This window comes from Cupriavidus sp. DL-D2 (assembly GCF_039710735.1).
GTDB lineage: Bacteria > Pseudomonadota > Gammaproteobacteria > Burkholderiales > Burkholderiaceae > Cupriavidus.
This window is the reverse complement of the sequence record NZ_JBDKXK010000028.1, coordinates 57,672-110,948: the sequence shown is the minus strand read 5'-3', so window position 1 is coordinate 110,948 and position 53,277 is coordinate 57,672. Positions and strand designations below refer to the sequence as shown.

The 53,277-nt window shown below is 61.2% G+C and carries 67 protein-coding genes (2 of these 67 running past the window's edge); 53 read left to right on the top strand and 14 right to left on the bottom strand.

Annotation, left to right across the window (positions count from 1 at the left end; genetic code table 11):
• From ABDB81_RS16735 to ABDB81_RS16720, 4 genes are all read right to left on the bottom strand, one after another.
• On the bottom strand, positions 1-286 hold the 5' portion of the coding sequence (locus ABDB81_RS16735; protein WP_346812220.1) for a hypothetical protein. It extends 167 nt beyond the left edge of the window; the window shows 286 of its 453 coding nt (coding positions 1-286); it begins with the start codon at positions 284-286; the stop codon falls past the left edge of the window.
• A gap of 616 nt (positions 287-902) precedes the next feature.
• Entirely contained in the window at positions 903-1,745 is an 843-nt protein-coding gene (locus ABDB81_RS16730) for a hypothetical protein (RefSeq protein ID WP_346812219.1), read from the bottom strand.
• Positions 1,708-1,905, bottom strand: a complete 198-nt coding sequence (locus ABDB81_RS16725; RefSeq protein WP_346812218.1) for a hypothetical protein — start codon at positions 1,903-1,905, stop codon at positions 1,708-1,710. The genes ABDB81_RS16730 and ABDB81_RS16725 overlap by 38 nt, the downstream gene beginning before the upstream one ends.
• Positions 1,906-2,006: 101 nt before the next feature.
• Positions 2,007-2,477 carry a hypothetical protein gene (locus ABDB81_RS16720; RefSeq protein ID WP_346812216.1) on the bottom strand — a complete coding sequence of 157 codons (471 nt, stop codon included), beginning with the start codon at positions 2,475-2,477 and terminating at the stop codon, positions 2,007-2,009.
• Between the two features lie 69 nt (positions 2,478-2,546).
• On the opposite strand from ABDB81_RS16720, the gene ABDB81_RS16715 reads away from it, so the two are divergent.
• Positions 2,547-2,786, top strand: a complete 240-nt coding sequence (locus ABDB81_RS16715; RefSeq protein WP_346812215.1) for a Cro/CI family transcriptional regulator — start codon at positions 2,547-2,549, stop codon at positions 2,784-2,786.
• Here ABDB81_RS16715 and ABDB81_RS16710 read toward each other — a convergent pair.
• Positions 2,783-3,094, bottom strand: a complete 312-nt coding sequence (locus ABDB81_RS16710; protein WP_346812213.1) for a hypothetical protein — start codon at positions 3,092-3,094, stop codon at positions 2,783-2,785. The two genes, ABDB81_RS16715 and ABDB81_RS16710, sit on opposite strands and share 4 nt — an antisense overlap.
• Positions 3,095-3,286: 192 nt before the next feature.
• On the opposite strand from ABDB81_RS16710, the gene ABDB81_RS16705 reads away from it, so the two are divergent.
• Both ABDB81_RS16705 and ABDB81_RS16700 read left to right on the top strand, forming a co-directional pair.
• The gene (locus ABDB81_RS16705; RefSeq protein ID WP_346812211.1) at positions 3,287-3,511 is read left to right on the top strand and encodes a hypothetical protein; all 225 of its coding nucleotides are present in this window, start codon (positions 3,287-3,289) and stop codon (positions 3,509-3,511) included.
• Positions 3,512-3,719: 208 nt separating this feature from the next.
• Positions 3,720-3,914 (top strand): hypothetical protein, encoded by a 195-nt coding sequence (locus ABDB81_RS16700; protein ID WP_346812209.1) that lies wholly within the window; start codon positions 3,720-3,722, stop codon positions 3,912-3,914.
• Here the strand turns inward: ABDB81_RS16700 and ABDB81_RS16695 are convergent.
• Positions 3,901-4,131, bottom strand: coding sequence for a hypothetical protein (locus tag ABDB81_RS16695; RefSeq protein ID WP_346812207.1), 231 nt, complete (start codon positions 4,129-4,131; stop codon positions 3,901-3,903). The genes ABDB81_RS16700 and ABDB81_RS16695 overlap by 14 nt on opposite strands.
• 92 nt (positions 4,132-4,223) lie before the next feature.
• Here ABDB81_RS16695 and ABDB81_RS16690 point away from each other — a divergent pair, with 92 nt between their 5' ends.
• The 39 genes from ABDB81_RS16690 to ABDB81_RS16500 all read left to right on the top strand — a co-directional run bounded on the left by ABDB81_RS16690 (position 4,224) and on the right by ABDB81_RS16500 (position 33,723).
• Complete coding sequence (locus ABDB81_RS16690) at positions 4,224-4,394, top strand: hypothetical protein (protein ID WP_346812205.1); 171 nt, start codon at positions 4,224-4,226, stop codon at positions 4,392-4,394.
• A gap of 10 nt (positions 4,395-4,404) precedes the next feature.
• Positions 4,405-4,701 (top strand): hypothetical protein, encoded by a 297-nt coding sequence (locus ABDB81_RS16685; protein WP_346812204.1) that lies wholly within the window; start codon positions 4,405-4,407, stop codon positions 4,699-4,701.
• Positions 4,701-5,654, top strand: a complete 954-nt coding sequence (locus tag ABDB81_RS16680; protein ID WP_346812203.1) for a phosphoadenosine phosphosulfate reductase family protein — start codon at positions 4,701-4,703, stop codon at positions 5,652-5,654. The genes ABDB81_RS16685 and ABDB81_RS16680 overlap by 1 nt, the downstream gene beginning before the upstream one ends.
• Complete coding sequence (locus tag ABDB81_RS16675) at positions 5,651-6,013, top strand: nuclease domain-containing protein (RefSeq protein ID WP_346812202.1); 363 nt, start codon at positions 5,651-5,653, stop codon at positions 6,011-6,013. Before ABDB81_RS16680 ends, ABDB81_RS16675 begins: the two co-directional genes overlap by 4 nt.
• A gap of 114 nt (positions 6,014-6,127) precedes the next feature.
• Entirely contained in the window at positions 6,128-6,382 is a 255-nt protein-coding gene (locus tag ABDB81_RS16670; RefSeq protein WP_346812200.1) for a hypothetical protein, read from the top strand.
• 46 nt (positions 6,383-6,428) lie between these two features.
• Positions 6,429-7,478 carry a helix-turn-helix domain-containing protein gene (locus tag ABDB81_RS16665; RefSeq protein WP_346812198.1) on the top strand — a complete coding sequence of 350 codons (1,050 nt, stop codon included), beginning with the start codon at positions 6,429-6,431 and terminating at the stop codon, positions 7,476-7,478.
• 206 nt (positions 7,479-7,684) lie between these two features.
• The gene (locus tag ABDB81_RS16660; protein WP_137923930.1) at positions 7,685-8,032 is read left to right on the top strand and encodes a DUF1064 domain-containing protein; all 348 of its coding nucleotides are present in this window, start codon (positions 7,685-7,687) and stop codon (positions 8,030-8,032) included.
• Positions 8,029-8,298, top strand: coding sequence for a hypothetical protein (locus ABDB81_RS16655; RefSeq protein ID WP_346812196.1), 270 nt, complete (start codon positions 8,029-8,031; stop codon positions 8,296-8,298). Before ABDB81_RS16660 ends, ABDB81_RS16655 begins: the two co-directional genes overlap by 4 nt.
• 69 nt (positions 8,299-8,367) lie before the next feature.
• The gene (locus ABDB81_RS16650; protein ID WP_346812194.1) at positions 8,368-8,934 is read left to right on the top strand and encodes a hypothetical protein; all 567 of its coding nucleotides are present in this window, start codon (positions 8,368-8,370) and stop codon (positions 8,932-8,934) included.
• Positions 8,931-9,200, top strand: a complete 270-nt coding sequence (locus ABDB81_RS16645; RefSeq protein ID WP_346812192.1) for a hypothetical protein — start codon at positions 8,931-8,933, stop codon at positions 9,198-9,200. The genes ABDB81_RS16650 and ABDB81_RS16645 overlap by 4 nt, the downstream gene beginning before the upstream one ends.
• Before the next feature lie 15 nt (positions 9,201-9,215).
• Complete coding sequence (locus ABDB81_RS16640; protein ID WP_346812190.1) at positions 9,216-9,839, top strand: DNA-binding protein; 624 nt, start codon at positions 9,216-9,218, stop codon at positions 9,837-9,839.
• A 38-nt stretch (positions 9,840-9,877) separates the two neighbouring features.
• Positions 9,878-10,720 carry a hypothetical protein gene (locus ABDB81_RS16635; protein ID WP_346812188.1) on the top strand — a complete coding sequence of 281 codons (843 nt, stop codon included), beginning with the start codon at positions 9,878-9,880 and terminating at the stop codon, positions 10,718-10,720.
• 226 nt (positions 10,721-10,946) lie between these two features.
• Positions 10,947-11,432: a hypothetical protein gene (locus ABDB81_RS16630; protein WP_346812186.1), complete on the top strand. Its 486-nt coding sequence runs from the start codon at positions 10,947-10,949 to the stop codon at positions 11,430-11,432.
• Positions 11,433-11,820: 388 nt separating this feature from the next.
• On the top strand, positions 11,821-12,000 hold the full coding sequence (locus ABDB81_RS16625) for a hypothetical protein (RefSeq protein WP_346812185.1): 180 nt from the start codon (positions 11,821-11,823) through the stop codon (positions 11,998-12,000).
• A gap of 375 nt (positions 12,001-12,375) precedes the next feature.
• Positions 12,376-12,882, top strand: coding sequence for a terminase small subunit (locus tag ABDB81_RS16620; RefSeq protein WP_346812183.1), 507 nt, complete (start codon positions 12,376-12,378; stop codon positions 12,880-12,882).
• Between the two features lie 2 nt (positions 12,883-12,884).
• On the top strand, positions 12,885-14,555 hold the full coding sequence (locus ABDB81_RS16615; RefSeq protein WP_346812181.1) for a terminase large subunit: 1,671 nt from the start codon (positions 12,885-12,887) through the stop codon (positions 14,553-14,555).
• Entirely contained in the window at positions 14,552-15,859 is a 1,308-nt protein-coding gene (locus tag ABDB81_RS16610; RefSeq protein WP_346812180.1) for a phage portal protein, read from the top strand. Before ABDB81_RS16615 ends, ABDB81_RS16610 begins: the two co-directional genes overlap by 4 nt.
• The gene (locus ABDB81_RS16605) at positions 15,849-16,523 is read left to right on the top strand and encodes an HK97 family phage prohead protease (RefSeq protein ID WP_346812178.1); all 675 of its coding nucleotides are present in this window, start codon (positions 15,849-15,851) and stop codon (positions 16,521-16,523) included. Before ABDB81_RS16610 ends, ABDB81_RS16605 begins: the two co-directional genes overlap by 11 nt.
• A 247-nt stretch (positions 16,524-16,770) precedes the next feature.
• Positions 16,771-17,934: a phage major capsid protein gene (locus tag ABDB81_RS16600; RefSeq protein WP_346812245.1), complete on the top strand. Its 1,164-nt coding sequence runs from the start codon at positions 16,771-16,773 to the stop codon at positions 17,932-17,934.
• 54 nt (positions 17,935-17,988) lie between these two features.
• Complete coding sequence (locus ABDB81_RS16595) at positions 17,989-18,453, top strand: hypothetical protein (protein WP_346812176.1); 465 nt, start codon at positions 17,989-17,991, stop codon at positions 18,451-18,453.
• Position 18,454: 1 nt separating this feature from the next.
• Complete coding sequence (locus ABDB81_RS16590; protein WP_346812174.1) at positions 18,455-18,799, top strand: head-tail connector protein; 345 nt, start codon at positions 18,455-18,457, stop codon at positions 18,797-18,799.
• The gene (locus ABDB81_RS16585; RefSeq protein ID WP_346812172.1) at positions 18,796-19,131 is read left to right on the top strand and encodes a phage head closure protein; all 336 of its coding nucleotides are present in this window, start codon (positions 18,796-18,798) and stop codon (positions 19,129-19,131) included. Before ABDB81_RS16590 ends, ABDB81_RS16585 begins: the two co-directional genes overlap by 4 nt.
• Positions 19,124-19,471 (top strand): DUF3168 domain-containing protein, encoded by a 348-nt coding sequence (locus ABDB81_RS16580; RefSeq protein ID WP_346812170.1) that lies wholly within the window; start codon positions 19,124-19,126, stop codon positions 19,469-19,471. The genes ABDB81_RS16585 and ABDB81_RS16580 overlap by 8 nt, the downstream gene beginning before the upstream one ends.
• 66 nt (positions 19,472-19,537) lie before the next feature.
• Complete coding sequence (locus ABDB81_RS16575; RefSeq protein ID WP_346812168.1) at positions 19,538-20,179, top strand: phage tail tube protein; 642 nt, start codon at positions 19,538-19,540, stop codon at positions 20,177-20,179.
• Positions 20,180-20,183: 4 nt separating this feature from the next.
• On the top strand, positions 20,184-20,585 hold the full coding sequence (locus tag ABDB81_RS16570; protein ID WP_346812166.1) for a hypothetical protein: 402 nt from the start codon (positions 20,184-20,186) through the stop codon (positions 20,583-20,585).
• A 44-nt stretch (positions 20,586-20,629) separates the two neighbouring features.
• Complete coding sequence (locus tag ABDB81_RS16565) at positions 20,630-20,875, top strand: hypothetical protein (RefSeq protein WP_346812164.1); 246 nt, start codon at positions 20,630-20,632, stop codon at positions 20,873-20,875.
• Complete coding sequence (locus tag ABDB81_RS16560; RefSeq protein WP_346812162.1) at positions 20,875-21,315, top strand: HK97-gp10 family putative phage morphogenesis protein; 441 nt, start codon at positions 20,875-20,877, stop codon at positions 21,313-21,315. The genes ABDB81_RS16565 and ABDB81_RS16560 overlap by 1 nt, the downstream gene beginning before the upstream one ends.
• On the top strand, positions 21,308-24,070 hold the full coding sequence (locus ABDB81_RS16555) for a phage tail tape measure protein (protein WP_346812160.1): 2,763 nt from the start codon (positions 21,308-21,310) through the stop codon (positions 24,068-24,070). Before ABDB81_RS16560 ends, ABDB81_RS16555 begins: the two co-directional genes overlap by 8 nt.
• Positions 24,071-24,073: 3 nt before the next feature.
• A complete protein-coding gene (locus tag ABDB81_RS16550) occupies positions 24,074-24,667 on the top strand; it encodes a hypothetical protein (RefSeq protein ID WP_346812158.1) in 594 nt (197 codons plus the stop codon).
• A complete protein-coding gene (locus ABDB81_RS16545) occupies positions 24,664-25,215 on the top strand; it encodes a hypothetical protein (RefSeq protein ID WP_346812156.1) in 552 nt (183 codons plus the stop codon). The genes ABDB81_RS16550 and ABDB81_RS16545 overlap by 4 nt, the downstream gene beginning before the upstream one ends.
• Before the next feature lie 410 nt (positions 25,216-25,625).
• On the top strand, positions 25,626-28,793 hold the full coding sequence (locus tag ABDB81_RS16540; protein WP_346812154.1) for a phage tail protein: 3,168 nt from the start codon (positions 25,626-25,628) through the stop codon (positions 28,791-28,793).
• 13 nt (positions 28,794-28,806) lie between these two features.
• Positions 28,807-29,445, top strand: coding sequence for a phage tail protein (locus ABDB81_RS16535; RefSeq protein ID WP_346812152.1), 639 nt, complete (start codon positions 28,807-28,809; stop codon positions 29,443-29,445).
• A gap of 11 nt (positions 29,446-29,456) precedes the next feature.
• Positions 29,457-30,059 carry a tail fiber assembly protein gene (locus ABDB81_RS16530; protein ID WP_346812150.1) on the top strand — a complete coding sequence of 201 codons (603 nt, stop codon included), beginning with the start codon at positions 29,457-29,459 and terminating at the stop codon, positions 30,057-30,059.
• 20 nt (positions 30,060-30,079) lie between these two features.
• Complete coding sequence (locus tag ABDB81_RS16525) at positions 30,080-30,400, top strand: hypothetical protein (protein WP_346812149.1); 321 nt, start codon at positions 30,080-30,082, stop codon at positions 30,398-30,400.
• A complete protein-coding gene (locus ABDB81_RS16520) occupies positions 30,393-32,102 on the top strand; it encodes a hypothetical protein (protein WP_346812147.1) in 1,710 nt (569 codons plus the stop codon). Before ABDB81_RS16525 ends, ABDB81_RS16520 begins: the two co-directional genes overlap by 8 nt.
• Before the next feature lie 64 nt (positions 32,103-32,166).
• On the top strand, positions 32,167-32,412 hold the full coding sequence (locus tag ABDB81_RS16515; RefSeq protein WP_346812145.1) for a hypothetical protein: 246 nt from the start codon (positions 32,167-32,169) through the stop codon (positions 32,410-32,412).
• Complete coding sequence (locus ABDB81_RS16510; protein WP_346812144.1) at positions 32,409-32,897, top strand: lysozyme; 489 nt, start codon at positions 32,409-32,411, stop codon at positions 32,895-32,897. Before ABDB81_RS16515 ends, ABDB81_RS16510 begins: the two co-directional genes overlap by 4 nt.
• Positions 32,894-33,310 (top strand): hypothetical protein, encoded by a 417-nt coding sequence (locus ABDB81_RS16505; protein WP_346812143.1) that lies wholly within the window; start codon positions 32,894-32,896, stop codon positions 33,308-33,310. Before ABDB81_RS16510 ends, ABDB81_RS16505 begins: the two co-directional genes overlap by 4 nt.
• A 140-nt stretch (positions 33,311-33,450) precedes the next feature.
• The gene (locus tag ABDB81_RS16500; RefSeq protein ID WP_346812141.1) at positions 33,451-33,723 is read left to right on the top strand and encodes a hypothetical protein; all 273 of its coding nucleotides are present in this window, start codon (positions 33,451-33,453) and stop codon (positions 33,721-33,723) included.
• Between the two features lie 42 nt (positions 33,724-33,765).
• On the opposite strand, the gene ABDB81_RS16495 is transcribed toward ABDB81_RS16500, so the two are convergent.
• Positions 33,766-34,071, bottom strand: a complete 306-nt coding sequence (locus ABDB81_RS16495) for a hypothetical protein (protein WP_346812139.1) — start codon at positions 34,069-34,071, stop codon at positions 33,766-33,768.
• A gap of 990 nt (positions 34,072-35,061) precedes the next feature.
• On the opposite strand from ABDB81_RS16495, the gene ABDB81_RS16490 reads away from it, so the two are divergent.
• Positions 35,062-36,057: a hypothetical protein gene (locus ABDB81_RS16490; RefSeq protein WP_346812137.1), complete on the top strand. Its 996-nt coding sequence runs from the start codon at positions 35,062-35,064 to the stop codon at positions 36,055-36,057.
• Positions 36,058-37,058: 1,001 nt separating this feature from the next.
• On the opposite strand, the gene ABDB81_RS16485 is transcribed toward ABDB81_RS16490, so the two are convergent.
• Both ABDB81_RS16485 and lexA read right to left on the bottom strand, forming a co-directional pair.
• Complete coding sequence (locus ABDB81_RS16485) at positions 37,059-37,229, bottom strand: hypothetical protein (protein ID WP_171020329.1); 171 nt, start codon at positions 37,227-37,229, stop codon at positions 37,059-37,061.
• Between the two features lie 170 nt (positions 37,230-37,399).
• Entirely contained in the window at positions 37,400-38,056 is a 657-nt protein-coding gene (lexA, locus tag ABDB81_RS16480) for a transcriptional repressor LexA (RefSeq protein ID WP_160472539.1), read from the bottom strand.
• A 214-nt stretch (positions 38,057-38,270) separates the two neighbouring features.
• On the opposite strand from lexA, the gene ABDB81_RS16475 reads away from it, so the two are divergent.
• From ABDB81_RS16475 to ABDB81_RS16440, 8 genes are all read left to right on the top strand, one after another.
• Positions 38,271-39,269 (top strand): asparaginase, encoded by a 999-nt coding sequence (locus tag ABDB81_RS16475; RefSeq protein WP_346812135.1) that lies wholly within the window; start codon positions 38,271-38,273, stop codon positions 39,267-39,269.
• A 114-nt stretch (positions 39,270-39,383) separates the two neighbouring features.
• A complete protein-coding gene (gene rpsF, locus ABDB81_RS16470) occupies positions 39,384-39,761 on the top strand; it encodes a 30S ribosomal protein S6 (RefSeq protein ID WP_137923972.1) in 378 nt (125 codons plus the stop codon).
• 20 nt (positions 39,762-39,781) lie between these two features.
• Positions 39,782-40,081, top strand: coding sequence for a primosomal replication protein N (priB, locus tag ABDB81_RS16465; RefSeq protein WP_137923973.1), 300 nt, complete (start codon positions 39,782-39,784; stop codon positions 40,079-40,081).
• Between the two features lie 3 nt (positions 40,082-40,084).
• Positions 40,085-40,363, top strand: coding sequence for a 30S ribosomal protein S18 (gene rpsR / locus ABDB81_RS16460; protein ID WP_137923974.1), 279 nt, complete (start codon positions 40,085-40,087; stop codon positions 40,361-40,363).
• A gap of 30 nt (positions 40,364-40,393) precedes the next feature.
• Positions 40,394-40,846 carry a 50S ribosomal protein L9 gene (gene rplI, locus ABDB81_RS16455; protein WP_137923975.1) on the top strand — a complete coding sequence of 151 codons (453 nt, stop codon included), beginning with the start codon at positions 40,394-40,396 and terminating at the stop codon, positions 40,844-40,846.
• A gap of 131 nt (positions 40,847-40,977) precedes the next feature.
• A complete protein-coding gene (locus ABDB81_RS16450) occupies positions 40,978-42,369 on the top strand; it encodes a replicative DNA helicase (RefSeq protein ID WP_137923976.1) in 1,392 nt (463 codons plus the stop codon).
• A gap of 169 nt (positions 42,370-42,538) precedes the next feature.
• Positions 42,539-43,165, top strand: coding sequence for a DUF47 domain-containing protein (locus ABDB81_RS16445; RefSeq protein ID WP_137923977.1), 627 nt, complete (start codon positions 42,539-42,541; stop codon positions 43,163-43,165).
• A gap of 13 nt (positions 43,166-43,178) precedes the next feature.
• Positions 43,179-44,186 (top strand): inorganic phosphate transporter, encoded by a 1,008-nt coding sequence (locus ABDB81_RS16440; RefSeq protein ID WP_137923978.1) that lies wholly within the window; start codon positions 43,179-43,181, stop codon positions 44,184-44,186.
• 54 nt (positions 44,187-44,240) lie between these two features.
• Here ABDB81_RS16440 and ABDB81_RS16435 read toward each other — a convergent pair whose 3' ends face one another.
• The 5 genes from ABDB81_RS16435 to ABDB81_RS16415 form a co-directional block, all read right to left on the bottom strand.
• On the bottom strand, positions 44,241-44,903 hold the full coding sequence (locus tag ABDB81_RS16435; protein WP_137923979.1) for a C40 family peptidase: 663 nt from the start codon (positions 44,901-44,903) through the stop codon (positions 44,241-44,243).
• 75 nt (positions 44,904-44,978) lie between these two features.
• Positions 44,979-45,581 carry a hypothetical protein gene (locus ABDB81_RS16430; protein ID WP_346812133.1) on the bottom strand — a complete coding sequence of 201 codons (603 nt, stop codon included), beginning with the start codon at positions 45,579-45,581 and terminating at the stop codon, positions 44,979-44,981.
• A gap of 138 nt (positions 45,582-45,719) precedes the next feature.
• Complete coding sequence (locus ABDB81_RS16425; RefSeq protein WP_346812132.1) at positions 45,720-47,417, bottom strand: PhoH family protein; 1,698 nt, start codon at positions 47,415-47,417, stop codon at positions 45,720-45,722.
• A gap of 392 nt (positions 47,418-47,809) precedes the next feature.
• Positions 47,810-48,271: a peroxiredoxin gene (locus ABDB81_RS16420; RefSeq protein ID WP_137923982.1), complete on the bottom strand. Its 462-nt coding sequence runs from the start codon at positions 48,269-48,271 to the stop codon at positions 47,810-47,812.
• Positions 48,272-48,467: 196 nt separating this feature from the next.
• Positions 48,468-48,857 (bottom strand): Mth938-like domain-containing protein, encoded by a 390-nt coding sequence (locus ABDB81_RS16415; RefSeq protein ID WP_137923983.1) that lies wholly within the window; start codon positions 48,855-48,857, stop codon positions 48,468-48,470.
• A gap of 1,346 nt (positions 48,858-50,203) precedes the next feature.
• On the opposite strand from ABDB81_RS16415, the gene ltrA reads away from it, so the two are divergent.
• Positions 50,204-51,928: a group II intron reverse transcriptase/maturase gene (ltrA, locus tag ABDB81_RS16410; protein WP_029051481.1), complete on the top strand. Its 1,725-nt coding sequence runs from the start codon at positions 50,204-50,206 to the stop codon at positions 51,926-51,928.
• Positions 51,929-52,132: 204 nt separating this feature from the next.
• A protein-coding gene (locus ABDB81_RS16405) for a pyridoxal phosphate-dependent aminotransferase (protein WP_137923984.1) crosses the window boundary here: on the top strand, positions 52,133-53,277 show its 5' portion. The gene runs 85 nt beyond the window's last position; 1,145 of the gene's 1,230 nt are visible here — the first part of the coding sequence; the start codon lies at positions 52,133-52,135; the stop codon falls past the right edge of the window.

The following is a 53,277-nucleotide window of genomic DNA, read 5'->3' as shown; positions in this document are numbered from 1 at the left end:
TGAAACCGACCCTCAGGAGTGCTTTGGCAAGAAAGACCTCGGCGGACGTAAAAGCCGTCGTGATGCGGAGCGTTTGCCGTTTGCCGTAGACGGGGGTGATGTCGTTCGCATAGATGTTCGCCCCAGCTGCCGCGATTGCGGCCTGCAGCGGCTGCAGAAGTGCGAGCGTCGCGGCAATCTGCTTGATCTCATGCAAGCGGGCCTGGTGCCGACGTTCTTCCCAAGCCAGCGCCTGCTGGTGCAGCGGCAGCGCCAGGATCTGTTGGTGGGACAGTGCCTTTGCCATCGCTCAAGCCCTCCCGCCAACCCAGAAAAGCTGCATGACGACCACCACCAGCAGCATCCAAGCCATGATTCCGATAGGTACGAGCAGTTCCATCCCTCTATCTCCGGTGTGCGCCGTGGCGCGTCGATGGAGGGAATATTAGGAATTCCTTACTGGACTGTCAATAGGAATTCCTAACTATTTTGGAGGGGCTAGCGGTAGCTACTCGTGGAGCACTTCTCCGAGGACCATCGTCATGGTCTGGGCGGTAAGGAGCCTCGATGCCTTGAAGGCCCCCTGGAATGAATAATCGATGTCCCCGTTGCCGTGCATGCGGATAAGAATGGTGTCCTCTTGGTGGACGCTTCTTTTGTGGGGGAGGTCGCGCTTACGAGTCCGCCGGTAGGCGGCCAAATCGACTACATCTGGCATCAATGACCCCTGCTGTCGCCGGGTCCCTGTAGCCCGGCGATCGGAACGAGGTACACACATAGCCAGAACACGCTGGGGAAATAACCCCGCAGAAGCGGGATGCACGCCTTTTTGTCTCCATGGCGGCAGACGGCTTTGCCTAGCCAAGAACGCAAAAAAAAGCCCGCTAAAAGCAGGCTCCCTTCGTGCGTCGGCGATGTTTCCTCTATACAGGCTTGATCGTCCGGAAGATGGCGATTGGGGTTATACCGAAGCTGCCAGACTGCCGCCCCATGAATGTCCGCAGTGTATTGATGATGTTGACCAACCCTCCTTCCAGGTCAAATCCCTCGGGCGCGGACGAGGGCGAGGGAGATGAGAGTTCTGGTAGGGCGTCAATGATACCCAGCAAGCGCCATTCTCCCGGTATATCGGCACCGTGTTTCAGCGCAAGGTCTTCCGGGTTCATCAGCATGTTGTCTGGTCGCAAGGTCGTCCAGATCCGCTTGCCCTGGACGGTGAAGGATGCCTGCAAGGAGTGGGGCATCTTGCTGATCACGCCCGACATCAAATCGGTTTCCTTGCGAGCGTGCGAAATTGTCTGCTGCTTGACTTTGGGTGGGGTATTAGCCGGCAGCGCATCAGATGCCTGCTTGGCGATCATATCCCCGACGTACGGCCAAAGTTCCTTGAGGAATCTAACGTCGATCACGCGCATGCTTCCGGTCAAAAGCGCCATGCGTCCGATCCGCGCCTGCTCCAGATCGGTGGTGATATAGCTGAGCTCGTCGAGTCGGTTCATTACCTCGATTGGTATAAGCCAGCTCGGGTCGTACTGACCTTCAATCGATCGCTCGAATTGAGTCCCGCCGCCATATTCCTTGGCCATCAGCTTGGGGATTCCCACCGTGAGCTTGTCAGCGTCCTGACCGCCATGCTTCTCGGTGCGCTTCACTTGCGTGGGCGTGCCGTTCTCGGGGTCAAGTTGAGCGAAATAGAGAGCTGCGCGATCTCGGTCCAGATAGACGAAATCACAGAGGTATTCGGTGCTTTGTGATTCTTGCGCCACGTTCTAATTTCTCCTTTACTTTTTCTTCTTCGGAGGTGAACGCAGCCTTCCTTTCGCGCATAGCTCGGATCACGGCCGCGCCGCTCTTAGCCACTTCTTTAGTGGCTGAGCGGTCCGCTGCGATGATCTGCTCGATGGCGTCGAGAAGCGTGGTCTTCATGGGGGCATCCCAAGGACAAGTCCCGTGATTATAGGCCACGTTCTTCTGAAGAGTGATTGATATGCAAGTCAAGGTTTAGGCCGCCCTTAGCTTGGCGCCGCCTAAGAGTTTGCTACTTTCCTAACGCGTCGGGCAGATGCCTTCAATGTTCCATCGGGCGTGGGTGTGCTCAATGTCGCGCGGCCTTCTGCGAGACTTGTGAGCACGTAGGCAGATACAACGTTGTCTAGTGTTGTTTTTTGCGCGGGACTCAACTTTTCGTAGTCAGCAAGACTGGCGCTGAACGGCCAGACCAGCGCGGATTGCGTCGGATTGCCCTGGACGACACCGTGACCTGGATCAAGTGAGTATGCCGATCGCTTGTTGCCTCGGCCGGTTGCCAGCCACCACGGATTCACCCGTAGCAACTCCGCAGTCGCAAGGAGATTGCTGCCTTCCATTTTCTTCGTGCGGCCCGTTTGCCAGTCAACGATGGACGCGCTCTTTATCCCGCACGCGCGAGCGATGTCCACAGCCTTCACGTCAGGCATGTCGGACATAGCTTCTTTCAACCGGTCAGCAAGAGTACTCATTAGGAAATCCTAACAGGATCGCAATTAGGAATGCCTTGACTTAAAAATAAGGAATTCCTAAAATTAGGCATGGCTACAGCTACCGAACTTATCGACTGTCTCGGCGGGACCAGCGCAGTGGCGAAGCTGTTGGGCATCAAGGCGCCCTCGGTTAGCGACTGGCGTAAGACCGGAATCCCGCGGAGCAGAGTCACCGAACTGGCGCTCGCCACGGGCAGGGCACCAACTTCGCTCGACGATCTTTCGCCGGATCGATGGCACGTCCTGTGGCCGGAGCTTGGCAATGCCAGCGCTTCGGCAGAGGCCTAGTTGCCTGTCTGGCCGTCTTCCAGTGCTTGTGCGATGCGTTCCAGTCGCGCAAGGAGTTCGCGCGTCGCGCGGATGCAGTCGTGTAGTGCAGGGCGCTGGTCGACTGGCTGGCGTCGCCCCCGGTGGGGTTTGCCTTTTCCAGTAGCGAGCCATTGGGCGGAAACGCCGAGGGCGCGCGCAATGGCTTCGGTGTGGCGGCTACCGGTCGCGTTGCGGTCCGGGTCTGCCAGGTACTGAACGGATTGGTACTCGATGCCGACGAGCCGAGCCAGAGCGCGCCGAGAGGTCGGCGGATCGGTCTGTTGCATGGCCCAGAGGAGTCGTTCGGCGTACGTGTACATGCGGTTGAGTGTGTCATTGCCTCTGTGCAGATGTGTCTGTGTTTTGCCGGTAGAAGCTTCTGCCGGTCGGGGCGACAAGCCCACAACAAGAAGAAGGTCCGCGGGGTCCGCCCCGTGATTCGCGACAGCGGTCGCTGCAATACCCGAGAAGGAAACGTCATGTCCCGTCGATCCGAGTTTCGCAACGAAGTGAAGACTCGACTCCGAGACCGCGCCTACGACGCGCTACAGCTCTACAAGCAGGTTCACGGTATCGAGAGCGATTCCGCGGCCATGGCTCGTATTGCTGAGCAGCATTTGTTTGGCGCTGTGGGTACTTTGCCCGTGGTGATCGGCGGCGTCAGTGACGACTTGGGACACTTTGGGACACCGGTGGCGGCATGAAGAGCAGCGAGACAGAAGCAAAGGCGTTGCTGCCCGCAAACGAAGCGCGGGCGCTGGTTCTCAAGGCTGCGGAGCAGGGGGTAACGACCCCCGAGCTACTGGGCTACCACATCCTGCGGAGCGCCTTTGGGGCGACGCATCCGCAGGTAATCGAGTTCGAAACGCGGCCCAAGCTGGGACAAGTTGGGACGGAAGAGGGGGGCGGGCGATGAAGAAGCTGTATGCACGCCTGGTGCTGTGGCTACTCCGGCCGGCGCTGGAGTTGAACGCGGAGAAAAAGAAGGTTTGCCCTCCGCAGATCGATGTGACGCAGATCGAGACGTGCGTGCGAGAAGCAAAGGACGCCGCCGTGGCCGAGATCAGGCAGCAGGCCGCGCGCGGGCGTCCGGTCAATCCGCGTTGACGCGATCCATCACCAGTTCTGCTTGGGCGATCGCTGATTCCTCGATTTGCGCGAGCGACAGACTCATCAGGTTTGCATGTCGAACGAATACCTCGAACTCGACATGGTTGTAGAGGTGTTCCGGGTCGTCTGACTGCTCCGGTGTATCCGCGAGCGTGACCCGGACGAAATCGCTGGACGTGTCCGGTCGGACGATTTTCACGAGTTGCAAGTTCATGCGTACCCCTTTCGTGGGTGGTTGAGAAGGTGAGAGCTCTCGATTGTTCCACGGCTGTGGGTACGCGCCAATTAGTAGGAAGGGAGGGGGTTGTGATCCACGAATTGACGCCGCGCACTGAGCTGCGCAACCAGGGCGCCGAAGCCTTCCGAAAGGGGAAGGCGGCGGAGGACAACCCGTACTTCCCCCAGACCGACGCCCACTTGGAGTGGAACGCCGGTTTCAAGAATGAGCAGTACAAGCCGACCAAGCCGCAGGCGTAGGGGAGAGGGCATGCACACGCAAGTCGCGCACACCAGTATCCGGACCTACCGGGACATCAAGAAGGACGGCACGGTCTCCACCCGACAGCGCCAGATAATGGCGGTCATCGAACCGTATCCGGCGGACTATTCGCTGCAGGAGCTTTGCGAACTGACGGGCTTGCCGGTCAACATCGTCAGCGGCCGCGTCCACGAGCTGCGCGAGAAGCTGGGCGAGTTGCAGCACGGGCCATCGCGCACCTGCCGGATCACTGGCCGCACGATTCGCCCGGTACGCCGGCCGCATCCTCAGATGGGGCTGTTCTGATGTCTATCGTCCACGTCGTATCGATGTCCGGCGGCAAAGACAGCACGGCTTCCGCGATCCTCGCGATCGAACAGCATGGGCGTTCTGCCTGTCGCTTTGTCATGGCCGACACCGACAACGAGCACGAGATCACCTACGAGTACGTCGACTATTTGGAGGGCGCTCTGGGGGTGACTATCCATCGGGTCAAGCGGGACTTTTCTGGAGAATGGTGGGCGCGCCGAGACTACGTGCGCGACGTTTGGCCGACGAAAGGCGTGTCGGATGTCGCCGTGACGCGTGCGCTGGAGGTATTCGAGCGTGGGCCGACGGGGAGCGCGTTTCTCGACCTCTGCATTATCAAGGCCCGGTTCCCGAGTCGGATGGCTCAGTTCTGCACTCACGAACTGAAGATCATCCCGATCACCGAACACCTGATGTCCATCATTGATGAGACAGGTAGTGCTGTTTGGTCTTGGCAGGGGGTGCGGATCGAAGAGAGCAACGCTCGTCGCACTCGATTCCAGGGCACGGGAGCCTGTGTTTCCGATTTCGACGAGGTGGGCGGCGGCCTCTTCAACTATCGCCCGATTTTGCGCTGGACGTGGCAAGACGTCTTCGAGGCGCACAGGTTGTACGGGATCAAACCGAACCCTCTCTACCTCCAGGGCCATGATCGCGTCGGTTGCGTTTGCATCAACTCTGGCAAGCGGGAAATTAATGCTTGGGGCAAGCGGCACCGGGCTCACATCGAACGAATCGCCGAATGGGAAGACATCGTTTCTGCTGTGAGCAAGCGCGGCAATGCCACGTTTTTCCCTGCGCCTGGCGACAGCGAAACCGCTCGCGAGCGCGGAAACATTTGGCAGAAGGTCGAATGGGCGCGCACGGCTCGTGGAGGCCGGCAATTCAACCTACTTGATCAACTGGATGAGCCGACTGCGTGCTCTTCCGCATACGGACTCTGCGAATGACGGCCCACGTTATTGTCATCGCCAACGGCAAGGCCGTCCGCGTCAATCCGCTGCTGCACCCCGACATGCTGTGTCACGGCCAGCAGTGCTATCTCCGCTTCCCCGGCATCTGCCGGAACAATCCCGACACCGTGGTGCCGGCCCATTCCAACCAGCTGAAGCACGGCAAGGGGAAGGGGCTGAAGGCGGACGACCGTATGACGGTGCCGGGCTGCTTCCTGTGCCACGCCGAACTCGACCAGGGCGTGCGCTACACGAAGGAGCAAAAGCGCCTGGCGTGGGACGAGGCATACGACCGGTGGGCGGCATACCGTCTGAAGAAGTACGGCGTGCCGGCAATGCGCGTGGAGGTTGCATGAGGGTATCGCGTTACACTTTCTGCGCGGCAGGTCTGGGAACGCCCCAGCCCACTGAACCTTCGTCGCGCCGTCCTGCCGGCTCGTGCGTCGAATTCACGACTGAGGAACTTTGCAATGACAGCAGCCTGTTTGGCTTGGGCAATCAAGAGGCCGGTGGAAGAGCCGATCGAGAAGCTTGCGTTGATGGGGTTGGCGGATGGCGCGCTGCCGAGCTTTCTTGCCGAGTATTACAAGCAGCCGGACTGGGACTTCGACGCGGCCGTGGCATCTCTGAAGGGGCAGCGCTTGATTACGGTAGCAGCCGGCGAGGTGATGTTCAACATCGCTCCCGCGGGAACTCCCGACTGGCAGTCGAGGAACGACTTCTAGTTGGTTCGCGTTCCTTTTTGGGGCCTTCCGATCAAGGGAGGCCCATTTGAACTCCTACACCTGGCGCGCCGCCATCATTCGGTCGGATCTTTCCCCGACCACGCGGCATGTCCTTCTGACGCTCTCCTGCCACATCAATGATGCTGGAGAGCCTACCTATCCCTCCACGCTGCTTCTTTCCGACGAGTGCGGGCTGTCCGAGCGCGCCGTTGTTACGCACCTGAAGCTCGCAGCATCGCTTGGCTGGCTGACGGTCACGAAGCATGGATACGCAGGCCAAGCATGGGCGCGAAATCAGTACCGTCCACGCACTCCCGATGGGTTTGTCCCGCGCCCAGCTCCTTCCAGAAAAGGCACTGAACCTGATTCAGTGCCTTCTGAGGAAAAGTTATCCACAGAGGCGCTGAACGAGGTTCAGTACGTTGTTGGCGAAGGCGCTGAACCACGTTCAGTACCTTCGGGCAAGGCACTGAACGTCGCGACGGAAGGCACTGAACCTGACGACATAAAGGCACTGAACGACGTTCAGTCTAACTACCCACTAGAACTACCCAATGAACTACCCACTACCGCGCGAACAAAGCGCAAGGCTGTGGATAAGGGGTTTGATGCTCTTTGGGCTGCATATCCCAGAAAGGCTGCGAAGGCTGTCGCCGAGAAGGCCTACGTCAAGCTCGCGCCGAATGCTGAGCTGCAGGGTTTGCTGTTGGCGGCGGTGACCGCGCAGGCGACATGGCCGAAATGGCGGGAGAACGGCGGCGAGTTTGTGCCGCACCTCGCGACCTGGCTGAACGGCAAGCGCTGGGAGGACCAGGCGTCGGCGGCTCCCGTGGATGCTGCGGGCCAGAGCGGTGGCGGCGAAGGGGCGAGCTGGTGGCAGAGCGCTACGGGCATCGAGGCGAAAGGGCTGGAGATCTGGCGGGCGCGCAAGGGAGACGAACCGTTCCAGCGCTACAAGGTCGGCGTGTTCCAGCGGGCGGGGGACGGCCCATGGCGCCAGGCGCTGCTTGCTGACCTGCTGCGCACGAAGAGCACGTCGTACGCGTCGGTCCACGAGTACTTCTACGGCCATCCGCCGATCGAGGGGCAGGCATGACGAGCATGTGGGGGCGATGGGGCAATGCGAACGGACGAGGCCTGGCGGCACGAGTGCGAGGTGCGATGGCTGGCGGCAAAGCGCGGGCAGCGGATAGCCGAGTACCTGAAGCTGGTGGAGAAGTGGCGGGGCCGGCCGGCGGCGGAAAAGCTGTTGGAGGACGTCAGGGAGCTACGGTCAAAGGTTACCAGCCGGAAGGTGGGTTGATGCCACCGCCGCCGCCGCCTCGCAAGTACGGCAACGAGCGGGTGACGGTGGGTGAGGAAACGTTCGACAGCCGCCGGGAGATGGAGCGGTATTACCACCTCCTGATTCTCCAGCGGGCCGGCCACATTCAGCAGCTGGAGCGCCAGGTGGTTTTCATCCTTGCGCCGTCGGTGGTGATCGGCGGCCGGAAGCGGCCCCCGTTGAAGTACGTGGCGGACTTCACCTACGTGGAGCGCGGTGCCACCCAGAAGACGGTGGAGGACGTGAAGGGCGTCATCACCAAGGAATACCGGATCAAGCGCCACCTGATGGCGGTCATGGGGTTTGAGATCAAGGAGACGAAGTGAGCGAAGTCATCAAGGTGCAGGAGTCTTTCGTCGACGAGAAGCGCATCCGCGCCGTGCTGGACCAAGACCAGTTGCTCGCCTTGGTTGCCGCCACGGTGGCCGCTCAGGCTGGCGTTGACCTCAACGCCAAGAACGTGCAGGTCCGAACCCTTCATATTGGCTCGCGGTCGGGTGGTCTGAGCACGACCAAGTACGAAGCGGTCTGCGAGATCGTCGTTGACCGGAAAGCAACCTACGGGGAGTACCAAACTCATGAGCTCGGCTGACATCTGCGACGCGTTCGCTGCGCTGGTGATGGCCGGCGTGGTCCTGTCCATTCTGTGGGGAGTAAAGCGATGAACCGACTGTGGACGGATGAGGAGAAGGCAAAGTTGGTCGTGCTGGTTGGTCAGGGACTGAAGTGGTGGGACATCGGCTTTCAGCTGGGCAGGACAGGTGATGCCGTTCAGATGATGGCGGGCAGCATGAAGCTGGGTCCGAAGCCGTTCAAGGGCAAACGCTCGGCGGTATGGCGGCTGATGGTCCGGATATGCGCGGATGGGCGGGCTCGCACGGTGCATGAGCTGGTCGCCCTGACTGGAGCCAGCCGCGTCTGCATCGACCGACTCATGAAGGAAGGCCAGGCGGACGGAGAGGCGCACACAGCGGGCTGGCTGAAAAGCCGTCGCGGCCCGCCTAAGCCGTTGTGGCTGCCGGTGCCGGGAACGGACGCGCCGAAGCCCTACGTGCCGACGGCCTCGGAGCGTCAGTGCGCCCGCATGCGCCGAATGAAGGAGGACGACCCGCTCCGCTACAAGGCAATCATCGACCGAGGCACGGTGCGCCGGAAGATGAAGCGCGGCGTCGTGGCGCAGCAGCATCCCGTGGTACAGGCGCTCTTTGGCATGGGGGTGGCCGCATGACCGCGAAACAGAAGGGCGGTGCGCTGGCCCGCCTGGCCGGGATCCTCTGCAACAACCCGGAATTCCGCCGCATGGTGGCCGTCAAGACTGGGTTGCCGTGCGACACGCCAGCCGACGCGCGAGCCCTCATATTGAAGCGCTGCGACATCACATCCCGGGCGGACCTCGATCACGTCCCGAAGGCCGAGGCGGAATTCCATGCCGCGTTCCGGCTGCCGTGGGTGCGGTGGCAGCAGGGCGCAAGACAACAGAACCAGACCAGATAACCGGGGAGCAGACAGATGACCGAGACCGAGATCCTATTCACCAGCGCGGACAGCGCTCTGCGCTTTGCGTTCTCGTACTCGACGCAGCAGTACAGTCCGACGCCGATGGCGCGCGCGATGCGCGGCGGCAACGTTGGTACGGGCAAGGGGTTGGCCGGTGTGGACGGTGCGGGGCAGGCCGGCATGCTGCGTAGCGAGCTGCGGGATTTCAGTCTGCTGCACCAGGCTGTGCTGATCGCCCAATTCGCGCCGGCGGAGCTGCCGTGCGACTGCACCGCGCCGTGCTGCTCAGGGCGGAAGCCAAACCGGGAATGGGGCGAGGCTGTCTCATTCCTGACGGAGCACACGACCCACCTGTTTGCCGGATCGCTCTCGCACTATCGGCTGAGACGGATCCTGATCGAGAGACACTTTGGCGCGCATCGTGGGGCGGACGGCAAGAAGATCACGCTCGAGCGGGTGGCTGAGTCCTGCGGGGTGCATCGGCAGACGGCATCGACGCACCACCTGAAGCTGTTGACCTATCTTCGGGGCAAGAAGGGCATCGGCGGGGAAGTTGGCGTGCAGGCGATTGCACTGCAGCGGGCGGACGAGTTGCTACGCGACCGTGGCTTCGTCGGGATGGAGGAGGCCGCGTAGTAGGATAGGGGTGGTACTCGCAACTTTTCAGACCGTCCATGGATACCCCAGAGGAAAATCCTGATCCATTTGAGCTGCGCAGGCGACAGCTTGAAAGCCTTGGTGCGGCGCTGCGCCGACAGATGCAGAATTGGAGCAAGATGCTTGAACCTTATCAAGCCCTCGCCCGCGCAATCAGCCCTGCTGTCTTGGAGTTCGGTCGTCAGTGGTCCGAGTTGTCAAGCAAGATTGGCGAGGCAGTCAAGAATCTGCCGCCAACATATCGACGAGCACTGGAGATGCTCGCCGAGCGCGGTTGGTACTTCGACGAGGAGATGGCGCTCTCTATGCCGGCTCAGCTAATCCGTATATATGATCGGCCCGGCGGGGAAGAGGAAGCCGAGGCTATGCTGGTGCAGCACTTCGCACAGCGGTTGGATTCCATCGAGGAGTCCATCTGCCAACGATTCCCTAGGCGGGAGAAGATTGTCCGCGCGGCATTTGGTGCGCATCGCGCTGGTCAGTACGAGTTGTCGATCCCACCAATCTTGGCGCAGGTTGACGGCATGTGCGTTGACGCTTTGGGTGCTGAGTTCTTCCAGCGACTCCGAAACGATCCTCGGCCAAGGACGGCGGCATATGCAAGCTCGCCTGAACATAACGAATGGGACGCAGCATGGCTGTCACCGCTCAACTCCATCGGGCAAGTTGGAAAGGGGAAGAGCGAGAGAGGTATGGATTTTGTGGGTCTCAATCGGCACCAAGTTATGCATGGCGAGTCGGTCGACTACGGAAACGAGATCAATAGCCTGAAGGCGATTTCGTTGTTGAACTACGTCGCCCAAGTCCTTCCGGACGTGAAATGGATGAAGCCGACGGACGTGACAACAACGAAGACTTGACCTTTCGACATTTTGTGTCGAAAATAGGCCTCATTCCGATACACCGCAGAATTGCCTCCAAAGCCCGCTAAGCGAAAGCCAGCGGGCTTTTTTGCATTGGCGTATCGGGTTTGTAGTACCCCAATTCCGCTGTCCCGTTTGTCTCCTCCCGGCAGTTGCCTCGGGTTTGGGTATGCCGGCCGCTGGCTGTCGTACCCGTTTCTTCTTCCTGTCTTCGGACCTGCCCATGCCCTCCAAAGTTATCCTGGCCAACGGCAACCCGTTCGTGCTGGCGCTGATGGACGCGCTCGGCCTGCCGAAGAGCACCAAGTCGTTTGAACTGCGGTGCGCGCTGGACGAAGTGGTGACGGTACGGTGCACATACTTGCCGCAGGCCGAAGGCGTGGAAGGCTTCGACGCCCACCCGCTGGTCGCTGAGTACAAGCTTGTGCCCGCTGGCGCTGCCACGGCAGGTGATCCGGCTGAGGCGTTCACCGACGATGCGCCGGGCGACACCGTCAAGGTAGTCCAGCACATCAATGTGGAGCCCCGCGCTGATGTAGCCGTGATTGCCCAAGCGATGCGCCACGCGAATCTCGGCTCTCCATTAGTTCCCCAGCCTCGACCGACTCGAAGCGAGGCTGCCATATCGGGTGCCGCTCTCGGTTGGGGTATCTTTGGCATGGCATGCGTCGGCGTTGCGCTGACCTACGCATTGGGGCTGTGGCCGTGACCAAGCGCGGTCGCCTCCCCATGCTTGGTGGCAGGGTTGCGCAAGCAGGCGCCCGAACCCCCACCATGCGGCCTGGCTCCTGGCGCACCACTGCCCAGACCAGTGGGCAGCGCGGGTATGGCTATCGTTGGCAAAAGGCGAGGGAGGCATACCTGCGACTGCATCCGTACTGTGTGTACTGCATGCGTGAGGCTCGCATACAGGCCGCCGGCCTGGCCGAGGTGATACTCGAATGCGCAGAGCGTGCGCTGCCCGTGCCCTATGGCAACGTGGTTGACCACATTGTTGCGCACCGTGGCGACCAAGCGCGGTTTTGGGATGAGTCGAACTGGCAGACGCTGTGCCAGACACACCACAGCCGCGACAAGCAGCGGCAGGAGAACCAATCATGGCAACCATGAACGTGACAGTGAGCGTCAAGGTGTCGTGGTGGGTCAGGCCGCTGCTGGCCATCCTCGCATGGTTGCACCGTTGCTTGGGCCTGCGGCTGGACCTCGAGGCTCTGGCTGCCTTCCTCACTAAGCACGGGATACGGTCGAGCGTGACCACGGCAGGCACTCAGCCATAAGGGAAGCACTCAGCTCCATAGATTCCCTTAACCGGATAAGAACAAGCTGCCGTTTCATCGCGAGGGCTGTAGCGCACCACGTTGGTGCGGTCGTCCCTGCTGTTGCGGCGATGCTGGCGTAATGCCGAAGCGGCCCGCCTGAAACGTGCCTAATCGGCCTAATTATGGCCAAGGGGAGGGGTGGGTCGAAAGCTTAAGTGGCTTTTACGCCCTAGACCACCCGTTCCCTCACGCGCAGAAAATTTCCCCTCCCACGGAATTTGTTAAAGCCTTAACACGCTGCCCGCATTAACAACATCGCGCAAACCGTTGATCGAAAACGGTAAACGTCCAGCGCAATGTTTAACATTTGGACCGCTTCCAGCGGGTTTTAACATGGCACTGACCGGCAAAAAGCAGAAATTTGCCGAGGCGAAGGCCAAGGGGCATACGAACAAGGAAGCCGCAATCGCTGCCGGGTACAGCGCGGGATCCGCGGCGGCTGCCGGATCGCGACTGGCGAAGGATCCTGATGTACTCGCCCACTTGGAGCGGAAGGCCAAGGCGAAAGCGCCGAGGAAGCCCAGCCCGCCAGCCAAGGCGACTCCCGCCAAGCCGCTCGCGCCAGCCGAACCTCAGGCCTTGGCCGACGAGGCCGAGTCAATATGGGAGCGCGCGACCCAGTTTTCCGATCCGAAAGCCTTCCTGAAAGCGGCGATGAATGACGACTCCACGGAGCCGAAGCTTCGGGTCTTCGCCGCCAATGCTCTGATGCCCTACTTCCACAAGAAGCTGGGCGACACGGGCAAAAAGGAGCAGGCCGCTGCGGATGCCAAAAAGCCAGGCAGATTCGAGCCCTCCGCGCCGCCCAAGTTGGTCACGGCCGGGGGTAAAAAGGTGTGAATATGGAATGGTCCACCGCGTGCATCGACTGGGAAGCCAGGCTCGTGGCGCGGCAGTCAATCATTCCCGCGCCGATCTTCGAGGACGAGGCGGAACGCGCCCTGGCGATTTTCAAGGAACTATGCGTCGTTGATCTTCCCGGGAAGCCCACCTTTGGCGAGTGCAGTGAAGATTGGGTGTTCGATTTCGTCCGCGCCATCTTCGGTGGCTACGAGTCGGACACCGGCAAGCAACTGATTCGCGAATACGGACTGCTAATCAGCAAAAAAAACACGAAATCGACGATCGCGGCCGGCATCATGCTGACCGCATTGATCTTGTGTTGGCGCGAGGAAGAGGAGCATCTGATTCTCGCGCCAACCAAGGAAGTGGCGGACAACAGTTTCAAGCCCGCTGCCAGCATGATCCGGGAGGACGACGAACTCGCTGCCAAGTTCCATATCCAGGACCATATCCGGACCATCACCCACCGAGTCAACCGGAATAGCCTGAAGGTCGTGGCGGCCGATACAGATACCGTGTCCGGCAAGAAGTCGGGCAAGGTCCTGGTGGACGAACTTTGGCTCTTTGGGAAGCGATCCAACGCTAGCGCGATGTTTATGGAGGCCCTCGGAGGGCAGGTGTCGCGTGATGAAGGTTGGGTCATCTACCTGACTACGCAGTCCGACGAACCGCCGGCCGGCGTCTTTAAAGAAAAGCTGGATTACTGGCGGGACGTCCGCGACGGCAAGATTGTCGACCGGAAGACTCTGCCGGTGCTGTACGAATTCCCCGAGCGGCTCGTCAAGGCGAAGGCGTACGTCGATCCGGCTCACTTCTACATCACGAACCCCAACCTCGGGCGTTCAGTCAGCGCGGAGTGGCTGGAAGACGAGTTGCGAAAGAACCAGTCGAAGACGGACGGCACGCTGCAGCAGTTTTTGGCCAAGCACCTGAATGTCGAGATCGGCCTCAACCTGCGTTCGGACAACTGGGCAGGCGCCTTGTTTTGGGATCAGCAAGCGATCCCTGGTCTGACGTTGGAGGATCTGATCTGCCGATGCGAGGTCGTGGACTTTGGTATCGACGGCGGCGGCCTCGATGACTTGCTTGGTGCGGCAGCGGTTGGACGTGACCGGAAGTCCGGAGAATGGCTTGCTTGGAACAGGGCGTGGGCGCACCCAACGGTTCTTGAACGCCGGAAATCGGAGGCGTCTAAACTTCGCGACCTCGAAAGGGACGGCGATCTAGTGATTGTCGAGCGGATTGGCGAGGACGTAGAGCAGCTCGCTCAGCTCGCGTTGCTCGTCTATGAGGCCGGAGTACTCGACAAGATCGGCGTTGACCCGAGCGGCATTGGCGCCGTGCTGGATGCGCTGGTGGCGGCCGGCATTCCTGAGGAGATGGTGATTGGAATCTCGCAGGGTTGGAAGTTGGGTGGCACGATCAAGACCACCGAGCGGAAGCTGGCCGAAGGCGCGCTATGGCACGCCGGTACCGCACTGATGAACTGGTGCGTCGGCAATGCCAAGGTCGAGCCGCGCGGCAACGCCATCTTGATTACCAAACAGGCGAGCGGGACGGCCAAGATTGACCCGTTGATGGCACTGTTCAACGCCATCGCGCTTCTTTCACTCAATCCACAGCCAGCCGACGACCTCGCTGGCTTTCTGGCGAACCCGATCATCGTATGAACCAGACCAAACAGACACTGCCCGCGCGGGTGAAATCCGCCCTCGCGGGAGGGCTGGCCGGCTGGCTTGGGGTGCCGATCGGTCTCGACTCGGGTGCATTCTGGGCTGCGTGGTTCGGTGGCCGCAACTTCACCGGAGAATCGGTGACGGTCAACTCGACGTTGCAACTCAGTACGGCTTGGGCATGCGTTCGATTGCTGGCTGATACGTTGTCGACGCTGCCGGTCAACGTGTATCGGGAGGTGGGCGACACGAAGACTCTGGCCAAGGACCATGAGTTGTACAGGCTGCTGCACGACCAGCCTAACGACAATATGACTGCAGCGGTTTTCTGGCAAATCTATGTTGCCTGCCTGCTTCTGTGGGGCGCCGCCTATGTGGAGAAGCGGCGCAATGTGTTGGGTAAGCTGTCTGCGCTCGACATTCTTTTGCCGTCCTGCATGATGCCGCCGCGCATTCGGGATGACGGCAGTATCGAGTGGACCTACAACGATCCCATTCTCAAGAAGTCGCGCGTCATTGCGGAAGAAGACCTTTGGTACCTCCCGGCGTTCACGTTGGATGGGCTCAACCCGATTTCGCCCGTGCAGATGGGCGCGAACGTATTTGGTGGGGCTATTGCCGCCGACCGCGCCAGTGCGTCCACGTTCAAGGACGGCATGAAGTCGGCCGGCCTGGTCACGATGGACGCGGTTTTGAAGCCGGGCCAGCGCGACGAGATCCGTGCGCATGTGAAGACCGTCAGTGATCAGGGCGGATACATGGTGCTGGAGAAGGGTGCAGGATTCGAGCAGCTGAGGATGAACCCGCAGGACGCCGAGTTGTTGGCGACACGCGGGTTCAACGTCGAGGAAATCTGTCGCTGGTACCGCGTGCCACCGTGGATGGTCGGCCACACTGAAAAATCGACGTCATGGGGTACCGGCATCGAGCAGCAGATGATCGGCTTTGTGACGTTCAGCCTGCGAACTTGGGCGGTGCGTATTGAGCAGTCGGCCAAGAAGGATCTGATGACCCCTGTCGAGCGGGGTTCCTACTCGGTGGAGATCGCCATGGAGGGCCTGCTGCGTGGCGACAGCGCCTCGCGTGCGGCCTTCTACTCGCAAATGACCCAGAACGGTGTCATGACGCGGGACGACTGTCGTAAGAAAGAGAACCTGCCGCCGATGGGCGGCAACGCTGCAGTCCTAACTGTGCAATCCAATATGCTGCCCATCGACAAGCTGGGCGAGAACAACCCGGCCACCGCTGCGAAAGATGCACTGGCCGCATGGCTCACCTCGGAGAGCAGCGATGCAACGTAAATCCGCAGCGTTCAAGACACGCGCGTTCGAATGGGATACCAAGGCCGTCAAAGATGACGGCCTTTTTTCTGGCTACGGTTCCGTATTCGGTGTCGTCGACAGCTATCGCGAAGTTGTGGCCCCCGGCGCGTTCAAAGCCAGTCTGGCTGACCTCGAAGCGAAGGGCCGATCGCTGCCGATCCTGTGGCAGCACCGCACAGGCGAGCCGATTGGCGACTGGACGTCGCTCGTCGAGGACAGCACCGGACTGAAGGGCGACGGGGCGCTCTGGCTGGACGACGCGCCCTACGCCAAGATTGCCTATCGAGGCATGAAGGCGAAGGCGATCACAGGACTGTCCATCGGCTACTACGTGCGCGATGACAGTTTCGACGAGAAAACGCGAGTGCGCACGCTAAAGGCGGTCGACCTGGTCGAGGTATCGATCGTGACAGTCCCGGCCAACGATGCCGCCCGTATCGACGCAGTGAAATCAGCGATTGCGCACGGTGCGCTCCCATCCCTTTCCGACTTTGAAGGGCTCCTGCGCGAGGCAGGCTTTTCGAAGTCACAGGCCGCGGTTATCGCCAACCGTGGCCTGAAACACCTGCTCCAGAGCGAGTCTGGCAGCGCGGCGAACGATGTAAATCGGCTGCTGGACAGCCTCAAATCCCTTTCCTTCTGAGGATACGATGATGAAACGCAATTTCCTGGGCATTTTCTGCGCCGTCGCTGGCGCGATGATCGCGTCGATGCTGACCTTCGACGCCCACGCCGCATCCGCGGTCGTCTCGGGCGTGCTGAACCACGCCGACATCCTCGGCGCACTGAGCGATCACGGTCTCGGCCTCGCTGGCCTCGGCGCGGCGGGAACCGTCGCCTCGATGGCGCGCAAGAGCGGCACCGGTGGCGATCCGTCGCCCGAGCAGGTGATGGAACAGGTCACCGCCGAGCTGAAGCGGATCGGTGACGAGGTCAAGAAGTCGGGCGAACTGGCACTGAAGGAAGCCAAAGACGCTGGCCAGGTCAGCGCCGATACCAAGGAAGCTGTCGACAAGCTGCTGGTGAAGCAGGGCGAACTACAGGCGCGCCTGGACGACGCCGAGAAGAAGTTGCTGCGCCGCGGCTCGGGCGAGCCGGAAGGTGCCAAGTCGGTTGGCTCCGAATTTGTCGAGTCGGAAGGCTATAAGGCGTACGTCGCCGAAGGCAACTACAAAAAGGGCTTCAGCCACCAGGTCAAGGCCGTGGTCACCATCACGTCGGACCCCGCCGTGGCCGGTGACACGATCGCCCCGGACCGACTGGCCGGAATCCAGACGCCGCCCCAGCGCCGTCTGACCGTTCGCGATCTGCTGACGCCGGGCCGCACGAGTTCGAACCTGATCCAGTACGTGAAGGAAACCGGGTTCCAGAACATGGCCGCAACGGTCGCGGAAGGTGCCAAGAAGCCGCAATCGGACCTAACGTTCGACCTGCTGGCCCAAGCTGTCGTGAAGATCGCTCACTTCGTGAAGGCATCGACCGAAATTCTGGCCGATGCTCCGATGATGCAGAGCTACATCGACGGTCGTCTGCGCTACGGGCTGGCCTTCAAGGAAGAAGCGCAGTTGCTTAACGGCTCTGGCGTCGGCAACAACCTGAACGGCATCTACACGCAGGCCACCCCCTACGTGGCGCCCATCGTGATCGCAAACGCGACGCGTATCGACGTGCTGCGCCTGGCGCTGCTGCAGGCCGAACTGGCCGAATACCCCTCGACCGGCATCGTGTTGCACCCGTCGGACTGGGCTGCGATCGAGCTGACCAAGGATTCCACCGGAGCGTACATCTTCGCGAACCCGCAGGGCATCGCTCAGCCGGCGCTGTGGGGCCGTCCGGTGGTGGCAACGCAGGCCATGACCGTGGACACGTTCCTGACGGGCGCGTTCAAGCTCGGCGCCCAGATCTTTGACCGCCAGCAAGCCTCGGTGATGGTGGCTACCGAGAACGAGGACGACTTCGTGAAGAACATCGTCACGATCCTGATCGAAGAACGTCTGGGCCTCGCCGTCTACCGCCCGGAAGCCTTCGTGAAGGGCGACATCACGCCGGCGTAACAGAGCCGTCCGCAAAACGCCCCTGGCTATGGCCGGGGGCCACGGAGCCCCATCATGATCACAGTGAAAGCACTGACCCGCTTCGTGCATCACGACATCGACGCCCACGCTGGCGACGACGTCGCGATGAGCGCTGCGCTGGCGAAGGACTTAGCGAGGGCTGGACTCGTCGAGGATCCGGAAAAGCAAGCGGCCGAACAACGCGCGAAGGAAGCCGCCGAGGCAGCTGCGCGCGAGGCTGCGGAGGCGAAGGCGAAGCAAGAGGCTGAAGACCGCGCCGCTGCCGAAGCTCTGGCGAAACAGCAAGCCGAAGAGCAGGCAGCACGAGACAGGGCTGCTGCAGAAGAGCAGGCGAAGAAGGACGAGGAAGCACTTCTTGCCGCAGAAGAGGCATCGCGCCGGGAAGCGGAAGAGCGGGCTTCCGCCGAGGCTGCTGCTGCTGCCGCTGCAGAGAAGGAAAAGGCGGCACCACCGCCTGCCAACAAGAAAGCGCCGGACCCGAAGAACAAGGGAGCCTGAGATGCCGATCCTCGCTCTCGACATGGTGAAGTCGCACCTGCGGGTGACGTGGGCGGACGAGGATCAGCTGATTGGCCTGTACCTGGCAGCGGCTGAAGGTTCGGCTGCCTCGTTCCTTAACCGCAAGGTCTACCCGGACCAGGCCGCACTTGACGCTGCGGAACTGGCCGGCACGGCGGGCGATGATCCGATGGTGGCCAACGCCGAGGTTCAGGCGGCGGTGCTGCTGACCGTCGGCCACCTGTATGGCAACCGCGAAGACGTGGTTGTCGGCGCAACGGTTGAAGAACTGCCGCGCGGCGCCCTCGACCTGCTGCAGCCCTACCGCGTGGGACTGGGCGTATGAGGGCCGGCCAGCGCAGCGAGCGTGTGGAGATCCAGCGGCCCGCCGATGGCCAGGACGACTACGGCCAGCCGACGGTAGGGTGGGTCTCGGTCCGGCCGGTGTGGGCCAACATCCTGCACCGCAGTGGCATTGAATCCATCCGGGCCGACGCGCCGACGTCGATCGTGCAGGCCAGCGTGCGCATTCCGTTGCTGGCGGCCGAAGGCGTTACCACGGCGATGCGCGTCCTGTGCGCCGACGGCACGGCGTACGGCATCAAGGCGATCCTGGCCGACCGCGTCAGACGTGAATACGTGGATCTGGTGTGCGAGACAGGAGCGTCCGATGGCTGACTCCGCCGAAATAATCGTCGTTGAGGCGCTAAAGACCGTCAACCTGAAGAATTACCCTGACGTGGCGCCGACCGGCACAGTAGGGCCATACGTGACATACCAGGCCGTCGGCGGCCAAGATGTGAACGATCTTGATGGCCCCGCCGATCTCGAAAACCAGCGCATGCAGATCACCGTATGGTCCGGTAAGCGTGGCGACACGACTGCCACGATGCGGGCCGCGCGGGCTGCGCTGGTTGCGGCCGGAGGCATCCCAATCGGCGCCGCGGTGAGCCAGTACGAGGCGGACACCAAGCTGTACGGCTCGCGTCTTGATTTTTCGATCTGGTTCAAGCCCTGAACCACTCCGCGTTCCACCGTTCCAACCGCCCGCTCTGCGCGGGCTTTTTCATTTGATGAGGTCAACATGCCATCTACCGCAATCTCCGCGCAGGGCTCGAAGCTGGAAATCTCCAGCACCGCAGGCGCACCCAAGACGATCACCGGCGTTGCTGTCGGCTTTCCGACGATCCTGACGTCCGCCGCGCACGGCCTGTCCAATGGTGATGTGACCACGTTGGCCGGGCTGACGGGCGCAGACGCTGCGCTGCTGAATGGTCAAACGGTCGTGGTCAAGTACAAGGGCACCAACACGATCGCCGTTGACATCGACACCACCGGCAAGACCATCACGGCGGCCGGCACGATTACCCCACTGGGCTGGACGAAGATCGAGAATCTGGTCTCGTTCAAGGGGTTCGACGGTCAGGCCAGCGAACTTGACGCCACCGACATGGATTCCACCGCGAAGGAATTCCTGCTGGGCCTGCAGGACTGGGGCAGCTTTACCTTCGACGTCAACCGCGACATGAACGATGCCGGCCAGCAGGCCGTCGACGCATCCAAGCGGGCGGGCACCAAGAAGACCTACAAGCTGACGCTGCCGAACAACAAGACGAAGACGTTTGACGCGTACTGCAAGAACAGCCCGCTGGAAGGCGGCGTGGATCAGATCCTGAAAACTTCCGGTATTACCCTGCGTATTACCGGCGACGTGGTGGACGCATAAATCTATGCCGATTCTCTCGAAAGACTCAATTCTGGCCGCCTCACTGGAGCACGAAGACGTTTCCGTGCCGGAGTGGGGCGGCGACGTGCGCGTGGCGGTCATGTCTGGCGCCGCGCGCGACCGCTTCATGGCGCTGCAAGGCGAGGGGAAGACGCCTTACAGCGTGTTTCAGGCGCGCGTACTGGTGTGCTGCGTGGTAGACGAGACCGGCGAACTGCTGTTCTCGGAGGACGATGTCGAGGCTTTGCGCGGTCGCAGCAAGGAAGCGCTCGACCGCGTGGTGGATGTTGCCATGCGACTGAACAAGCTGGGCGCCGAGGCGGTGGAGGAAGAAGTAAAAAACTCCGACGCCGCCCAGAGCGGCGGCACTGGATCCGGCTCAGCATCGACCTCGGAATCCCAATAAGGGAACTGCAAGAGCGGATAAGCAGCGCGGAGTTCGTCGAATACATGGCCTCCTACCAGGTCGACCAGCGCGGCGGCGTCTATGACGACCTTCGCGCTGGCGCGATCGCGTCCACGATCGCAAATATTCATCGCGATCGTAAGGCGCGCAGCGATCCGTTCAGCTGCTTCGACATGACGCCGTGGAGCGAACACCATCTTGCGGCGCACAGTGCCGAGGCGATCCTGCTAGACGACCCGGAAGAGCAGGCGAAGCTGATCGAGAGCGTGATGTTTCCACGGAGGGATTGATGGCGAAGCCGCGGCGCGTCACGGTGGAGAACGAGGATGCACTCAAGGGCAAACTCAATGCGCTCGACCAGGTTGCTTCCGAGTCGGTGCTGCGGCAAGCCGCGGTGGCCGGCGCGCGCGTGATCCATGCAGAGGTGAAACTGCGGGCTCCGGTCGATCTAGGCATCTATGAGGGCAAGAAGGGCAGGCACCCGCCCGGCTTTCTGCGCTCGCACATCATCATCGCCTTCGAGGAAGAGAAGTCAATTCCAGGAAGACTGGCGTCCTACATCGTGACTTGGTCGAAGGAAGCCTTCTACGGCCGGTTCCTCGAGCATGGCACGTCCAAGATGGCCGCGCAGCCGTTCCTTCGGCCCGGATTCGAAGCGAAGAAGAAGGCCGCCGCTGCCGCCGTCAGCGCGGTAATTCAGGAAAAGGCAAGGGAGTTCACACGTGGCTGACGAAACGATTGTCCGCGTCACAGCCGATGCGACCGGTTATACCGCCGAAATGGATAGGGCGCGCCGCAGCGCGGACGCCTTCATTGCCACGCAGGAGGCCAAGGCGCGTCGTACGCTTGTAGCGGAGTCCGCCATTGCTGAGGCGGCCCGAAATGGTTCGGATGCGCACGCGCGCGCAATCAACCAATTCGTCAACCAGACCGCGCGCATGGCGGAGGCCTCGGGCAAGACGAGGATCCAACTGATCGAGCAGAAGGCAGCGTTGCTAGGCGTCAGCGAGTCAGTCGCCCCGTACATCAACCAACTCAAGGCGGCTGAGCAGGCCGCTAACGGCATGGGGCGTGTCAGCGCGTCACTGGATAACGTCGGCATGTCGGCGCGGCAGACGGCAGCCGCCATGCGCATGGTGCCGGCCCAGATAACAGACGTCGTGACGCAGTTGGCCGGCGGGCAATCGCCGCTGCTGATCCTAACGCAACAGGGTGGTCAATTGCGGGACATGTTCGGCGGCATCGGGCCGGCCGTGCGTGCCGTGGGAAGTACCGTCGCTGGCCTGATTAACCCGGTCACGATCTTGGCTGGCGCTGCTGTCGGGTTGGCGGTGGCGTTTGAGAAGGGTTCCGGCGAGACACGACGATTCAATGCTGCGCTGACGATCACCGGCGGCGTGGCCGGGGTGTCTGCCGACCAGATGGCGACTATGGCCAAGGTCATGAGCGACACGGCCGGCACACAGGGAAAAGCCGCCGAGACGCTGACGGCGCTGGCCTCGACTGGCAAGATTGCCGGCAATACCTTCGTGGAACTCGGCAATGCCGCGCAGGCGTGGGAGAAGGCTACCGGCGCGGCCGTCGAGAAGACAGTCGAAGAGTTCGTCAAGCTGGGTGAGGAACCGGTCAAGGCCTCGCAAAAGCTGAACGAGCAGTACCACTTTCTCACTGCTGCGGTCTTTGAGCAGATCGCAGCGCTGGAAGATCAGGGCAGAAAGGAAGAGGCGGCCGCGCTGGCGCAGCGCACTTACGCCAGCGCGATGAAGGACCGCGCCGACCAGGTGGTGGCGAACGTCGGCTATATGCAGCGGGCGTGGGCCGGACTTACGGGCCTGGCCAAGGGCGCTTGGGATGCAATGCTTGGCGTCGGCCGGGATACCACTTTGGCGGATGTGCGCGGTGCGATTGAGCGCACCAAAGCCGAGATCGCCAAAATGGAGTCCACGCCTGGCTCGGAACCGGGTGGTGTCAACCGAGCGGCGCTAGCTCGCGCGCGGATGAACCTGGAGCAGTTGCAGGCGCAGGCGAAGCCACTGGAAGCGGCCAATGCGGCGGCAGAAGAGAAGGCTGCAGAGCAGCGCCGGCAGGATGCCATGGTTGCAGCACAAGCCCGTCTTCGGGATCAGGAGAAGGCGACCCGCTCGCGCGCCGATCTGCGCAAGGAAGAAATTGACCAACTGAACAAGGACGCCAAGCTGGTCGGCATGGCCGCTGACGAGTACAACAAGCGACTGGCCGCCATTGAGGATAAGTTCAAGGATCCGAAGGCGCGCCAGCCGAAGGCTTACCAGGACGACGCGGCGACGAAGTTCATTCAGCAAATCCGCGATCAGGATGCGGCCGTGCAAGCCGCTCTGGCGTCGACTGACAAGCTGACAGCAGCCGAGAAGATGCAGGCTTCGTACCTGCAGCTGATAGCTGACCTGAAGGGCAAGGCCATTCTGACAGCTGACCAGAAAAGCCTGCTGGCTGGTCAGGACAGGATCAAGAACGCGCTGGCGGAGTACGTCGAGCACGAGAAGACGCTGAAGGTCAAGACCGAAATCCAGAAAGTGGAAGAGCGGTCCGCTGCAATCAGCGCGCAGATCAGCAACATGCAGAAGTCGGCGGCCGAGCAATACCAGCGCCAATTGGACGCTGTCGGCCGTGGCTCCGAGGCACAGAAGCAGGCCGAGGCGGTGCGGTCTATCTACAAGGCGTACGAAGACCTGGCGTTGCAGCAGGAGAAGGCGACTCCGGAGGCGCAGCGCACGTCGCAGGCCTACCTGGACTCGCAGAAGAATCTGCGCGACGGGCTGGATCAGTCGTTGGCAGCTTATGACACCTACTACGCATCGCTGAGGGAGAAGCAGGAAAGCTGGGTCAATGGCGCGACTGAAGCCATTGCCAACTACGCCCAGGAATCGCGCAACGTTATGGCCATGACCAGCACAGCGGCGACAAATGCGTTCAGGCGGATGGAAGACGGCATCGTGTCGTTCTCTACGACCGGCAAGGGCAATTTCCGAGATTTCGCGCAGTCGGTTATTTCCGACCTGATCCGCATTCAGGCGCGGGCGGCTCTGTCCGGTCTCTTCAGCCAGCTCGGCTCGATGGTGATGGGCGCATATGGCGACATGACCGGGACATCAGTAGGCGGCGTATATGGGCCTCAGACGCAGGCGGGGCTGGATTCGCTTATAGCGAACGTGTCTGCGCGTGCGACCGGTGGCAACATCAATGCTGGTCAGCCGTACCTGGTGGGTGAGCGCGGGCCGGAGCTGGTGGTGCCCACTGGCTCGGGCTATGTCGTGCCGAACAACGAATTGGGTGGCGGTGCAGCGGGCGGCGGTGATGTGACGATTGTGCAGCACATCAACATCGACAGTCGGTCAGATCAGGCGGTAATCGCGCAGGCGATGGTGCAGGCGAAGAATGCCGCCTTGGCGGAAGTGCGGGCCAATATGGCACGTGGCGGTGACCTTCAGCAAATGGCCAGGAGATAGGGAATGCCAACGATCGATTGGCCGTTGAGTCTTGTGCCAGCTAAGTCGACGTGGGGCCTGCAGTCGAATACCGAGGCATTTACGTCGCCCCTTAACCGGTCGGTTCAGACCGTGGAGCGGCCCGGGGCGCGCTGGAAGGCGTCCTGGGAGTTTCCACCCAAGAACGATCTTGATCGCGGGCTGCTCGAGGCATTTCTGGCGTCGCTCGGCGGGATGGCAGGGAGGTTCACAGTTTGGCCGCACCAGCGCCCGGGCAACTCGCTGTACAGCCCGATGGTGAGCGGCAACCTGACGGACTTCCGAATGCTGCCGTCCTTCAATTGGGCACCGAATGCGGTCATTTTGCGAGCAGGAGACTACATCGCTGCGGGGGGCGAGCTGAAGATCGTCACCGCTGACGTCACGAGCAACGTAACCGGGATCGCCACCATCCCTGTGTCGCCGCCATTCCGTAAGCAGCCAGGAAACCTAGCGGCCATTACGACGGACCGGCCGCGCGCCACGATGATGCTGTCCAGCGATGAGTACTCGATCTCAGTGATGCCGGGCCGCATTTCCGATGCGGTCGTAATTAGTGCCGTTGAGGTGTTCGTATGAACCGCAGCATGGATGAGATTACCGCTAGCGCGGTCACATCCGGCCACGTGCCCTATGTCTTTTTCGTGAAGATGGATTTTTCGGTACCGCTATGTGTCTGTAGCGCGGGCTATGACATGCAGTGGAACGGAATCACGTGGACAGGTCTGGGCTTGCTCGGCTCCATAGAGCCGATTCAAGAGCAGGCCAGTTTGGAGGCGATCGGTCTGCGTTTGACGCTTTCGGGGGTACCTACCGAGGCAATTGCCATCACACTGGGTGAGCAGTATCAGGGTAAGCCATGCCAAGTGTGGATGGCGCCGTTGCGTGATGACCTTCAACTGGTGAGCAATCCAGTCCGTACCTTTAGCGGTCGGATGGACGTGCCTGACATCGAGGTTGGCGACACCGCAACCATCACCGTGTCGGTTGAGTCCCGCATGGTTGCCTGGGAGCGCGCCAGAACGCGTCGCTACAACAATGAAGACCAGCAGAACCGGTATCCCGGTGATCGAGGCTTCGAGTTTGTAGCCCAGATGGTGGAGAAGAATCTTTCATGGGGACGCTGATGCAGCGATTCGAAGATTGGCCGGCCCGCCTTGCTGCGTTCATTGAAGCCCGCCATGAGCGGGCTTTCTCTTGGGGCGATAGCGATTGCTGCACGTTTGTGTGTGACGGTGTGGCAGCAATAACCGGCGTCGATCCAGCAGTCCGATGGCGCGGGCTTTATTCGAGTGAGAGGGGTGCACGGCGACTGCTGCGCGATAACGGCGGCGTTGCTGGTCTTGCATCGCTAGCATTCGGCGCACCGATGGCGCCTGGGCTGGCCGGGCGCGGTGACGTGGTCTTGATTGACACGCCCGACGGCGAAGCACTCGCATTGTGCGTGGGCGCTAGTGTCGCAGCGCAGGGGGCGGAAGGAATTCTGTACTTCCCGTCGTCCGCATCGAAATCTGCATGGAAGACTTAGGAGCATCAAATGCCACAGGCAGTAGCAGCAGCCGTAGCCTCCGCGGTCCTGCTGGCGGGATCGACGGTAGCGGTGGCTACGGCAGTTGGGATCCTGGTGTACGGGGTAACCGCTTTCGCAATCTCATTTGCGATCGGTTCCATCATGGGTGCGATCTTCAAGCCGAAGTCGAACAACGGCTTCTCGGCTGAAGCCCAGGGGCGCACGCAGGTCGTGCGTTCGAACGTGCAACCGCGCAACCTGATCTACGGCCGTGCGATGACCTCCGGCCCCTTGGTCTATGCGGCGAGCACTGACGGGGAGAAGAAGAACCAGTTCATGCACCTGGTGATCGCGCTTGCCGACCACCAGTGCGACGGAATCGAGGAAATCTATCTCGGAGACGATCCTGCCGGCATTCCGGAAGGCAGCATCTACCCCACCAGTGGCAAGTTCCTGAAGGTCTGGGGGACGTCGGCTGCAATGACGGTCGCGGTGACGCCTGGCGCCACGTCGATGACGTTCAACGTGGATGGCGGAAATGTCTACCGCATGGCGTCGGTGATCGCCAACGTCGCCGATGGTTCCTCATACAACGTGAGCGACATTTCGTGGACCGAGGGCTTGCCATCTGTGACGGTGCGTGGACTTCAGCCCGAGACCACGCATCTGATGGTCACCTATGAAATCCAGAACGCCCACGCTTACGTCCGCGTCAAGCGACACCTTGGTACGCCGGACCAGGCCGCCGACGCGGACATGGTCGCCGAGGTCCCCGGCTGGACATGGGACCACAGGCTGCAGGGCGTCACATATATCTATGTGCGCTTGGAGTTCGATTCGGACATCTTCCCGAATGGTCTGCCCAACGTCAAAGCCATGGTGCGTGGCAAGGTCCTGTACAACCCGTTTTATGGCACACGATACTGGACCGACAACTGGGCGATGTGTGTCTATGACTACCTGACGGACGAGCGCGGCTTCGGCTGCGACCCGCAGGACATCGACATGGAGGCTTTCGGCGCGGCCGGCAATATCTCCGACGAAGCTGTGTCACTCGCGAACGGTGGCGTGCAGTTGCGATACCGGTGCAATGGCATCGTGATGACCGACAAGTCGCCGCGCGACAACCTGGCAGAAATGGTGTCAGCGTGTGGTGGAACGGTGGTCGTTGCTGGCGGTGTCTTCCGCATGTTTGCCGGCGCCTACGACATTCCGACCGTGACACTGACGGAGTCGGACCTGCGGGGGGCAGTGAAGGTGCGCCCCAGAACGTCGCGCAAGGATCTGTTCAATGTGGTCAAGGGCACGTTCGTCGATCCATCGAAGAACTGGCAGCCAAGCGACTTCCCCGCCGTCAAGAATCCGTTGTACGCGCAGCAGGATGGGGAGGTTATCGAGAGGGACATTGAACTTCCCTTCACGACAGACGCGACGATGGCCCAGCGCCTGGCCAAGATCATCCTGGAGCGGTCGCGGCAGGGCATCGTGGTGGAGTTTCCAGCGAAGCTGACGGCCTTTCAGTTGTCGGCCTACAGCACTGTAAAACTCACGTTGGCCAAGTTCGGATGGACGAACAAGGTCTTTCGCGTCATGTCGTGGAAGCTAAGCGACGATGGCGGAGTCGATCTGGTCCTTAACGAGGAAGCTGCGACGGTCTACGACTGGAGCGCCGGTGACGCTACAAACTACGACCCGGCGCCCGATACCAACCTGCCGAACCCGTTCGTTGTGGAGAACGTCGGGCCCATCAGCATGGATTCCGGCGAGGCGCATTTGGTGTTGTCATCCAGCGGCGTGGTGACCTCACGCATCCTGCTCACCTGGCCTCAGCCCACGGAACTCTCCGTGCGGCAGACTGGGCGCACGGAAATCCAGTACAAGCGCGCGGATCAGGCGGACTGGCAGGTGCTGGCGCCGGTCTCGGCAGACACCACCGGCCAATACATTTCGCCGGTAGACGACGGCAAGCCGTATCAGGTCCGTGCACGCTTCGTATCGGCCTTGGGTGTGCGCAGTCCTCTCTGGACGTATTCCCCGGTCCACGTGGTCGTCGGAAAGCTGGCGCCGCCGAGCAACCTCACGGGCTTGTCCCTGACGGTGTTGAACGGCTTTGCAAACCTGACGTGGGATGCCGCGACGGACCTGGATGTGCGCAACGGCGGCCAGGCTCGGATTCGGCACACGACGGATCTGGTTCAGCCCAGCTGGGCTAGTGCCATCGACATCGGGGGCTTCGTATCAGGCGCAGCCAACTCCGCTCAGTTGCCGCTGCTGGAAGGCGTATATCTGGCGAAGTGGATCGACTCCACCGGGCACGAGTCGCCGCAGGCGGCCATGGTAATCACCACGGCGCCGTCGCTGTCCAGCCTGAACATCGTCGCGACGGTGGCAGAGCATCCGGCGTTCTCCGGGGCAAAGACGAACGTCGTGCTGGATCCGGCGCTCAACGGTATCAAGCTGATCGGCAATGGCCTGATCGATGATCAGGGCCTGATCGATGCAACCGGTTTGTGGGACGACCAGGGCGCGATCGACAGCCTTGGCCCCATCGACGATGTGGTGGGCGCCGGCGGCTGGGGTCTGATCGATTCGCTGGGCGGGATCGTGTCTGATGGGACATATCAATTCGCCAGCACGTTCGATCTTGGGGTGGTGGAGAAATCGCGCCTAACGGCGACCATCGATGCGCTGTCATTCGATACGGGCGACCTGATCGACTTCCGCTACGACCTGATTGATAGCTGGGAGTCGATCGACGGCGGCCGGATCAACGACACCGCGGTGATGCTGTACGTGCGCACCACGAACGACGATCCCGCCGGCTCCCCAACCTGGACCGACTGGCAGCGCTTCTCGATGGGCGACTACGAGGCGCGCGCCTTCCAGTGGAAGGTGGAGATGCAGAGCGGGTCGTCCACCCACAACGTGGTGGTGACTGGGCTGACGGTCAGTGTCGATATGCCGGACCGACGCGAATCCGGGAAGAACGTCGTCTCCGGCGCGGGCGCATACCCAATCGTGTTCGGCAAGCCATTCCGGGTCGATCCGGTCTTGGGAATCACCGCGCAGAACATGGCCCAAGGCGACTACTTCTCCATCACCGGCAAGACGGCAACCGGTTTCACGATCACCTTCTTCAACGCATCCAGCACCCCCGTGTCGCGCAGATTCGACTGGGACGCGGTCGCGTATTAATCGGAGAGCATAGATGTCTCAGCACAGTTTCATCGTCGCCAACCAGGCAGGCGCTTCCTATCGTGCGGACGTGAACAGCGCGCTGCAGGCGTTGGCCAGTCATAGCTCGGGAGCAGCTGCGCCGACGACGCCCTACGCCTATCAGATGTGGGCCGACACGAACACCGGCCTACTGAAGATTCGGAACGGAGCCAACTCGGCGTGGATCACGCTGGGGCTTTTGGATGTGCCGCTGCTGGGCCACATCAAACCGGGGATGGTCGTCTATCACGCGAAGAACGCTGCACCGACAGGCTTCCTGAAGGCCAACGGTGGTGCCGTATCGCGTACCACCTATGCGGACCTCTTCGCCGAGATTGGCACCACGTTTGGTGGTGGGGATGGATCTACGACCTTCAACGTCCCAGAACTGCGCGCCGAATTCATTCGCGGCTGGGACGACTCGCGCGGTGTGGACTCGGGGCGCACATTCGGCTCTGCGCAAGCGCAATCCATTGAGGCTCACACCCACCTCTATGGTGGATCATCCTCAATCATGGCGCCGGGAAGTAACGCCGCACTGACAACCGGCAATTCCTTTGGAACATCGTCGTACGGCGGCACTGAAACGCGCCCGCGAAACATCGCGCTTCTCGCTTGCATCAAGTATTGAAGGACCACCGAATGGAAATCCACAACTACCACCCCACCATTGGGCAGCATCTCGGGATCGGCGTCGCTGATGAAAATCCGCTCGACCCTGACAACCCTATCGTGCCTGGCTATGCCACGCCCACCGCTCCGCCCGACGTGCAACAGGGTAGGGCGGCCGTGTATCGCCAGGCGGATGGCACCCCGCCCCAGAATTGGGGAGACGGTGACTGGACTGTCGTGCCCGACTACCGGACAGTGCCGCTGTTTCGCACGGCCGACGGCACATCGTTCGATCTGGGACAGGAATACAACGGCCTGGGCGACCTGCCGCCTTTTCTGACCGACGAACCGCGCCCGTCGTCGGCCCACGTGTGGCTGAACGACGAATGGACGCTGGACGAAGCGCTCGAGTCGCAGCAGTTGGCAGCGGCGGCCACGCTACAGCGGGATGCGCTGCTCGCCGAGGCAGACCAGCTGATCGCGCCCCTGATGGACGGCTTCGTGCTTGACGAGCTGACGCCGGAGGACGAGGCCCGGCTGAAGGCGCTGAGCCAGTACCGCAAAGCGCTGCGGGCCGTTACGTCTCAGGCAGGATTTCCGCGCACGATCAACTGGCCCGTGAAGCCGCAGTAGAACATACAGGTGGTGCCCAGATGACCACAGACTTCAAGCGCGGCCAGGACTTCGCATATGCGGGTCAGATTCTTAACAACGGGGAGGCGATGGACTTCACCGGCTGGGGTATCGCTGCGCAGCTGCGCACGGCGCTTACTCGCACGCTGGTGCAGGACCTGGCCGTAGAGTTTGCCGACGCGGCGACAGGACTTGTTTCCTTATCCGCCAGCGCCGCGCAATCATCGGTGTGGCCGCTTGAACTGCTGGTGATGGACATCCGCCTGCAGAGTCCAGCCGGCCAGGTGACGCTGTCCAATACCGAGGCTATCAATGTGGTGGAGCGCGTGACACATGCCTGATCTGACGCCAATCAATCTCTCGCTCAAGCTTGTGAGCGCCAATGCAGCGCCGATGGACGTTGGATTCGCGCCGTTTTTCAAAGGCGACCCGGGCGCTCCCGGTGAACCCGGATCAGGCGGTATGCCCGGCGACGTTCGCGCCAACATGAGCAAGCTGGAGGGCAAGCACACGCTACGCGACCTGTACGCCGCGCTCGCCAGTTACCACAACGCTACGGGCACGGGCAACCCGAACGGGTTCATCGGCATAGGGTGCTGGGGCGATTCCGTCTCGTCTCACGTCTGGAGCCAGTTCATCCTGTTGCTGCTGCAAAGCTACGGCCAGGGCGGCATGGCGATGGGCACGGCCAACGGCGTGCCGGGGATGTCACAGCCAGTGCTGACAGGCACCTTCTTCGATAGTGGCGCGGCGCCCATCAGCCAGACGGTATTCGACGGCACGGGCGGCTTCGCCGATTTCACGTACCTACCGGGCGGCGACCACATCCGGCTGTCGAACGCGGCGACGCTTCGAGTGGATGCCGGCGCCAGCTATGGCTGGGCCACGGCCCGCGTCTATCTCGCCAAGGGTCCGGGCATGGGGTCTGCCAAAGTGGATTTGCTTGACCTGGACGATGGCGACGCCCAGCTTGCCACGCAGACAGTCAGCTTGTCGGACACTCAGCTCGGGTTGCAGAAAGTGCAGTTCACCTGCGACCCGACCAAGGCGTACAAGATCCGCGTGACGGCCACTGGGACCGTGGTCTACCTGCGCGGCGGGCTGTTCAAGGCGTATGGCATCGTGCCGATGTCGTTCGGGCGCGGCGGCTCGATCATGAGCCAGCAGAACTACGCCAACACGGCCATCCTCTCAGCCCTGCTGACGGACCTGAACGTGAAGCTCATGTTCGTCCAGGCGAAGGAAGAGAACGCCGCCGTCAACGTGCCGGCTATGTTCGCCCGCTTCGCTGGCCTGCCAGCGTTCTCGAAGATCGTGGTGGGTAGCCTGCCGGATAACGGGGATGCGGCCGCGCTGCAGGCGAACAACACCATCTTCCGCACCCAATCACTCGCCAACGAATCCGCGTACTTCGACGGGTACGGCGCGTGCAAGGACTTCGCGGAACTCACAAGGTTGGGCTGGCAGGGCGATGGGGTTCACCCCGCCGATGCGGCGAACAGGTTCGTGGCTGGGCTGATTCTGGGTGAGCTGGACCTGATGACCACGTTCGGCACCGCCGAGTACCGCGACGTGCGCAGCCACCGCATGATCGGGCAGTTCTATATCGAAGCTGTCAACGGCGTACCCAGCCTCATCATGCGGTCCTACGGTGGGTCGGAGAGCGACAAGGCGCTGATCATGAACATCGCGCAACTGTTGTTTGGCCCGGAAGGTAGCGCGGCCAGCTTGCAGCAGCGCACGAGCAACAGCGTGCAGGTGATAGCGGCCAACGGCGATCTGGGCAGTTTGTTCATCGGCAACATTGAGCAGGCCGATGCCGGCCAACAAAACTACTACGCCGGCCGGTCCATCTTCGATCGGGAGATCATCCTGCCGGAGTACACCGTGGCCACTCTGCCGAACTACGACGATCGGTCTATCGTTTTTGCGTCGAATGGCCGGAAGGTGGGCGAGGCGGCCAACAACGGCACAGGCGTCTATGTCTACCGCGATGGCGGCACATGGCGCGTATTCAGTACTGACCAGGCCGTGCAGGCGTAGCACACCCACCCCAGCAACCGAACAGCCCGCCTTCGCGCGGGCTTCTTTCTTTTGGAGAGTCCAGATGCAATTCATCGAAGACTGGAAGAAGCAATTTCCGAAGTTGTGGAGCGTGCGCCTTTCGCTGCTGGCCGGCGTGATGTCCAGCACGGAGGCCGGGATCGAACTGTGGCTGACGGGCAAGCCTGCCATGGTCGCGATGCTTGCGGCGCTGGTGTCCTTCGCTGCGGCGTTCGCGCGCGTCGTCTCGCAGCCTGACCTGCAAGCCGTCCTGCAGGAGATTCAGGACGCGCGCAAGGCCGACGAATGAGCACCGCGGGCAAACGGACTCTGCAGGCGTCGGTTGGCGCAGGTGCGGCCGCATTGCTGCTGACCTATGTGCCGAAGTTCGAGGGCGTGATCCTGCGCGGCTACAAGGATCCGATCGGCATCGTGACCGCCTGCGCAGGGCATACCAAAACGGCCGTGCTCGGCCGCCCGTACACGGCAGCCGAGTGCGGAGTGCTGCTGGATAGCGATCTGGTTGAACATGCCGAGGGCGTGCTGGCCTGCACCCCCGGCTTGAAGGGGCAGACGTATCGTCTGGCGGCTGCCACCAGCTTCGCGTTCAACGTCGGCGCGTCGGCCTACTGCCGGTCGTCCATGGCACGCAAGTTCAACGCTGGGGACTACGCGGGCGGCTGCGCGGAGCTGTCCCGCTGGGTGTATGCCGGCGGGCGGCAACTGCCCGGCCTCGTCACTCGACGTGCCACAGAAAGGGCCATGTGCGAGGGGCGCCTGGAGAGTCGTTCATGAACCCATTTCTCAAGATCGGCATAGGCGTCGGCCTCGTTGTTGCGGTCGTGGTCGGCGCGCTGGCACTGCGCAACAGCATCTATGCCGAAGGTTTCCGCGCCGGCCAGAATGAACTGAAGGCCAGCATCGACGCGCGCAACAAGGAAGTGGAGAGGCTGAACAAGCAGCTCGTCACCAAAGACCAGGACGTCATCGCGGCCAAGGAAGAGGACCGCGAAAAGATCGTCACCATCTACCGGACCATCCGGGAACAAGTGGAGCCGCAAATTGTTGAAAAGCCCGTGTTTCGTGATTGCCGCGTTGGCGCTGGCGTCATGCGCAGCCTCGTTGCCGCCGCCGAGGGCAGAGTGCCAACCGATCCCGGCGAGCCTGCGGAAGCTGCCGGCGGAAAAGCTGCCGGTACCGGCCGATGACAGCATGGGCGCAGTGGTCCGCGCGTATGTGTCGGCGGCCGAGCTCTACCACAAGGTCCGACGCGATTGGCTTGCGCTCGACGCGGCGATCACAGCCAGGGAGGGGTGCTATGCAGGGGAATGAGCATCTGCCAGTGCGAATGGAGCGGCCGACCATCCCGTTCTGGGGGCTGCTGGTGGCCTTGGTGGCCGCAATCTCAGCCTACTATGGTCAGCGCGAGGCCACCAACTCGGCGCTGATCGAGATCAAGACCGAGATGGTAGCGATGAAAAAGACCATCGAGCGGATGGAGTCCGATCGCTACACTGCCGCTGATGCCAGGAGGGATTTTGCCTGGCGCGACGAGCGCGCGGCGGAGCAGGGGAAGAGGCTAGCGGACATCGAGCAGGAGATCAGGGCGAGGCGTCGTTAATGCCTGAGGCCGTAGCGAGATTGCTACGGCCTCTCCGGCAGGTTACTTGGCCGGTTCGAGATTGTGGATAAGACGCGGCTTCTCGCTCTCCGTCAGAACAATAGAGAATGAGAGTTCGCTGCCCATTACGACAAGTGCGGCTTTCTTTGCTGCTGCAAGCACAGTAGAGCCAGCGTCGGCGGAAACCTTGCTGTACTCGGCGGGCGGCAGCTTCCAAGTGCCGCTGTTTTTCAGCGTGATCTGACGAGAGAAGCCTTGCTTCCGCATCTGGTCGTGAAGGTCCGTGTACAGTTCGGACTCATCGTCATCCACGCCGTGGAGTACTACTCGAACAGTGAAGTTGGTCATAGCTCAATTTCGCTTTTGGTGTCAATGCCACCAGATTTCTACATGTAACCGGGTTTTGCTGTACCCGTTACAACCTCTAGAATTGAGCCCGAGAGTTTGAGGATGCTTGAAGTCCGGTTGCCCCCGAACGAAAGCTTCCCGTAAGGGGCCTCGTTTTCTCAGGCTCACGCCGCCCAAGACCCTGATTGCGTTGCCTATGCAAATTTGGCGCAATCGGGGTCTTTCCTTTTTGGCTCGCCAAGCGGCGGATTGCTCAGCGAGCCCTGACAGTGCTTTCCATTTGTTCTCCAAAAATGCCACTAGATGTGGTGGTTCAAGTCAAATGTGTGGGCTAAGTATAGTGAAAGCAGGAGGTTGTAACAGACTTGACAAGCGGCATGAGTGGCCTCGCCGTCATGTGCGTTTAGATCACATTCCCGCAAATACAGGCGGCTCAAGGGTTCACGGCAGCACGCTTGAAGACCACATATTCGTGAAAATTTTCCAATGGGAATGGTTTTGCGATAGATGATCTTGGAGCGGCGCTCTCTGCGCTCTCAAGTCAGTCCCGATTGCCGACAAATACTGTATGGATATACAGTATTTGCATGTCAACCGGATTCCAGCCGCCTGCACCGCCCATACCGTCCTACGTTGTCTGGGACCGGTACGCCTGTCGCACGTGTTCGCGATTGGTGGTCAGTGTGCCCTATGAATACCCTCACCCGAGAATGCGCCTGGAGTGCAGGCTTGGGCGAGCTTGTCCGCGGGTGGTCTGTGACGACTGGGAGCGGGAGGCTGGCGTAGATTGACCGACTGCGGCGCAGAGCAAGGAAGCCAGTGGAGGCGTGGTGGCAAGGGTATGCAGAGGATACTGTATAAATATACAGTATAATAGCCCGCCCCGGACAACAGCTCTCGCTCACGTTGAACACTGGTTTAAGCGGATCTTAATTCACAATTTTTCCGACTACGTGGCATACTCCGCCAAAAATTTCAACGGGGGAAGCTGTGCCGGAGTTTGTCGTCAATAGTGAGAAGGATGCCTTCGACTTGTTGAAGAAGGCGCTGGGAGAGCAACTCGGGCAAGACTTTCACCTGCGATTTCAGGATTGGCCGAGAGTGCAAGTCACCTTGAAAGGTGATGAGTACCACAGCACAATTACGCCGAGCCTCATGCAGGGTCTCTTGGACCTCCAGCATGGCATCAACAAGACGTACGCGCAGTTGGTCTACGACCAGCCCGACGCGCGCAGTTTGAAGGAAGCCGACAAAGCCGAGCTTGAGTTTAAGGCAAAGGTGGAGGAGGGGAGTTCTCTCGTCACCGTCGATCTTTCGGACTTCGCGCAGAAGCTTGTAACTAGCCTCGTTGGGAAAATGGAACCCTCGCACATCGTCATTCTCGGCGTAGTCGGAGCTACTCTCTGGGCGGCTACGACCATGTACAAGCACTACGCCAACAAAGAGCTCAAGAAAAAGGAGCTTGACGTTGAGGCGGATAAGCTCGTGAACCTCTCGAAGGAAGAGACGGCGCGGTTGGCCCTGGTAACCGAAGCGCTTGCCGCGCAGCCCAAACTGGCAGTTGTTCAAGAAACCGCAGCGTCCACGAGCATGGCGATGCTGAAAGGTATTTCCGATGCGGACCTGATCGACCTGAATGGCGTCAAGTTGACCCAGGCAGAGGCTCGCCAGGTACTCTCGACCGTGCGACGCACGTCCAACGAAATTCAGATCAACGGCAACTACCGAATCCTCTCGGTCGATACCAGCAAGGAAGAGGAGTTCCGGATCAAGGTGCGCTATCTCGGGGATGGGCGCGAGTTCACGGCTAAATTCAGGGACGACAGTCTCGACCGAGAGCATGTGCGAGCGCTGCAGCAGGCCGAGTGGGGTAAATCGCCCGTGTATCTCAGCGTGAACGCTACAGAGCTTGAAGGGCAAGTCACGACTGCCACCATTATTTCTGCCACCCAACAGCCTGTGAAGCCTGCCGACGGCAGGCTGTAGTCGTAGCGGCGCCGTGGTGGTGCATGAATCCGGTGGCCGACTTCAAGGGCCGCGTTGGCCCGTGGTTTTGGTGGGAATACGCCAAAAAAAACACGAGAGTTTTCGCGGTTTTTGGACCTTCAGTATTCCCAACGATCTCCCGGAAACGTATGTCGGATAAGGCTTGATGGCTCAGATTGTGATTCCTGTTGTCGCGGGTTCGAGTCCCGTCAGCCACCCCAAAGAATTACTCTAAAATAGCCGCTTCCAAGCGGCTATTTTGCTTTTTTGGTCCGGCTGTCGCGTTCGCGTGGTCCAGCGTGTCGCAACACTTCTGGTTCTCTTTAGCGGTCGGCCAGTTCTACCCGTTCAAGGCGCCCCCTAACTCGTCGTGGCCAATGTCTCGTCACGGCATCAATCCGGACTTGTATTCCGCATCTTCGATTGATGCGGCAGATGACGGCCGGGTAAGGAGGTGGTTTGAAATGGCGCAGGTTTCGTGCACCGAATGCCAGAAAGAAATAGATGATGAGGAGCCCACCTGCCCTCACTGTGGTGTCAAAAGGGAAAAGCCTGCCTTCAATTTTTTTGTGGCAACTGGGCCTCTTGTCCTTTCGATTGCTGTCCTGCTGCAGATACTGTCTTCATGTCAGCGTAGCGTGTAAGGCATGCATCTTTGGATGGCGGGAGACCAAGCCGCGTCCAACACCGCGTTTTACTCAAAATCCCATAAAGCCCCGATCATCAAGATTCGCCTGATTTATGCTTTAAAAGGCGAGGTGGCAAGGTAACACGCATGCCAAAAAAAACCGGGCCTTGGCGGGTGACAAGGTCCGGTTCTGCGCATGACGCGACTGCGCCAGTGATGCATTGCGCGCCAGTGAATTTAACCACGCTTCCGGCTGATGTAAGCGTAGCCTTAATTACACGTGGTGAGGTTGCAACTCCACTTTTTACAAAGTCCTCAAGACTTTGCCAGGCTTGCCGCGCGAGGGATGCGAGGGATTAGCCCGGCGCGGAGGCTAGCGGCCGTTGGGGGACGGTTCTGCCAGTTCGAGCATTCGGCAGATGGCGGCCATGTTGCCGACCATCGTGCGCCGCTGGGCGCCCTGATAGACGCGTACGCCCTTGATCTGACGGAAGGGCACGGGCTTGACCGGGCGGCGGGAAGCGACGGGAAGGGATGGCAGCATGGCAGCACCTCGAAATTTGCGACAGCAGGAGTCCGCACCCTTCGTTCGACGGAAACGGGGCGGCATGGGCAAGGCAAAGCGGGTGACCAGGGCAGACGGCCGTGCTGCCTGGGTCTTGGCGCGGAGCGGCGACGTATTTCAGTGAGTCGTGCTACCGCGCCAGGCGGATATCAGAAGCCTGACGATCGGATCAGGCCCACAGCGATACCTTCCAGAGAAAACTCATCGCGTCCAGACTGCACCACGATGTTCGAGAAATCAGGGTTCTCGGCAATCAGTTCGATCGAGTCGCCGCGCTTGTTCAAGCGCTTGACGGTGACGTCCTCGCCGATCCGTGCCACGACGATCTTGCCGTTGGCAGCTTCGCTGGCTTTCTTCACGGCGAGCAGGTCACCGTCGAGAATACCGGCGTCGCGCATACTCAGGCCGCGTACGCGGAGCAGGTAGTCAGGACGTTCATCGAAGACCGATGCGTCGACCTGATACTGCCGGTCGATATGTTCCGCGGCGAGGATCGGGCTGCCGGCCGCCACGCGGCCCACCAATGGCAACGTCAGTTGCAGCACGCCGGCCATGGCCAGTGAAAGCTGGTCCGGACGTTCCGAATCACTCCGCCCAACCTTCAGGCGGATGCCGCGTGAAGCGCCGGGCGTCAATTCGATGACGCCTTTGCGCGCCAGCGCCCGAAGATGTTCCTCTGCCGAGTTGGGCGAGGAGAAGCCGAACTCCGCAGCAATCTCGGCGCGCGTCGGCGGAAAGCCGGTGTGCTGGATCGTGTTGCGGATTAGGTCGAAAATCTGCTGCTGCCGGGGTGTCAGGGTAGCCATGGTTCGCCGGTCTCTCGTGCCGAGGCACTGTATGTTTAAACAGTATGCTGTGATTTTATACAGTATCGAGTGAAGTGCAAGCACAATTTGCGCAGCGGACTTAACCTCGGCAAATTCCTCGCGGGCCTCGCAGTCGGGTTTGCCGCGCATTTCGAGTCGAAGTTCGCCGGGTACAATCGCCGCCCACGTCCTGCCAATCCACGCCTCGAACAACATGTCAGCTTCCCTGCCTCGTATTGTCGTGCTCGCCACGGGCGGCACCATCGCCGGGTCGTCCGGTAGCGCTGCCAGCAGTGCGCATTACCAGGCGGCCACGGTTCCGGTATCGCAACTCGTTCAAGCCTTGCCCGCGCTGGCCGATGTGGCGCGCATCGAGACCGAGCAGGTGGCCCAGGTCGACAGCAAGGACATGGCGTTCTCCCTTTGGCAGACGCTTGCGTGCCGGGTTGAGCATTGGTCAGGTGTGCCGGATGTTGCCGGTATCGTCATCACGCATGGCACCGATACGCTTGAGGAAACGGCGATGTTCCTGCACCTGACGCAGGCGTGTCCGGTGCCGGTGGTGATGACCGCGGCCATGCGTCCGTCGACATCGCTGTCTGCGGACGGCCCCTTGAATCTGCTCGATGCCGTACGGGTAGCGGCAAGTCCGGAGGCGCGCGGAAAGGGTGTGCTCGTCGTACTGAACCAGGAGATTCACGCAGCGCGGGATGTGGCCAAGTTGCATGCGTCGGCGGTGGATGCCTTCGGCTCGCCGACCGCCGGTCCGCTGGGTTTTGTCCAGGATGCCTTCGTGCGTTTCGTGCGCGTGTCGCGAGCTTTCGCACAGCCTCTGCCCGTGCCGGCATCATGGCCCGTCGTCGAGGTCGTGGCGAGCTATGCGCAGCCGGGCAGGGTGATGGTCGACGCGCTTGTCTCGGCCGGGGTGACAGGGATCGTAGTGGCCGCTGCTGGCAATGGATCGATCCACGAGACGTTGGCCGGGGCGTTGGCCGACGCGGCGGCTTGTGGTGTCGCCGTCGTGCGCAGCTCGCGGACCGGCGCGGGTCATGTGACGATGCCGGGCAAGCCTGTGCCGGCTGTCGGTCTCTTCGTATCGGCCGGAGACCTGAATCCTTACAAGGCGCGCGTGTTGTTGGCGGTGGTGCTGGCGAACGATCCCGGGCTCGCGGGTGACGCTGTGCGCCTGCAGGCGACGTTTGCGGCGCATTGATCGGGGCAGAGGCCCAATCTTGCGGGGTCCGGCCATTCCGTACTATACTCGCGGGCTACTCAACCTTGCCGCACCGGACTTGACGCCCGGGTGGCTCATCCAAAAGGAGCGTCAATGCGTCACTACGAAATCGTATTTATCGTCCATCCGGACCAAAGCGAACAAGTGCCTGCGATGATCGAGCGCTACAAGCAGCTCGTTACGTCGCAAAACGGCCAGATCCATCGCGTGGAAGACTGGGGCCGCCGTCAGATGGCCTACATGATCCAGAAGCTGGCCAAGGCTCACTACGTTTGCCTGAACATCGAGTGCGGCAAGGAAACGCTGGCTGAACTGGAACACGCGTTCAAGTTCAACGACGCCGTGCTGCGTCACCTGATCGTCCAGACCAAGAAGGCTGAGACTGCACCTTCGCCGATGATGAAGGAAGTTCAGCGCGAAGAAGCCCGCAAGGCTGCGCAAACGACCACGGAAGGCCAAGCCGCCGCCTGAGTGCGGACGGCAGTGTCGCGGTGAACCAGCTCCGGCTGACCGCAACGCTCGCGGAGCGCGATACGCTGCGCTATACGCCGGCAGGCGTCCCGGTCGTCAACTGCATCCTGCAGCATGGCGGCGAGGTCGTCGAGGCGGAAACGCCCCGGCAGGTGGAATTCGCAGTGGTGGCGATGGGCATTGGTGCCATCGCCCAGCAACTGCTCAGATTGCCGCTCGAAGCGGTAATCGATTGCGAAGGATTCCTGGCGCGCAAGCACCGCAACAGCAAGACACTGGTCTTTCACATCACTCGATGTAAAGCATACGAAAAGGATTGAATCATGGCATTCGTCAAACGTGACAACAAGAACAAGAAGCGCTTCCAGCAACAGAACCCGCTGTTCAAGCGCAAGCGCTTCTGCCGCTTCACCGTGGCTGGCGTCGAACAGATCGACTACAAGGATCTGGACACGCTGAAGGACTTCGTCGGCGACAACGGCAAGATCACGCCGGCCCGCCTGACCGGTACCAAGGCTCACTATCAACGTCAGCTCGACACGGCTATCAAGCGCGCCCGCTTCCTGGCGCTGGTTCCGTACACCGACCTGCACAAGAACTGATAGTCCCGGGACCGCAAGGAGAAATACACGATGCAAATCATTCTGCTGGAAAAAGTCATCAACCTGGGCAACCTGGGTGACATCGTTCGTGTGAAGGACGGTTACGCACGTAACTTCCTGATCCCGACCAAGCGCGCTCGCCGTGCAACGCAAACGGCCATCGCCGAATTCGAAGTGAAGCGCGCCGAGCTGGAAAAGGCCGCCGCCGAGAAGCTGGCAGCCGCACAAGCCGAAGGCCAGAAGCTGGACGGCCTGACCGTTCAGATCACCCAGAAGTCGGGTGTGGACGGCCGTCTGTTCGGTTCCGTGACCAACGCCGACATCGCTGAAGCGCTGGAAGGCCAAGGCTTCAAGCTGGAGAAGTCGCAGGTCCGCCTGCCGAACGGCCCGCTGAAGCTGGTGGGCGACTACACCGTTGGCGTGGCACTGCACACCGACGTGCTGGTCGACATCAACGTGTCCGTCCTGGGCGAACACGTCTAAGTCGTACCTGGCAAACGATGTGCCGGCCTGGCCGGTGCGTCCGATGCACGAAAAGGCAGGGGCCAGCGCTCCTGCCTTTTTTGTTTGCGGCCCGGCTTCGTGCCTGGCTCCCGCCGCTATAATTGCCCCCCATGAACGCGCCCGCCGCAGATCCCCAACTAGACAGTCTCAAGGTTCCTCCGCACTCGATCGAGGCCGAACAATCGGTACTCGGTGGCCTGTTGCTGGACAATGCCGCCTGGGACCGTATTGCCGATTTTCTCTCCGAAGCCGATTTCTACCGCTTCGATCACCGCCTCATCTTCCAGAGCATCGCCCGCCTGATTTCCGCCACCAAGCCGGCGGACGTGATCACGGTGTTCGAGATGCTCCAGGTGTCTGGCAAGGCCGAGGAAGTGGGTGGGCTGGCCTACCTGAACTCGCTGGCCCAGAACACGCCGAGCGCCGCCAATATCCGCCGCTACGCCGAAATCGTGCGCGAGCGGTCGGTGCTGCGCAAGCTGGTCACCGTGGCCGACGACATTGCGTCTGCGGCCTTCGCGCCCAAGGGGCGCGAGGTGCGCGAGCTGCTCGACGAGGCTGAATCGAAAGTCTTTGCGATTGCGGAAGAGGGGTCGCGTGGCCAGAAGGGGTTCCAGGAAATCCAGCCGCTGCTGACGCAGGTGGTGGAGCGTATCGACGAGTTGTACCATCGCGACAGCTCCACGGATGTGACCGGCGTGCCCACGGGCTTCATCGACCTCGACCGCATGACCAGCGGTATGCAGGCCGGTGACCTGATCATCGTGGCAGGTCGTCCGTCGATGGGTAAGACCGCGTTCTCGCTGAACATCGGCGAGCATGTGGCCGTGGAACAAGGCCTGCCCGTCGCGGTGTTCTCGATGGAAATGGCGGGTGTGCAACTGGCCATGCGTATGCTCGGCTCGGTCGGGCGCCTGGACCAGCACCGCCTGCGTACCGGTCGTCTGCTCGACGAGGACTGGCCGCGTCTGACGCATTCGATCCAACGCATGAACGATGCGCAACTGTTCATCGACGAGACGCCGGCGCTGAATCCGATGGAACTGCGTGCGCGCTCGCGCCGCCTGGCACGCCAGTGCGGGCAGCTAGGCTTGATCATCATCGACTACCTGCAGCTGATGTCAGGTTCCGGCGGCGGGGAGAACCGCGCGACCGAGATCTCCGAGATTTCGCGGTCGTTGAAGGGCTTGGCGAAGGAACTCAACTGTCCGGTGATCGCCCTGTCGCAGCTGAACCGAAGCCTGGAACAACGGCCGAACAAGCGCCCGGTGATGTCCGACCTGCGTGAATCGGGCGCCATCGAACAGGATGCCGACGTGATCCTGTTCATTTACCGCGACGAAGTCTATAACGCCGACTCGCAGGACAAGGGAACGGCCGAAATCATCATCGGCAAGCAGCGTAACGGCCCGATTGGTACCGTTCGCCTCACATTCCTGGGCCAGTTCACCAAGTTCGACAACTTCAGCGGCGGTCCGGCGTTCTTCGATAACGACAACTGAGCGACACCTGAGCGATATTCACCGTAGGGGTTACACCTACATGCGGTGCAACCCTGTAAAATATTGCGCTTTGATGACAGCCGCCCACGAGGCGGCTGTTGTGCGATTGCTCCGCTCCCATTTGCCACACAACCGAGCGCTGCCGTGAGGCGCGCCACAAGGACATTTCATGTTCGGTCGATTCATGCCCACGGAGGGCAAGTTCTTCGAATACTTCAACCAGCATGCCGACTGTGCGGTGACCGCCGCGCACGAGCTGGAAGCGCTGGTCAACGACCTGCCCAACGCCGAAGCCCATGCCCGCCGCGTGCAAGCCACGGAGAAAAAGGCTGACCGCGTCACGCACGACACGATCGACCTGCTGCACAAGACCTTCATCACGCCGCTGGACCGCGACGAGATCCACAAGCTCATCACGACCATGGACGACATCCTGGACCTGATGGAAGACGTGGCGGAAACGATCTCGCTTTACGACGTGACCCACCTGACCGATGAAGCGCGCCACCTGGCCCGGATCTGCGTGCAGTGCTGCGACCAGGTCAAGATCGCGGTGGCCCTGCTCGAAGACATGGGCAATGCCAGCACCATCCTGAAGACGGCCCAGCAGATCGACCAGCTCGAATCGGAAGCGGACCGTGTGATGCGCGCTGCGATGTCGAAGCTGTTCCGCGAGGAAACCGACGTCAAGCGCCTGATCAAGCTGAAGGCGATCTACGAACAGCTCGAGTCGATTACCGACAAGTGCGAGGACGTGGCGAACATCATCGAAGGCATCGTCCTGGAAAACGCCTGAGAACCGCACCGGCATGCAAACTATACAAATGAGCTTGTGGGTGATCGGCCTGCTGGTCGCGCTCGCGTTGCTGTTCGACTTCATGAACGGCTTCCACGACGCGGCCAACTCGATTGCCACGGTGGTTTCCACGGGTGTGCTCAAGCCGCACCATGCAGTGGCCATGGCGGCCATGTGCAATGTGGTGGCGATCTTCATCTTCCATCTGAAGGTAGCGGCGACAGTCGGCACCGGGACGATCGATGTGGCGATCGTCGATCACTACGTGATATTCGGGGCGCTGGTCGGTGCCATCGCGTGGAACGTCATCACCTGGTTCTACGGCATTCCTTCGTCGTCGTCGCACGCGCTGATCGGTGGCCTGGTGGGCGCCGCGGTGGCCAAGGCCGGCACCGGAGCGCTGGTGGGCAATGGGCTGCTGAAGATCGTGGCCTTCATCCTGATCTCGCCGCTGCTGGGGTTCCTGCTCGGCTCGATCATGATGGTGATCGTGAGCTGGACGTTCTTCCGCACGCCGCCGTCACGCGTGGACCGCTGGTTCCGCCGCCTGCAACTGGTGTCGGCATCGCTCTACAGCCTGGGTCACGGTGGCAATGACGCGCAGAAGACCATCGGCATCATCTGGATGCTGCTGATCGCGAGCGGCCACGTGGCCTCTGGCGGTGAGCCGCCGATGTGGGTGATCGTGAGCTGCTACGTGGCCATCGGCCTCGGTACGCTGTTTGGCGGCTGGCGAATTGTCCGGACCATGGGCCAGAAGATTACCAAGCTCAAGCCGGTGGGTGGTTTCTGTGCGGAGACGGGGGGTGCGCTGACGCTGTTCATTGCCTCGGCATTGGGCGTGCCAGTGTCGACCACGCACACCATTACCGGCGCCATCGTTGGCGTGGGTTCGGCGCAGAAGATGTCGGCCGTGCGCTGGGGTGTGGCAGGCAACATCGTCTGGGCCTGGGTACTGACCATTCCGGCATCGGCATTCATGTCGGCAATTGCCTGGTGGATAGGCAAGCAGATCCTGTGAGATCGGCGGGATCGATCCGATAAAAAAGCCAGGCATCGCGCCTGGCTTTTTTACTTACTGGCGGGCAAAGGCCGCGATGGGGTCGTCGTCTTCCGGTGGAGGTGCAGTCGGGGTGACGGGGGCGGCTGGGATCGGCGTGGGCGTCATCGGCAGATTGCTCACAGCCACCACGCGACGCGCGCCGTTGTATCGCGAAGCCCAGTATGACTTGCCCATGTCTTCGAGCCGCACCGTGCCGCCGGTAGCGGGTGCGTGGACGAAGCGGTTCTGGCCAACGTAGATGCCAACATGCGAGTTCGCGCGCCCCGTCGTGTTGAAGAACACGAGGTCGCCCGACGCCACCTGACTGCGATCCAGCGATGTGCCGCGCTGGCCCATCTGATCCGTGGTGCGGGGCAGGTTGACGTTGGCGGCGCGCGACACGACATAACGGACCAGGCCGCTGCAATCGAATCCTGAATCGGGGGTGTTGCCGCCGTAGCGATAAGGCGTGCCGACCAGCGACATCGCCTGAATCGATATTTCCTCGAGTCCGGCGCTGGGGTCGATCATCGGCTTGCCTGGGGTGCGGGGCAGGGATGATGTCTGGCGTGCCGGCGGGCCACCTGCGCAGGCGGCCAGCAACAAGGCGCTGGCGCACAGCGCGCTCAGCGCAGCGCGTGATCGTGAAAACGCGTGTGCATGTGGAGCGGGTGGTGAGAGCGGGCGGGGCGGCATCCTTCCTGTCGATCGAAAAGCCGGACCAGCCTCGATGCGACGTGGAGAGCGAATTGCGCGACTACCTGCGTCGATTTACCAACGCAGTTGCGCGTTGCGCGTGCCGGTGCTCACCTTGATAGTCTTGGGCTGGCCCTTGTAACGGGCCTCGATATTGTAGCTGCCTTCTGGCGCACGTATGAGGCAGCGCGGCCCGCCCGCCCGGAATTCGGCAACGGTTTGGCCGTCGCGTGTCAGTTTTACGTCAACATCGGCGATGAACTCGCTGTTGGCGCCCTGCGAGAACAGGATTCCGATATTGAAGTTCTTTTCTTTCTCGGCCAGTTTGGCGCGCTGGTCTTCCGCAATACCGCCGCAGACATAGCTAACCGGACCCATCGTGCGGATCACCATTTCTTCCGCCACGGCGGGCGTGTTTGCCGCCGCGGGTGCCGGAGCCGCACTCGCTGCGCTGGCGGCACCCGGCACACTCGCCGGGCCTTCCGCCGCCTTGGCCGGTTGCAGGGCGGCGGCGAGCAGGACGGTGGCGCCCACCAGCGTGGCCACCGCAATACGCCGACGCCGCGTGTTGCTGGCGCGGCGGGAAAACAGCGTCCTGTTACTCGACAGGTATCTGCTGAATGATTGTTGTCGGATCATCGACGCCTCCCATATCGACATGGACACACCGGCCATCATAGCCGGGCCGTGCAGCGCCGGCTGTCAGTCGGAGACCGACGCGGCCGGAGGCGCCACACTATGCGAAAGGAACATCGGCCGGCCATGGAACATGGGCCGGCCGATGGGTTTGCCAGTCGAATTGTGTTCCGATGAACGCTACAGCACGTCCGCGGCGTGGTCTGCCAGGCGCGAGCGTTCGCCGCGCGCCAGCGTCACGTGGCCGCTGTGGCTCCATCCCTTGAAACGGTCTACCACGTAGGTCAGGCCCGACGAACCTTCGGTCAGGTAGGGCGTGTCGATCTGGGCGATATTGCCCAGGCAGACGATCTTGGTGCCCGGACCCGCCCGTGTGACCAGCGTCTTCATCTGCTTCGGCGTCAGGTTCTGCGCCTCGTCGATGATGACGAACTTGTTCACGAAGGTACGGCCGCGCATGAAGTTCATGCTCTTGACCTTGATGCGCGAGCGGATCAGTTCCTGCGTGGCCGCGCGACCCCATTCGCCGGCGCTGTCGTCGCTTTTCTGCAGGACTTCGAGGTTGTCGTCGAACGCGCCCATCCAGGGCTGCATCTTCTCTTCCTCGGTACCCGGCAGGAAACCGATGTCCTCACCTACGGGCACGGTGGCACGCGTGACGATAATCTCGTTGTAGATCTTCTGGTCGAGCACCTGCTCCAGCCCCGATGCCAGTGCCAGCAGCGTCTTGCCTGTTCCGGCCTGGCCCAGCAGCGTCACGAAATCGACATCGGGGCTCATCAGCAGGTTCAGTGCGAAGTTCTGCTCGCGGTTGCGGGCGACCACGCTCCACACGTTGTTCTTGTTGTGGGTGTAGTCCTTCAGCGTTTGAAGCAGGGCGGTCTTGCCGTTGATCTCCTTGACCTGCGCGTAGAGCGGCAGGCTGCCGTCCATCGGCTCGAGGTAGACGAACTGGTTGACCAGGAACGACGGTACAAGCGGGCCGGTCAGGCGATAGAACATCGTGCCGGACTTCGGGTCCTGCCAGCTTTCCACGCCCTTGCCGTGCTTGGCCCAAAAGTCGTTGGGCAACTGCATCACGCCCGAGTACAGCAGGTCCTTGTCTTCCAGGACCTGGTCGTTGAAGTAGTCCTCGGCCGGCAGGCCCAGGGCACGCGCCTTGATGCGCATGTTGATGTCTTTCGACACCAGCACGACCTGGCGCTCCGGGAACTGCTGCTGCAACGCGCTGACCACGCCCAGGATCTGGTTGTCCGCCTTGCCTTGCGGCAGCCCCTCGGGCAACTTGATCTCGTTGAGCCGCGTCTGGAAGAACAGCTTGCCTGCGGCGTCGCGATTGCCAAGGCCGGCCAGCGGCAGACCCTCGTCGAGCACACCATCGGTGCCGCCCACAAGTTGGTCGAGCGTGCGGCTGACCATCCGCGCGTTGCGCGCGACTTCGCTCATGCCCTTCTTGTGATTGTCGAGCTCCTCGAGCGTCATCATCGGCAGATAGACGTCGTGCTCTTCAAAGCGGAACAGCGAGCTAGGGTCGTGCATCAGCACGTTGGTGTCGAGCACGAACAGCTTGCTCGGACCGGTGTCCTTGCGTGCGCGGCGCGTGGGACCGGCAGCCGGCTTGACCAGGCTGACAGCGGGTGCTGCCGGCGCGGTGGTGGCCGGAGCCGGTGTTTCCGCTTTCTTGGCGCGTGTTGTGCTGCCGGCGCGCGCGCGGGTGGCGGGTGCCTGGGAGTCGCCGGTCTCGAGCAGAGCCACACGCTCGAGGGCCGGCACAGGTTTCTTACCCTGCGCTGCTTTGGCCTTGGGTAGTGTGACCGGGGCGAATTCGCTCGGGTCCAGCAGTTGGGCAGGCTTGGCGGGCATGGTAGGCAGCGGCATGCTTGGCGTTCCTTTCAGGGGGCTAACGGGGGCGAGAAAAAGCTTGCGTACGACCAGCGAACGGCAGGAAGCCGGGAAACCGTGAGGTGAGTAGGTTGAGGAAGGGTGAGCGGGAAAGCGATGGATCGTGCATGAAGACGGGCAAACAAAAAAGCCGCCAGGCCTGAAGAACAGGTGTGGCGGCTTCTTTCGCGGACCCACGACACGGCAGGTCCGCTACCAGCCCTGGGACTCAACCTGATGGGCCGGTACGATTCAACAGTGTGGCAACTGGGATCTGAACGCATTGCGTCCAAATCTACCCGAACGTTTTCCGTTTGGCAATCGGACTGAGGGGCGTAGCGGGCACGCAACTGGATTGGCGGTTCAGCGGTTCCACTGTCACGCCGGCCTCACAATCCCTTGACGATCTCCAGTACCTCGTCCACGTGGTTCGGCACCTTGATGCCACGCAGTTCGTGACGCAGCACGCCCTTGGCGTCGAGGATGAAGGTGCTGCGCTCGATGCCGCGCACTTCCTTGCCATACATCTTTTTCATCTTGATGACGTCGAAGATATTGCAGATGGCCTCGTCGCCGTCGGAAATCAGTTCGAAGGGGAGTTCGAGCTTGGTTTTGAAATTCTCATGCGACTTCAGGCTGTCGCGCGAGATGCCGAACACCGCCACGCCAGCCGCCTCGAATGCCTCGTGCTGGTCGCGGAAGTTCATGGCCTCAGTGGTGCAGCCCGGCGTATTGTCCTTCGGGTAGAAGTACAGGACCACGGACTTGCCGCGCTGGTCGGCCAGCCGGAAGTCCCCGCCGGTAGCGGGAGCCTGGAAGTCGGGAACGGCCTTGTTGAGACTGACGGTCATGCTGGTGGCTCTCCTGGAGGGCGTGTGCGTCATCGGTGTCGGCAGCACCCCGGTCTTGCGCCGGGATTGCGCCATTGGCGGGTGCAGATTGGGGCAGTCAGCCAGACTTCAAGCGTGGCGCGGGCGTAACCTGTAACCACCGGTCTTCAATCCGCGAGACGGCGTGGCCGTCAAGCATGGATAGTGGACCGCGCGATCACCCCTGCGGCGCGGCATCCTCCACCAGCAGGATGGCGGCCACGCGGCGACCCTCGGCCATCAGGATATTGTAGGTACGGCACGCCGCCTGCAAGTCCATCGCGTCCACGCCGATATGCCGGCGCGCCAGGGCGGCAGTCAGGCGGGGATGCGGGAAGCGCAGCTTCTGGCCAGTGCCGAGTAGTACCACTTCTGGCATTTTTTCGAGCAGGGCCTCGAAGTGTGCGGGTTCGAGATCCTCGAACCGCGCAACGGGCCAGGGTTCGACATCACCCTGGGGCAGCACAAGGACCGACTGCTCATGCCGCACGGCGTTGATTTCGACATAGCCGGGACCGTAGCTGGTCACGGTATTGAGGTTCTGGGGGGAATCTGCGTGGAGTTTCAAGACGGGGGCCTCGTGCCGCGCGCTGCATCCGGGAGGCCTGAGGCTCGCCGGAAGCGCCAGGGAAGGGAGGGCGCGGCGGGTTCGTGGCAGGATCGTGCGCGCAGTGGTCCGGAAGGTACGCTGCGATGCAAGAATCCATGCCGAAGTCTGTCATAATCCGATATCTTATAGCTTTTGGTGCGACACGCACTCTTCGTGTCCGGTAGCTCATCGTTAAGAGCACGCTCAATAGAGCATCGACCTTTGCTGAGACAAGGGGAAGGCCTCGGCCTGAACCGTCCCATCTCAGCCATTTCTTGCTTTGACAAGCCCAGCCGCAAGGTTGGAGCGAGTCCATGTGTTGTGGGAAGGCCAGCGTATCCGCTAACTCGCAGCTTGCTATTTGCTGGATGGATTTCCAGCCATTGCCCAAAGGCGGGGACGCTTGCCTTTGGGCAGGTGTCTTTGCAGTACGCACGCTCCCCGGAGGGTGCGGGTGGACATGCAGCAGCAGTTTCGCTGCGTGTTCGCTACATAGCATTTAAACCGGCCCAATAGGGTCGGCGCTACGTTCTTTGGGACGCAGGCCATGCGCTCGCAAGAGCCCGTCTGTCGTCAAGCGCCTGCCAGCACGGAGGCACTGAAGTAATGAAGTGAGGTTCCCGGAGCGATAGCTCTGCGCGTTATGGTTCGGTCGAATACACCCGCGAGGGTGCCTCGATAGAGAACCTGCTATGCGACTAGCAGTAGCCTAGGGAGACATGCGTCACTGGTAACGGTGGGGTGTGAAGCTCTCCTGACAACGTAGCCCCTGTAAGGGTGCGTCCCTGTCGTGAGATAGGTTCGCAGAGACTCCGAGCAGCAATGGGGTCAAGGAGCCAGGCTGACTGGTATGGGTAATGTAAGTGAACTGCTGATAAACGTCGTAAATAAGGCGGTGCCAAAGCTGCTGATAGGCACTAACCAAACGGTACGTGATCGGATGCTCCGCTCGAAAGTCGGAGTACGTCGCTAGATAGATCACCGGCGAAGAGGCAGGCCCTAAGCCAGTCGTGTAATGCGCAGGGAACGTGGTAAGCCCGTATGGCTGCCGGAGCGCCGTATGGCTCTGGCAGGCGAACCGCAAGGGACGCTGTTGGCTGTGCGGGTATGGGAGGTTGGAGAAAGCGAACGCCGGGTTGTAATGATCCGGATAGGGGTTGAAACATCATCCCACGCGAAAGCGAGCAGACTTCCAACTGGTCTTTCGTCGCAAGACGGCTGACTGAACTCGCTTGTTTAATTTTCTTCCCTTTGGGGGGTGACATGCCCCCAAGGGGGCATGTTGTCTCTGCTGTTTGGGGAAGTCCTCAAGATAGGAGAGCAGCATGGAAGCATTGATCCGAGAGGATGAATCTGCGCCCTCCGGCATCCCGCAGCGATGGGGCGACATCAACTGGCGCCGCGTCGACCGGAATGTTCGGGCAATGCAGATTCGAATTGCGAAGGCAACACAGGAAGGGGATTGGCGCAGGGTGAAAGCCTTGCAACGATCTCTGACCCGCTCGTTTTCCGCCAAAGCATCGGCGGTACGACGAGTGGCGATGAACCAAGGAGCGCGGACGGCGGGAGTCGACCGCGTCGAGTGGGACTCACCTGAAGCCCGATGGGCAGCCATTGGGAGGTTGAAGCGCCGGGGGTATCGCCCGCTGCCGTTAAGGCGGGTGTACATCCCCAAGGCAAATGGGAAAGAACGCCCTCTGGGCATTCCGACCATGCACGACCGGGCCATGCAGGCGCTGTATCTGCTGGCGCTGGAACCGGTGTCCGAAGGAACGAGCGACCCGAACTCTTACGGGTTTCGGATCAATCGCTCTACTGCGGATGCCATGTCCCAGCTGTTTGTTTCCCTATCCAAGAAAGCCTCGGCTCAATGGGTGTTGGAAGCAGATATCAAAGGGTGCTTTGACCATATCAGCCACGACTGGCTGGAGCGCAATGTCCCTATGGATAAAGCAATCCTACGGAAGTGGTTGAAAGCTGGCGTGGTCTTTCAGGGCCAGTTTCAGGCGACCGACGCTGGAACACCACAGGGGGGCATCATTTCCCCGACCTTGGCAAATGTGGCACTGAACGGGTTGGAGCAACAACTGATCGAGTCCTTGCGGGCAAGACTGGGCGTTGCCAACACGAAGAAGCTGAAAGTGAACGTCGTACGGTACGCGGATGACTTTGTGATCACCGGCAACACGCCGGAAGTTTTGGAGCACGAAGTGAAGCCGTGGGTAGAGCAGTTCCTAGCAACACGGGGACTGACGCTCTCCACGGAGAAAACACGAATCGTCAACATCGCTGACGGCTTTGACTTTCTTGGGTGGAATTTCCGGAAATACTCGGGAACGCTGCTCATCAAACCGAGCAAGAAAAACGCGCAAGCGTTCTATCGCAAGGTCAAGGAGGTCATCGGGACACATAGGGGGAAACGGACGGCAGATTTAATCCAGACGTTGAACCCGATGCTGAGGGGCTGGGCGCAGTATCACAGCCCAGTGGTTGCGAAAGCGATGTTCGCCCACATGGAGCATCTGATTTTTAGGTCTCTATGGAGGTGGGCAAAGCGGCGACACCGAAGGAAGGATACCGAGTGGGTGCGAAGGACATACTTCGCCTCAGTTGGGAACCGGAACTGGGTGTTCGGTGCCACGATGTGGAATAGGGCGGGTGAGCGCTACTGGATGGAACTGTATTCGATGCCGAGTACGCCTATCCGGAGGCACAAGAAGGTTCGCGGGGACTACCATCCCTTCGACCCAGCGCAGGAAATGTATGGCGAGACGCTGCGGCAGGAACGTATGGCAGAAAGCATGTCGTACCGAAGGCAGTGGGCAAAGCTGTTCATGTCCCAGCGGGGCTTGTGTGCGGTATGCCAGAGCAAGATTACCAAAGAAACAGGATGGGATGACCATCACATCGAACCTCGGGTATCCGGGGGCTCGGATGCTCTAGGGAACCGCGTTCTGGTGCACCCCGATTGTCATATTCAAGTCCATTTCCACGGCCAAGTTGCTGTGAAGCCGGTGTATGATTCGTCCATATACTTTGTAGAGGCTTGAGCCGTATGCGGGGAAACTCGCACGTACGGTTCTTAGGGGGGAGGGGGTCAGTAATGACCGTTCTCCTACCCTACCCTCCCGGTCTGCCACGCTCGCCACGCCATACGGCGATACGCGCCGCCAGACACCCAGGACAATCCAGAAGATTCCCAATACCGCTGCCTCCGGGACGGGCAGCTTGCCCTGACCTCAGCCAACTCCGCCGTGAAACCCATCCAGAAATCGAACAAGCTCCAGAACGTTTGCTATGACATCCGCGGCCCGGTGCTGGAAAAGGCCCGGCAGATGGAGGAAGAGGGCCACAAGATCATCAAGCTGAACATCGGCAACCTGGCCGTGTTCGGTTTCGATGCGCCGGAGGAAATCCAGCAGGACATGATGCGCAACCTGCCCAATTCGGCGGGTTACTCGGATTCGAAGGGCATTTTCGCCGCGCGCAAGGCGATCATGCACTACACCCAGGAAAAGCAGATCCAGGGCGTGGGGCTGGAAGACATCTATGTGGGCAACGGCGCGTCCGAGCTGATCGTCATGGCGATGAACGCGCTGCTGAACAGCGGCGACGAAATGCTGGTGCCGGCGCCCGACTATCCGCTGTGGACGGCTGCGGTCAGCCTGTCCGGCGGCACGCCCGTCCACTACATGTGCGACGAGGGCAACGGCTGGATGCCGGACCTCGACGACATCCGCCGCAAGATCACCCCGAACACGCGCGGCATCGTCATCATCAACCCGAACAACCCGACCGGGGCGCTGTATTCGGACGAGTTGCTGAAGGAAATCGTCGTCATCGCGCGCGAGCATGGCCTGATCATTTTCGCCGACGAGATCTACGACAAGGTGCTGTACGACGGCGTGACGCATACGTCGATCGGGTCGCTCTCGACCGATGTGCTGACGGTCACGTTCAACGGGCTGTCCAAGAACTATCGCTCGTGCGGCTACCGCGCCGGCTGGATGGTGGTGTCGGGCGACAAGCGCCCCGCGCAGGACTATATCGAGGGCCTGAACATGCTCTCGTCGATGCGCCTGTGCGCCAACGTGCCGGGCCAATGGGCGATCCAGACCGCGCTGGGCGGCTACCAGAGCATCAACGATCTCGTGGGCGACGGTGGGCGGCTGCGCCGCCAGCGCGACCTGGCTTACGAACTTATTACCAAGATTCCCGGCATTACCTGCGTCAAGCCGAAGGCGGCGCTGTATTTGTTTCCGAAGCTCGACCTGTCGATGTACCCGATCCAGGACGACCAGGAGTTCATCTACGAATTGTTGCAGGAGTCGAAAGTGCTGCTGGTGCAAGGCACCGGCTTCAACTGGGGCGCGCCGGACCACTTCCGGATCGTGTTCCT

What these genes read in the sequence shown, in the direction of transcription:
- ABDB81_RS16725 (WP_346812218.1), bottom strand. Translation starts at nt 1,905, where the DNA reads ATGAAGACCACGCTTCTCGACGCCATCGAGCAGATCATCGCAGCGGAC.
- ABDB81_RS16720 (WP_346812216.1), bottom strand. Translation starts at nt 2,477, where the DNA reads ATGAGTACTCTTGCTGACCGGTTGAAAGAAGCTATGTCCGACATGCCT.
- ABDB81_RS16715 (WP_346812215.1), top strand. Translation starts at nt 2,547, where the DNA reads ATGGCTACAGCTACCGAACTTATCGACTGTCTCGGCGGGACCAGCGCA.
- ABDB81_RS16710 (WP_346812213.1), bottom strand. Translation starts at nt 3,094, where the DNA reads ATGCAACAGACCGATCCGCCGACCTCTCGGCGCGCTCTGGCTCGGCTC.
- ABDB81_RS16705 (WP_346812211.1), top strand. Translation starts at nt 3,287, where the DNA reads ATGTCCCGTCGATCCGAGTTTCGCAACGAAGTGAAGACTCGACTCCGA.
- ABDB81_RS16700 (WP_346812209.1), top strand. Translation starts at nt 3,720, where the DNA reads ATGAAGAAGCTGTATGCACGCCTGGTGCTGTGGCTACTCCGGCCGGCG.
- ABDB81_RS16695 (WP_346812207.1), bottom strand. Translation starts at nt 4,131, where the DNA reads ATGAACTTGCAACTCGTGAAAATCGTCCGACCGGACACGTCCAGCGAT.
- ABDB81_RS16685 (WP_346812204.1), top strand. Translation starts at nt 4,405, where the DNA reads ATGCACACGCAAGTCGCGCACACCAGTATCCGGACCTACCGGGACATC.
- ABDB81_RS16680 (WP_346812203.1), top strand. Translation starts at nt 4,701, where the DNA reads ATGTCTATCGTCCACGTCGTATCGATGTCCGGCGGCAAAGACAGCACG.
- ABDB81_RS16675 (WP_346812202.1), top strand. Translation starts at nt 5,651, where the DNA reads ATGACGGCCCACGTTATTGTCATCGCCAACGGCAAGGCCGTCCGCGTC.
- ABDB81_RS16670 (WP_346812200.1), top strand. Translation starts at nt 6,128, where the DNA reads ATGACAGCAGCCTGTTTGGCTTGGGCAATCAAGAGGCCGGTGGAAGAG.
- ABDB81_RS16660 (WP_137923930.1), top strand. Translation starts at nt 7,685, where the DNA reads ATGCCACCGCCGCCGCCGCCTCGCAAGTACGGCAACGAGCGGGTGACG.
- ABDB81_RS16650 (WP_346812194.1), top strand. Translation starts at nt 8,368, where the DNA reads ATGAACCGACTGTGGACGGATGAGGAGAAGGCAAAGTTGGTCGTGCTG.
- ABDB81_RS16645 (WP_346812192.1), top strand. Translation starts at nt 8,931, where the DNA reads ATGACCGCGAAACAGAAGGGCGGTGCGCTGGCCCGCCTGGCCGGGATC.
- ABDB81_RS16640 (WP_346812190.1), top strand. Translation starts at nt 9,216, where the DNA reads ATGACCGAGACCGAGATCCTATTCACCAGCGCGGACAGCGCTCTGCGC.
- ABDB81_RS16635 (WP_346812188.1), top strand. Translation starts at nt 9,878, where the DNA reads ATGGATACCCCAGAGGAAAATCCTGATCCATTTGAGCTGCGCAGGCGA.
- ABDB81_RS16630 (WP_346812186.1), top strand. Translation starts at nt 10,947, where the DNA reads ATGCCCTCCAAAGTTATCCTGGCCAACGGCAACCCGTTCGTGCTGGCG.
- ABDB81_RS16625 (WP_346812185.1), top strand. Translation starts at nt 11,821, where the DNA reads ATGGCAACCATGAACGTGACAGTGAGCGTCAAGGTGTCGTGGTGGGTC.
- ABDB81_RS16620 (WP_346812183.1), top strand. Translation starts at nt 12,376, where the DNA reads ATGGCACTGACCGGCAAAAAGCAGAAATTTGCCGAGGCGAAGGCCAAG.
- ABDB81_RS16615 (WP_346812181.1), top strand. Translation starts at nt 12,885, where the DNA reads ATGGAATGGTCCACCGCGTGCATCGACTGGGAAGCCAGGCTCGTGGCG.
- ABDB81_RS16610 (WP_346812180.1), top strand. Translation starts at nt 14,552, where the DNA reads ATGAACCAGACCAAACAGACACTGCCCGCGCGGGTGAAATCCGCCCTC.
- ABDB81_RS16605 (WP_346812178.1), top strand. Translation starts at nt 15,849, where the DNA reads ATGCAACGTAAATCCGCAGCGTTCAAGACACGCGCGTTCGAATGGGAT.
- ABDB81_RS16600 (WP_346812245.1), top strand. Translation starts at nt 16,771, where the DNA reads ATGGAACAGGTCACCGCCGAGCTGAAGCGGATCGGTGACGAGGTCAAG.
- ABDB81_RS16595 (WP_346812176.1), top strand. Translation starts at nt 17,989, where the DNA reads ATGATCACAGTGAAAGCACTGACCCGCTTCGTGCATCACGACATCGAC.
- ABDB81_RS16590 (WP_346812174.1), top strand. Translation starts at nt 18,455, where the DNA reads ATGCCGATCCTCGCTCTCGACATGGTGAAGTCGCACCTGCGGGTGACG.
- ABDB81_RS16585 (WP_346812172.1), top strand. Translation starts at nt 18,796, where the DNA reads ATGAGGGCCGGCCAGCGCAGCGAGCGTGTGGAGATCCAGCGGCCCGCC.
- ABDB81_RS16580 (WP_346812170.1), top strand. Translation starts at nt 19,124, where the DNA reads ATGGCTGACTCCGCCGAAATAATCGTCGTTGAGGCGCTAAAGACCGTC.
- ABDB81_RS16575 (WP_346812168.1), top strand. Translation starts at nt 19,538, where the DNA reads ATGCCATCTACCGCAATCTCCGCGCAGGGCTCGAAGCTGGAAATCTCC.
- ABDB81_RS16570 (WP_346812166.1), top strand. Translation starts at nt 20,184, where the DNA reads ATGCCGATTCTCTCGAAAGACTCAATTCTGGCCGCCTCACTGGAGCAC.
- ABDB81_RS16565 (WP_346812164.1), top strand. Translation starts at nt 20,630, where the DNA reads ATGGCCTCCTACCAGGTCGACCAGCGCGGCGGCGTCTATGACGACCTT.
- ABDB81_RS16560 (WP_346812162.1), top strand. Translation starts at nt 20,875, where the DNA reads ATGGCGAAGCCGCGGCGCGTCACGGTGGAGAACGAGGATGCACTCAAG.
- ABDB81_RS16550 (WP_346812158.1), top strand. Translation starts at nt 24,074, where the DNA reads ATGCCAACGATCGATTGGCCGTTGAGTCTTGTGCCAGCTAAGTCGACG.
- ABDB81_RS16545 (WP_346812156.1), top strand. Translation starts at nt 24,664, where the DNA reads ATGAACCGCAGCATGGATGAGATTACCGCTAGCGCGGTCACATCCGGC.
- ABDB81_RS16540 (WP_346812154.1), top strand. Translation starts at nt 25,626, where the DNA reads ATGCCACAGGCAGTAGCAGCAGCCGTAGCCTCCGCGGTCCTGCTGGCG.
- ABDB81_RS16535 (WP_346812152.1), top strand. Translation starts at nt 28,807, where the DNA reads ATGTCTCAGCACAGTTTCATCGTCGCCAACCAGGCAGGCGCTTCCTAT.
- ABDB81_RS16530 (WP_346812150.1), top strand. Translation starts at nt 29,457, where the DNA reads ATGGAAATCCACAACTACCACCCCACCATTGGGCAGCATCTCGGGATC.
- ABDB81_RS16525 (WP_346812149.1), top strand. Translation starts at nt 30,080, where the DNA reads ATGACCACAGACTTCAAGCGCGGCCAGGACTTCGCATATGCGGGTCAG.
- ABDB81_RS16520 (WP_346812147.1), top strand. Translation starts at nt 30,393, where the DNA reads ATGCCTGATCTGACGCCAATCAATCTCTCGCTCAAGCTTGTGAGCGCC.
- ABDB81_RS16515 (WP_346812145.1), top strand. Translation starts at nt 32,167, where the DNA reads ATGCAATTCATCGAAGACTGGAAGAAGCAATTTCCGAAGTTGTGGAGC.
- ABDB81_RS16510 (WP_346812144.1), top strand. Translation starts at nt 32,409, where the DNA reads ATGAGCACCGCGGGCAAACGGACTCTGCAGGCGTCGGTTGGCGCAGGT.
- ABDB81_RS16505 (WP_346812143.1), top strand. Translation starts at nt 32,894, where the DNA reads ATGAACCCATTTCTCAAGATCGGCATAGGCGTCGGCCTCGTTGTTGCG.
- ABDB81_RS16500 (WP_346812141.1), top strand. Translation starts at nt 33,451, where the DNA reads ATGGAGCGGCCGACCATCCCGTTCTGGGGGCTGCTGGTGGCCTTGGTG.
- ABDB81_RS16495 (WP_346812139.1), bottom strand. Translation starts at nt 34,071, where the DNA reads ATGACCAACTTCACTGTTCGAGTAGTACTCCACGGCGTGGATGACGAT.
- ABDB81_RS16485 (WP_171020329.1), bottom strand. Translation starts at nt 37,229, where the DNA reads ATGCTGCCATCCCTTCCCGTCGCTTCCCGCCGCCCGGTCAAGCCCGTG.
- lexA (WP_160472539.1), bottom strand. Translation starts at nt 38,056, where the DNA reads ATGGCTACCCTGACACCCCGGCAGCAGCAGATTTTCGACCTAATCCGC.
- ABDB81_RS16475 (WP_346812135.1), top strand. Translation starts at nt 38,271, where the DNA reads ATGTCAGCTTCCCTGCCTCGTATTGTCGTGCTCGCCACGGGCGGCACC.
- rpsF (WP_137923972.1), top strand. Translation starts at nt 39,384, where the DNA reads ATGCGTCACTACGAAATCGTATTTATCGTCCATCCGGACCAAAGCGAA.
- rpsR (WP_137923974.1), top strand. Translation starts at nt 40,085, where the DNA reads ATGGCATTCGTCAAACGTGACAACAAGAACAAGAAGCGCTTCCAGCAA.
- rplI (WP_137923975.1), top strand. Translation starts at nt 40,394, where the DNA reads ATGCAAATCATTCTGCTGGAAAAAGTCATCAACCTGGGCAACCTGGGT.
- ABDB81_RS16450 (WP_137923976.1), top strand. Translation starts at nt 40,978, where the DNA reads ATGAACGCGCCCGCCGCAGATCCCCAACTAGACAGTCTCAAGGTTCCT.
- ABDB81_RS16445 (WP_137923977.1), top strand. Translation starts at nt 42,539, where the DNA reads ATGTTCGGTCGATTCATGCCCACGGAGGGCAAGTTCTTCGAATACTTC.
- ABDB81_RS16440 (WP_137923978.1), top strand. Translation starts at nt 43,179, where the DNA reads ATGCAAACTATACAAATGAGCTTGTGGGTGATCGGCCTGCTGGTCGCG.
- ABDB81_RS16435 (WP_137923979.1), bottom strand. Translation starts at nt 44,903, where the DNA reads ATGCCGCCCCGCCCGCTCTCACCACCCGCTCCACATGCACACGCGTTT.
- ABDB81_RS16430 (WP_346812133.1), bottom strand. Translation starts at nt 45,581, where the DNA reads ATGATGGCCGGTGTGTCCATGTCGATATGGGAGGCGTCGATGATCCGA.
- ABDB81_RS16425 (WP_346812132.1), bottom strand. Translation starts at nt 47,417, where the DNA reads ATGCCGCTGCCTACCATGCCCGCCAAGCCTGCCCAACTGCTGGACCCG.
- ABDB81_RS16420 (WP_137923982.1), bottom strand. Translation starts at nt 48,271, where the DNA reads ATGACCGTCAGTCTCAACAAGGCCGTTCCCGACTTCCAGGCTCCCGCT.
- ltrA (WP_029051481.1), top strand. Translation starts at nt 50,204, where the DNA reads ATGGAAGCATTGATCCGAGAGGATGAATCTGCGCCCTCCGGCATCCCG.